Source organism: Actinomyces sp. ICM39, from assembly GCF_000282935.1.
Lineage (GTDB): Bacteria > Actinomycetota > Actinomycetes > Actinomycetales > Actinomycetaceae > Pauljensenia > Pauljensenia odontolytica_B.
Genome location: NZ_ALCB01000052.1, coordinates 1 through 56,108 on the forward strand (window position 1 = coordinate 1; position 56,108 = coordinate 56,108).

Annotated in this window: 56 protein-coding genes and 1 tRNA gene (1 of these 57 running past the window's edge); 45 read left to right on the forward strand and 12 right to left on the reverse strand. The window is 65.3% G+C overall.

Annotated elements, in window-relative coordinates; translation table 11 throughout:
* The first annotated feature begins 62 nt into the window (after positions 1-62).
* The gene (locus HMPREF1137_RS02835) at positions 63-455 is read left to right on the forward strand and encodes a response regulator transcription factor (RefSeq protein ID WP_007588709.1); all 393 of its coding nucleotides are present in this window, start codon (positions 63-65) and stop codon (positions 453-455) included.
* Positions 455-1,510 carry an anthranilate phosphoribosyltransferase gene (gene trpD / locus HMPREF1137_RS02840; protein WP_007588782.1) on the forward strand — a complete coding sequence of 352 codons (1,056 nt, stop codon included), beginning with the start codon at positions 455-457 and terminating at the stop codon, positions 1,508-1,510. Before HMPREF1137_RS02835 ends, trpD begins: the two co-directional genes overlap by 1 nt.
* A 12-nt stretch (positions 1,511-1,522) precedes the next feature.
* Here trpD and HMPREF1137_RS02845 read toward each other — a convergent pair whose 3' ends face one another.
* Complete coding sequence (locus HMPREF1137_RS02845; protein WP_231284003.1) at positions 1,523-3,256, reverse strand: exonuclease domain-containing protein; 1,734 nt, start codon at positions 3,254-3,256, stop codon at positions 1,523-1,525.
* A gap of 58 nt (positions 3,257-3,314) precedes the next feature.
* On the opposite strand from HMPREF1137_RS02845, the gene HMPREF1137_RS02850 reads away from it, so the two are divergent.
* The 3 genes from HMPREF1137_RS02850 (at position 3,315) to HMPREF1137_RS02860 (ending at position 6,950) form a co-directional block, all read left to right on the forward strand.
* Positions 3,315-4,127: a lysophospholipid acyltransferase family protein gene (locus HMPREF1137_RS02850; protein ID WP_007588781.1), complete on the forward strand. Its 813-nt coding sequence runs from the start codon at positions 3,315-3,317 to the stop codon at positions 4,125-4,127.
* 152 nt (positions 4,128-4,279) lie between these two features.
* The gene (locus HMPREF1137_RS02855; protein ID WP_007588760.1) at positions 4,280-5,497 is read left to right on the forward strand and encodes a pyrophosphate--fructose-6-phosphate 1-phosphotransferase; all 1,218 of its coding nucleotides are present in this window, start codon (positions 4,280-4,282) and stop codon (positions 5,495-5,497) included.
* A gap of 10 nt (positions 5,498-5,507) precedes the next feature.
* Positions 5,508-6,950, forward strand: coding sequence for a class II 3-deoxy-7-phosphoheptulonate synthase (locus HMPREF1137_RS02860; RefSeq protein WP_007588698.1), 1,443 nt, complete (start codon positions 5,508-5,510; stop codon positions 6,948-6,950).
* Between the two features lie 80 nt (positions 6,951-7,030).
* On the opposite strand, the gene pknB is transcribed toward HMPREF1137_RS02860, so the two are convergent.
* Entirely contained in the window at positions 7,031-8,974 is a 1,944-nt protein-coding gene (gene pknB, locus HMPREF1137_RS02865; RefSeq protein WP_007588719.1) for a Stk1 family PASTA domain-containing Ser/Thr kinase, read from the reverse strand.
* Positions 8,975-9,057: 83 nt separating this feature from the next.
* Between pknB and HMPREF1137_RS02870 the strand changes: the two genes are divergently transcribed.
* Positions 9,058-9,411: an Rv2175c family DNA-binding protein gene (locus tag HMPREF1137_RS02870; RefSeq protein WP_007588769.1), complete on the forward strand. Its 354-nt coding sequence runs from the start codon at positions 9,058-9,060 to the stop codon at positions 9,409-9,411.
* Between the two features lie 25 nt (positions 9,412-9,436).
* Here the strand turns inward: HMPREF1137_RS02870 and HMPREF1137_RS02875 are convergent, their stop codons facing one another.
* Positions 9,437-10,540: a polyprenyl synthetase family protein gene (locus HMPREF1137_RS02875; protein WP_007588726.1), complete on the reverse strand. Its 1,104-nt coding sequence runs from the start codon at positions 10,538-10,540 to the stop codon at positions 9,437-9,439.
* Positions 10,541-10,685: 145 nt separating this feature from the next.
* Here HMPREF1137_RS02875 and HMPREF1137_RS02880 point away from each other — a divergent pair, with 145 nt between their 5' ends.
* From HMPREF1137_RS02880 to HMPREF1137_RS02960, 17 genes are all read left to right on the forward strand, one after another.
* The gene (locus HMPREF1137_RS02880; RefSeq protein WP_034496520.1) at positions 10,686-12,326 is read left to right on the forward strand and encodes an RNA polymerase sigma factor; all 1,641 of its coding nucleotides are present in this window, start codon (positions 10,686-10,688) and stop codon (positions 12,324-12,326) included.
* Positions 12,327-12,452: 126 nt separating this feature from the next.
* Positions 12,453-12,851, forward strand: coding sequence for a hypothetical protein (locus HMPREF1137_RS02885; protein ID WP_007588713.1), 399 nt, complete (start codon positions 12,453-12,455; stop codon positions 12,849-12,851).
* A 58-nt stretch (positions 12,852-12,909) separates the two neighbouring features.
* Positions 12,910-14,151, forward strand: a complete 1,242-nt coding sequence (gene ftsY, locus HMPREF1137_RS02890; protein ID WP_007588766.1) for a signal recognition particle-docking protein FtsY — start codon at positions 12,910-12,912, stop codon at positions 14,149-14,151.
* A 102-nt stretch (positions 14,152-14,253) separates the two neighbouring features.
* Positions 14,254-15,837 carry a signal recognition particle protein gene (gene ffh / locus HMPREF1137_RS02895; protein ID WP_007588755.1) on the forward strand — a complete coding sequence of 528 codons (1,584 nt, stop codon included), beginning with the start codon at positions 14,254-14,256 and terminating at the stop codon, positions 15,835-15,837.
* A gap of 3 nt (positions 15,838-15,840) precedes the next feature.
* The gene (locus HMPREF1137_RS02900) at positions 15,841-16,947 is read left to right on the forward strand and encodes an amidohydrolase family protein (RefSeq protein ID WP_007588704.1); all 1,107 of its coding nucleotides are present in this window, start codon (positions 15,841-15,843) and stop codon (positions 16,945-16,947) included.
* 215 nt (positions 16,948-17,162) lie between these two features.
* Entirely contained in the window at positions 17,163-17,630 is a 468-nt protein-coding gene (gene rpsP, locus HMPREF1137_RS02905) for a 30S ribosomal protein S16 (RefSeq protein ID WP_007588714.1), read from the forward strand.
* 2 nt (positions 17,631-17,632) lie between these two features.
* On the forward strand, positions 17,633-17,872 hold the full coding sequence (locus tag HMPREF1137_RS02910) for an RNA-binding protein (protein WP_003792828.1): 240 nt from the start codon (positions 17,633-17,635) through the stop codon (positions 17,870-17,872).
* An 89-nt stretch (positions 17,873-17,961) separates the two neighbouring features.
* Positions 17,962-18,474, forward strand: coding sequence for a ribosome maturation factor RimM (gene rimM / locus HMPREF1137_RS02915; RefSeq protein WP_007588706.1), 513 nt, complete (start codon positions 17,962-17,964; stop codon positions 18,472-18,474).
* Between the two features lie 4 nt (positions 18,475-18,478).
* The gene (gene trmD / locus HMPREF1137_RS02920) at positions 18,479-19,831 is read left to right on the forward strand and encodes a tRNA (guanosine(37)-N1)-methyltransferase TrmD (protein WP_007588734.1); all 1,353 of its coding nucleotides are present in this window, start codon (positions 18,479-18,481) and stop codon (positions 19,829-19,831) included.
* A gap of 172 nt (positions 19,832-20,003) precedes the next feature.
* On the forward strand, positions 20,004-20,360 hold the full coding sequence (gene rplS / locus HMPREF1137_RS02925; protein ID WP_007588732.1) for a 50S ribosomal protein L19: 357 nt from the start codon (positions 20,004-20,006) through the stop codon (positions 20,358-20,360).
* Positions 20,361-20,470: 110 nt separating this feature from the next.
* Positions 20,471-21,217 carry a signal peptidase I gene (gene lepB / locus HMPREF1137_RS02930; RefSeq protein ID WP_007588707.1) on the forward strand — a complete coding sequence of 249 codons (747 nt, stop codon included), beginning with the start codon at positions 20,471-20,473 and terminating at the stop codon, positions 21,215-21,217.
* A complete protein-coding gene (gene rnhB / locus HMPREF1137_RS02935; protein WP_007588723.1) occupies positions 21,214-21,885 on the forward strand; it encodes a ribonuclease HII in 672 nt (223 codons plus the stop codon). The genes lepB and rnhB overlap by 4 nt, the downstream gene beginning before the upstream one ends.
* Positions 21,886-21,939: 54 nt before the next feature.
* Positions 21,940-22,239: a DUF2469 domain-containing protein gene (locus HMPREF1137_RS02940; RefSeq protein ID WP_003795316.1), complete on the forward strand. Its 300-nt coding sequence runs from the start codon at positions 21,940-21,942 to the stop codon at positions 22,237-22,239.
* 131 nt (positions 22,240-22,370) lie between these two features.
* Positions 22,371-22,811: a YraN family protein gene (locus HMPREF1137_RS02945; protein WP_034496555.1), complete on the forward strand. Its 441-nt coding sequence runs from the start codon at positions 22,371-22,373 to the stop codon at positions 22,809-22,811.
* Positions 22,808-24,355, forward strand: a complete 1,548-nt coding sequence (locus HMPREF1137_RS02950) for a YifB family Mg chelatase-like AAA ATPase (RefSeq protein ID WP_034496525.1) — start codon at positions 22,808-22,810, stop codon at positions 24,353-24,355. The genes HMPREF1137_RS02945 and HMPREF1137_RS02950 overlap by 4 nt, the downstream gene beginning before the upstream one ends.
* The gene (gene dprA, locus HMPREF1137_RS02955) at positions 24,348-25,508 is read left to right on the forward strand and encodes a DNA-processing protein DprA (RefSeq protein WP_007588785.1); all 1,161 of its coding nucleotides are present in this window, start codon (positions 24,348-24,350) and stop codon (positions 25,506-25,508) included. Before HMPREF1137_RS02950 ends, dprA begins: the two co-directional genes overlap by 8 nt.
* Before the next feature lie 9 nt (positions 25,509-25,517).
* Positions 25,518-26,429, forward strand: a complete 912-nt coding sequence (locus HMPREF1137_RS02960; protein ID WP_007588778.1) for a tyrosine recombinase XerC — start codon at positions 25,518-25,520, stop codon at positions 26,427-26,429.
* 79 nt (positions 26,430-26,508) lie between these two features.
* Here the strand turns inward: HMPREF1137_RS02960 and HMPREF1137_RS09920 are convergent, their stop codons facing one another.
* A complete protein-coding gene (locus HMPREF1137_RS09920; protein ID WP_081493499.1) occupies positions 26,509-27,033 on the reverse strand; it encodes a M23 family metallopeptidase in 525 nt (174 codons plus the stop codon).
* A gap of 408 nt (positions 27,034-27,441) precedes the next feature.
* Here HMPREF1137_RS09920 and rpsB point away from each other — a divergent pair, with 408 nt between their 5' ends.
* From rpsB to aspA, 18 genes are all read left to right on the forward strand, one after another.
* Positions 27,442-28,272 (forward strand): 30S ribosomal protein S2, encoded by an 831-nt coding sequence (gene rpsB / locus HMPREF1137_RS02965; RefSeq protein ID WP_007588730.1) that lies wholly within the window; start codon positions 27,442-27,444, stop codon positions 28,270-28,272.
* Positions 28,273-28,297: 25 nt separating this feature from the next.
* Positions 28,298-29,125 (forward strand): translation elongation factor Ts, encoded by an 828-nt coding sequence (gene tsf, locus HMPREF1137_RS02970; protein WP_007588737.1) that lies wholly within the window; start codon positions 28,298-28,300, stop codon positions 29,123-29,125.
* 130 nt (positions 29,126-29,255) lie between these two features.
* Positions 29,256-29,966, forward strand: coding sequence for a UMP kinase (gene pyrH / locus HMPREF1137_RS02975; RefSeq protein WP_003795332.1), 711 nt, complete (start codon positions 29,256-29,258; stop codon positions 29,964-29,966).
* Positions 29,967-30,005: 39 nt separating this feature from the next.
* Entirely contained in the window at positions 30,006-30,563 is a 558-nt protein-coding gene (gene frr, locus HMPREF1137_RS02980; RefSeq protein ID WP_007588703.1) for a ribosome recycling factor, read from the forward strand.
* Positions 30,563-31,474, forward strand: coding sequence for a phosphatidate cytidylyltransferase (locus HMPREF1137_RS02985; RefSeq protein WP_034496528.1), 912 nt, complete (start codon positions 30,563-30,565; stop codon positions 31,472-31,474). The genes frr and HMPREF1137_RS02985 overlap by 1 nt, the downstream gene beginning before the upstream one ends.
* 38 nt (positions 31,475-31,512) lie before the next feature.
* Positions 31,513-32,745 carry a dual-specificity RNA methyltransferase RlmN gene (gene rlmN, locus HMPREF1137_RS02990; protein WP_007588736.1) on the forward strand — a complete coding sequence of 411 codons (1,233 nt, stop codon included), beginning with the start codon at positions 31,513-31,515 and terminating at the stop codon, positions 32,743-32,745.
* A gap of 32 nt (positions 32,746-32,777) precedes the next feature.
* On the forward strand, positions 32,778-33,140 hold the full coding sequence (locus HMPREF1137_RS02995) for a DivIVA domain-containing protein (RefSeq protein ID WP_034496557.1): 363 nt from the start codon (positions 32,778-32,780) through the stop codon (positions 33,138-33,140).
* A 2-nt stretch (positions 33,141-33,142) separates the two neighbouring features.
* Positions 33,143-33,691: a DivIVA domain-containing protein gene (locus HMPREF1137_RS03000; RefSeq protein WP_007588725.1), complete on the forward strand. Its 549-nt coding sequence runs from the start codon at positions 33,143-33,145 to the stop codon at positions 33,689-33,691.
* Positions 33,691-34,962 (forward strand): 1-deoxy-D-xylulose-5-phosphate reductoisomerase, encoded by a 1,272-nt coding sequence (gene dxr / locus HMPREF1137_RS03005; RefSeq protein WP_050980927.1) that lies wholly within the window; start codon positions 33,691-33,693, stop codon positions 34,960-34,962. The genes HMPREF1137_RS03000 and dxr overlap by 1 nt, the downstream gene beginning before the upstream one ends.
* Before the next feature lie 2 nt (positions 34,963-34,964).
* A complete protein-coding gene (locus HMPREF1137_RS03010; protein WP_007588715.1) occupies positions 34,965-36,206 on the forward strand; it encodes a M50 family metallopeptidase in 1,242 nt (413 codons plus the stop codon).
* A 126-nt stretch (positions 36,207-36,332) separates the two neighbouring features.
* On the forward strand, positions 36,333-37,499 hold the full coding sequence (gene ispG, locus HMPREF1137_RS03015; protein WP_034496559.1) for a flavodoxin-dependent (E)-4-hydroxy-3-methylbut-2-enyl-diphosphate synthase: 1,167 nt from the start codon (positions 36,333-36,335) through the stop codon (positions 37,497-37,499).
* A gap of 19 nt (positions 37,500-37,518) precedes the next feature.
* Positions 37,519-38,022, forward strand: a complete 504-nt coding sequence (locus HMPREF1137_RS03020; protein ID WP_007588762.1) for a hypothetical protein — start codon at positions 37,519-37,521, stop codon at positions 38,020-38,022.
* A gap of 81 nt (positions 38,023-38,103) precedes the next feature.
* On the forward strand, positions 38,104-38,544 hold the full coding sequence (locus HMPREF1137_RS03025; RefSeq protein WP_034496531.1) for a hypothetical protein: 441 nt from the start codon (positions 38,104-38,106) through the stop codon (positions 38,542-38,544).
* A gap of 80 nt (positions 38,545-38,624) precedes the next feature.
* The gene (locus HMPREF1137_RS03030; RefSeq protein WP_007588791.1) at positions 38,625-40,433 is read left to right on the forward strand and encodes a proline--tRNA ligase; all 1,809 of its coding nucleotides are present in this window, start codon (positions 38,625-38,627) and stop codon (positions 40,431-40,433) included.
* 1 nt (position 40,434) lies between these two features.
* Complete coding sequence (gene def, locus HMPREF1137_RS03035; protein WP_007588752.1) at positions 40,435-40,926, forward strand: peptide deformylase; 492 nt, start codon at positions 40,435-40,437, stop codon at positions 40,924-40,926.
* A 170-nt stretch (positions 40,927-41,096) separates the two neighbouring features.
* Entirely contained in the window at positions 41,097-41,600 is a 504-nt protein-coding gene (locus tag HMPREF1137_RS03040; RefSeq protein ID WP_034496534.1) for a DUF3145 domain-containing protein, read from the forward strand.
* Entirely contained in the window at positions 41,600-41,971 is a 372-nt protein-coding gene (locus HMPREF1137_RS03045; protein WP_007588801.1) for a phosphopantetheine-binding protein, read from the forward strand. The genes HMPREF1137_RS03040 and HMPREF1137_RS03045 overlap by 1 nt, the downstream gene beginning before the upstream one ends.
* A 135-nt stretch (positions 41,972-42,106) precedes the next feature.
* The gene (gene aspA / locus HMPREF1137_RS03050; protein WP_007588702.1) at positions 42,107-43,519 is read left to right on the forward strand and encodes an aspartate ammonia-lyase; all 1,413 of its coding nucleotides are present in this window, start codon (positions 42,107-42,109) and stop codon (positions 43,517-43,519) included.
* A 73-nt stretch (positions 43,520-43,592) separates the two neighbouring features.
* Here aspA and HMPREF1137_RS03055 read toward each other — a convergent pair whose 3' ends face one another.
* Both HMPREF1137_RS03055 and aceE read right to left on the reverse strand, forming a co-directional pair.
* Positions 43,593-44,162, reverse strand: coding sequence for a flavin reductase (locus tag HMPREF1137_RS03055; protein ID WP_007588754.1), 570 nt, complete (start codon positions 44,160-44,162; stop codon positions 43,593-43,595).
* 150 nt (positions 44,163-44,312) lie between these two features.
* The gene (aceE, locus tag HMPREF1137_RS03060; RefSeq protein ID WP_007588793.1) at positions 44,313-47,060 is read right to left on the reverse strand and encodes a pyruvate dehydrogenase (acetyl-transferring), homodimeric type; all 2,748 of its coding nucleotides are present in this window, start codon (positions 47,058-47,060) and stop codon (positions 44,313-44,315) included.
* A gap of 323 nt (positions 47,061-47,383) precedes the next feature.
* Here aceE and HMPREF1137_RS03065 point away from each other — a divergent pair, with 323 nt between their 5' ends.
* Both HMPREF1137_RS03065 and HMPREF1137_RS03070 read left to right on the forward strand, forming a co-directional pair.
* On the forward strand, positions 47,384-47,785 hold the full coding sequence (locus HMPREF1137_RS03065; protein WP_034496539.1) for a DUF3052 domain-containing protein: 402 nt from the start codon (positions 47,384-47,386) through the stop codon (positions 47,783-47,785).
* Between the two features lie 102 nt (positions 47,786-47,887).
* Positions 47,888-47,961, forward strand: a tRNA-Val gene (locus HMPREF1137_RS03070).
* Positions 47,962-48,033: 72 nt separating this feature from the next.
* Here HMPREF1137_RS03070 and HMPREF1137_RS03075 read toward each other — a convergent pair.
* The 4 genes from HMPREF1137_RS03075 to lipB all read right to left on the reverse strand — a co-directional run bounded on the left by HMPREF1137_RS03075 (position 48,034) and on the right by lipB (position 52,709).
* Positions 48,034-49,401, reverse strand: coding sequence for an NAD(P)/FAD-dependent oxidoreductase (locus HMPREF1137_RS03075; protein ID WP_007588813.1), 1,368 nt, complete (start codon positions 49,399-49,401; stop codon positions 48,034-48,036).
* A gap of 88 nt (positions 49,402-49,489) precedes the next feature.
* Positions 49,490-50,974, reverse strand: a complete 1,485-nt coding sequence (locus HMPREF1137_RS03080; protein ID WP_007588776.1) for a class I adenylate-forming enzyme family protein — start codon at positions 50,972-50,974, stop codon at positions 49,490-49,492.
* Complete coding sequence (gene lipA, locus HMPREF1137_RS03085) at positions 50,971-52,035, reverse strand: lipoyl synthase (protein ID WP_007588729.1); 1,065 nt, start codon at positions 52,033-52,035, stop codon at positions 50,971-50,973. Before lipA ends, HMPREF1137_RS03080 begins: the two co-directional genes overlap by 4 nt.
* Complete coding sequence (lipB, locus tag HMPREF1137_RS03090; protein WP_007588716.1) at positions 52,032-52,709, reverse strand: lipoyl(octanoyl) transferase LipB; 678 nt, start codon at positions 52,707-52,709, stop codon at positions 52,032-52,034. The genes lipA and lipB overlap by 4 nt, the downstream gene beginning before the upstream one ends.
* 60 nt (positions 52,710-52,769) lie before the next feature.
* Here lipB and HMPREF1137_RS03095 point away from each other — a divergent pair, with 60 nt between their 5' ends.
* Positions 52,770-53,684 carry a Nif3-like dinuclear metal center hexameric protein gene (locus HMPREF1137_RS03095; protein WP_155835397.1) on the forward strand — a complete coding sequence of 305 codons (915 nt, stop codon included), beginning with the start codon at positions 52,770-52,772 and terminating at the stop codon, positions 53,682-53,684.
* Positions 53,681-54,424 (forward strand): zinc ribbon domain-containing protein, encoded by a 744-nt coding sequence (locus HMPREF1137_RS03100; RefSeq protein ID WP_007588775.1) that lies wholly within the window; start codon positions 53,681-53,683, stop codon positions 54,422-54,424. Before HMPREF1137_RS03095 ends, HMPREF1137_RS03100 begins: the two co-directional genes overlap by 4 nt.
* A gap of 3 nt (positions 54,425-54,427) precedes the next feature.
* On the opposite strand, the gene HMPREF1137_RS03105 is transcribed toward HMPREF1137_RS03100, so the two are convergent.
* A complete protein-coding gene (locus tag HMPREF1137_RS03105; protein ID WP_007588699.1) occupies positions 54,428-55,765 on the reverse strand; it encodes an alpha-L-fucosidase in 1,338 nt (445 codons plus the stop codon).
* Positions 55,766-55,844: 79 nt separating this feature from the next.
* Positions 55,845-56,108, reverse strand: partial view of a YaaA family protein gene (locus tag HMPREF1137_RS03110; protein WP_007588810.1) — the 3' end only. 549 nt of this gene lie beyond the right edge of the window; the window shows 264 of its 813 coding nt (coding positions 550-813); its start codon lies off the right edge, out of view — the gene reads right to left on this strand; the stop codon is at positions 55,845-55,847.

Sequence of the window (56,108 nt, forward strand, 5' to 3'; positions counted from 1 at the left end):
CCGCTACCCGTTAGAATGGGATCATCGCGTCGATTTGGCCGACATATGCAAGGAGAGCTTCCATGAGTGAAGAAACCGTTCGAATCCTGGTTTTCAGCGACGACAAGGATAAGCGAAGTGCCGTCATCAACGGCGTTGGGCTGCGTGCGTCCAAGGACACGCCTCGCATCGAATGGGTCGAGGCCGCCACGGGCTTCGGCGTTCGCGATGCTTTCGATCAGCAGGACTTCGCGATGCTGATCCTCGACGCTGAGTCGAAGAAGGAGGGTGGCATGTCGATCGCCCAGGATCTGCGCGAGACCCGTGACGGTGTTCCCCCGATCGTTTTCCTGACCGCCCGCCCCCAGGACGAGTGGCTGGCGACGTGGGCCGGAGCAGCCGCCGTCGTGGCCGATCCGATCGACCCGATCATTCTTCAGGAGACCGTCGCCGACGTGCTGCGTGGAGCCAAGTGATGGCCACGCAGGAGTGGGGGCCGATCATCGGTGCCCTGACCGCGGGCGAGAGCCTTGACTACGGCCAGTCGTACTGGCTGATGGACCAGGTGATGAGCGGCGAACTCGGCGAGGCACGTCTCGCGTCCTTCCTGACCGCGATGGCTATCAAGGGCGCCACGGTCGATGAGATCCACGGTCTGGCCGACGGCATGCAGGATCACGCGGCACACGTCGAGCTGCCCAGCCGCGCGCTCGACATCGTGGGCACGGGCGGCGACGGATACAAGACCGTCAACATCTCAACAATGTCCGCCATCGTGCTCGCCGCGATGGGGATTCCGCTGGTCAAGCACGGCAACCGCGCCTCCACCTCGAAGTCGGGTTCCGCGGACGTCATCGAGGCTCTCGGCGTTAACCTCGACCTCGACGCCGACGCGCTGCGCCGCGTCTTCGACGAGGTTGGCATCGCATTCCTGTTTGCGAACAAGATGCACCCCTCGATGCGCTTCGCGGCCCCCGTGCGCCGCGCCCTCGGCTTCCCCACGGCGTTTAACGTCCTGGGGCCGCTGACGAACCCGGCACGCGTCCAGGCGTGCGCGATTGGTGCCTCGCGCGAGGAGAACGCGCGTCTCATGGCGGGCGTGTACGCGTCGCGCGGGCTGAGCGCGCTCGTATTCCGTGGCGCGAACACCGGCCTCGACGAGCTGACGACGACCGATGCGAATCAGGTGTGGCTGGTGTCGGGTGGAGCGGTTGTAGAAACCGAGTTCGATGCGCGCGAATCCCTGGGCATGGCCTCCTCCTCGATTGAGGACCTCGCGGGTGGCGAGGCGTCCGAGAACGCTGCGGTTGCTCGCGACGTGTTGTCGGGTGGTGGGGCGGACGCGGTTCGCGACGCTGTCGCCCTCAACGTCGGCGCCGGCATCCTGGCCTGGGAAGGCCTGGACAACCCCGTGACGCGGGCCGACTTCGAGCCCCGCATGCGCGGCGCCGTCGAGCGCGCCCTTGCGGCGCTGGCCGATGGTTCGGGCGCCCGACTCGTTGAGCGTTGGGTGGCTGCCTCGAACGGATGACACCCTCGCGCGCTAGGCGCGCGGAGACAGACGCTGATGGGCGGTTGCGTGGGCCAAGAGCTCGCGCAGCCGCCCGTCGCGTAGTGGGCTGTCGGCAGACTGGGACCAGGGCAGCGGCCCGTTCCATTCGACGAGGCGCGTTCCCTCTCGGCTCAGCTCGGAGCACAGGAGTGAAGTCTCCGCCCACGAGGCGACTGAGGCGGCCATCCCGCCGGTCTCGATGGGGTCCGTCGAGGTGAGGACATCGATCCACGGGGACGCATCAGAGCGCGGGGGCACCACGACCGAACTGAGGAGGCGCCCGTGCGAGGCCACGTGCAGAATCCAGCCTGGCTCCCCGCCATCGCGACGCGAGCCCCACACGATGCGCGGGGCCGCCAGGATCGGGCGCATCGTCGAGCGCTCGACCCCCGCGATATACGCGCTCAGCTCGTCGCGTGCGGCGGCTGCCGCCTCGAACAGCCCCTGGCCGGACAATCGCTCCATGAGGGAAGTGAGTGCGTGGGGCACCGTGAGCGAGGATGCGGCCACGGCCTCGTCGAGCAGCGCGTCCGAGGAGTCGGCATCGGCTTGCGAGAGGACGCGGTCGATCGCCCCCGCTGCCCGCTGCGCGTGGGCTCGAGTCCCAAAGGGCCCGAGTGCGCGTGGAAGGTCCTCCAGCGTGACGGCAGCGACCACGCGGGGACGGCCGGCCTCGGCGATGACCCAGTGCTGGGATCCCTGGCGCCTCGACGCGGAGTTGTAGGGCGGCGCAAGAGCCTTGATGTCGCGCAGCTCCCGGATGCGTGCCTCGAGAATCGAGGCGGTCGGATAGGGGCGCACTCCCGCGGCCAGGGACACCATGCGTTGAACCTTCGGCCGCTTCTCGCCCTTCGTGTAGTAGCTGCCCACGCGCGAGCGCAGCGACGAGGCTGATCCCACGTAGAGGGTGTCTCCTGCGGTGTCGATGAAGTGATAGACACCGGGGGAAGCGGGCAGGTCAGCCACGAAGTCAGGCGTCGTCGGGCGCCTGGCCGGAGCCTGGTCCGTCAGGGCGATGAGGTCTTCGACGTCGGTCGCTCCGGCTCCGGCGAGCAGGTCGATAAAGCCGAGCAGGATCTCTGCCGTCGCGCGAGCGTCCCCGAGAGCGCGGTGCTCGGGAACGGTGGCAGTGCCGAAATAGGAGGCGATCGTGCCCAGCTTGTGGTTGCGCACGAGTGGGCGAGGAAGTGCGAGGCGAGCCAGGGCGAGCGTGTCGACGACGCGCACGCGCGGCCATGGGCGTGAGCACGCACGGGCCGCACGGCGCAGGAACCCCACGTCAAAGGAGGCGTTATGCGCGACGAGGACGGGGGATCGCTCCGCGCCGAGGCTGGACCACTCCATGAAGCGCTCGAGGACGGCCGCGATCGGGTCCGCGTCCGCCACCATTGCGGGAGTGATGCCCGTCAGCGACGTGATGAATGGCGGGATAGGACGCGAGGGTTTGACGAGTGAGGAAAACTCGTCCACGACTGCGCCATCGCGAACGAGCACCGCGCCGATCTCCGTAATTTCGGCACCCGCGCCCAGGCCTGTCGTCTCGAGGTCGACGACGACCCAGTGCCCGCCCGAGGCCGGCGTCCCGACGGCGTCAAGGCTGGGTTGAAGCTCCACCGACGAGGCCCTCGACAGGGCCGCAGAGACCACTGATCGAGCGAAAGGACGAGCCGATTCGCCGGGCGCTATGGTTTCCCCACAATCGCGCACGGGAGTTCGTTTCGTCATACAGTTGATACTAATTCGTTCGCGCGCTCGCGCGCCCGTCGAGACTTCAGGAGTGACAGTGGCGTTCTATCAGGCTCTCAAGGCGACCGGCAGCCCCATTCTGAAGGCGGCCTATCACCCGTGGATCCGCGGCAAGGAAAACATTCCTGCCGAGGGACCCGCTATCCTCGCGTCCAACCACAACGCCGTGTGGGACTCCGTCTTCCTGCCGATGATGCTCGACCGTGAGGTCGTCTTCATGGGGAAGGCCGACTACTTTACGGGCACCGGTCTCAAGGGGTGGATGACAAAGGAATTCATGCGCGCCGTCGGCACGATCCCCGTTGACCGCACCGGAGGTCGCGCATCCGAGGCCGCACTCAACGCCGGTCTGAAGCGCCTGCGCGACGGTGAGCTCTTCGGCATCTACCCCGAGGGCACCCGCAGTCCCGATGGACGCCTCTACCGCGGCAAGACCGGCGTTGCCCGCCTCGCTCTGCTGTCCGGCGCCCCCGTTATTCCCGTTGCCATGATCGGAACCCATGCGGCGCAGCCTATTGGCCAGAAGATCCCCTCGCGCACGAACATCGGCATGGTGATCGGCGAGCCCCTGGACTTCTCGCGCTACCGCGGCCTCGACAAGGACCGCTACGTGCTGCGGGCCATCACCGACGAGATCATGTACAACCTGATGCTCCTGTCCGGCCAGGAATACGTCGATCTGTACGCCGCCGACGTGAAGGCGCAGCTCGCCGCAGAGGGCGCCTTCGAGGGGCCCGTGCCCTCCAATGGTCGTCCCGCGCCCGGTGGGCGCACCGCCCCCGAGGTGCCCGTTCCGACCGCTCCCGAGGAAGAGAGCAGTGACGGCGAGAAGGACTCGGACAAGGAGTAACAGGGCCGGGCCGTCACCGATGGTTGGTGCTTGCAATCGCGTTCCGTGGGACGGGCGTCCTTGGCGAAACGTGATGTGAGCCGGGTAGAATGAACCGTGCCCTGCGCACGCGCGCGGGCCCGTACCTAACCAACCTGAGAAAGGTGACATTCATGTCGGTCCGTCGTGTTGCCCTGCTGACCGCAGGTGGCTTCGCCCCGTGCCTGTCCTCCGCCGTCGGCGGACTCATTGAGCGCTACAACGAAATCGATCCCACCGTTGAGATCATCGCCTACCAGAACGGCTACCACGGCCTGCTCACCGGCAACTACGTGCTGGTGGACGAGGAAGCGCGCAAGCACGCCGCCGTCCTGCACCGTTTCGGCGGCTCCCCGATCGGTAACTCCCGCGTCAAGCTGACGAACAAGAAGAACCTGGTCGAGCGTGGCCTCGTGTCCGAGGATGAGGATCCGCTGCAGAAGGCCGCCGAGCAGCTGCGCGCCGACGGCGTCGACGTCCTGCACACCATCGGTGGCGATGACACCAACACGACGGCCGCCGATCTGGCCGCCTACCTGGAGGAGCACGATTACCACCTGACCGTCGTGGGCCTGCCCAAGACGATCGACAACGACGTTGTGCCGATCCGCCAGTCGTTGGGTGCCTGGACCGCCGCTGAAGAGGTCTCCGAGTACTCCCAGAACGTCATCGGCGAGCACCGCTCCAACCCGCGCATGCTCATCATCCACGAGATCATGGGCCGCCACTGCGGTTGGCTGACCGCCGCTGGTTCGAAGTGCTACCACGACTGGCTGAAGACCCAGGAGTGGGTGCCCTCGATCGGCCTGTCGCAGGAGCGTTGGGACATCCACGCCATCTTCCTGCCCGAGATGAAGATCGACCTGGACGCCGAGGCCGCGCGCCTCAAGGCCATCATGGACGAGCAGGGCAACGTCAACATCTTCCTGTCCGAGGGCGCCGGCGTGCCCGAGATCATCGCGGAGATCGAGGCTGCCGGTGGCGAGGTCCAGCGTGACCCCTTCGGCCACGTCAAGCTCGATACGATCAACCCCGGCCAGTGGTTCGCCAAGCAGTTCGCCGAGAAGATCGACGCCGAGAAGGTCATGGTTCAGAAGTCGGGCTACTTCTCGCGTTCCTCGCGCGCCAACGCCGACGACCTGCGCCTCATCAAGTCCATGACCGACCTCGCCGTCGAGTGCGCCTTCAAGGGCGAGTCCGGCGTTATCGGCCACGACGAGGAAGACGGCGATCGCCTGAAGGCCATCCCGTTCCCGCGCATCGCGGGCGGTAAGCCCTTCGACATCTCCCAGCCCTGGTTCCTCGAGATGATGGCCGAGATCGGCCAGAGTGTCGAGCCTGCCGGCGAGTGAGTCGCTTCGCGTGATTCCTTCGATCACTCCCGGACGCGGCGGCGAGCCTGTGCGTAAGCCTCGCTCCCGCCGCGTCCCCGAGCGTCTGTGGTCGCCCGAGTCTGGGGAGCTCGCTCCCTGGGACACGTGGCGCGGCCTGGACGCTGCCCAACAGCCTTCCTACGCGGACTCGCAGCACCTCAGTGATGTGACGGCGCAGCTGCGCCGTCAGCCGCCGCTCGTGTTCGCCGGGGAGGTTGACGACCTGCGCACGTGGATGGGTGCGGCTGCCCGCGGCGAGGCCTTCGTCCTAATGGGCGGGGACTGCGCCGAAACATTCGCCGAGGCGACGGCGGACCACGTGCGCCTGAAGATTCAGACGCTGCTGCAGATGGCGGTCGTCTTGACCTACGGCGCGTCGCTGCCGGTTATTAAGGTCGGACGTATCGCTGGCCAGTATGCGAAGCCGCGTTCGTCGGATATGGAAACGCGCCACGGTGTGACACTGCCCAGCTACCGTGGCGACGCCGTGAACTCCTTCGAGTTCACGCCCGAAGCACGCGAACCCGACCCGCAGCGTCTTCTGTCGCTGTACAACCACGCGGCCTCGACGCTGAATCTGATCCGCGCCTTCACGAAGGGTGGCTACGCCGACCTGCGCCAGGTGCACCGCTGGAATCAGGGTTTCATGTCGAATCCGGCCTACGCACGCTACGAGTCGCTGGCCGAGGACATCCACCGGGCGATTAAGTTCATGGGAGCCGCTGGCGTCGACTTTGAGACGCTGCGCGACGTTGACCTGTATTCGTCCCACGAGGCGCTGCTGCTCGAGTACGAGTCAGCCATGACGCGCATCGATTCGCGGACGGGCGAGCCCTACAACACGTCCGCTCACTTCTTGTGGGCGGGGGAGAGGACGCGCGAGGAGGAGGGAGCTCACATCGAGCTGCTGTCGCGTGTTCGTAACCCGATTGGGGTCAAGCTCGGCCCGTCGACCACGCCGGATCAGATGCTCGCGCTCATTGATCGCCTCAACCCGGACGGTGAGGATGGGCGCCTGTCGTTCATTACGCGCATGGGTGCCGGTCGCATCCGTGAGGCGCTTCCGCCGCTCTTGGAAGCCGCACGCGAGGATGGTCGCCCGATCACGTGGATGACGGATCCGATGCACGGCAACACGATCACGTCGTCGACTGGCTACAAGACGCGTCGCTTCGAGACGGTCATGGACGAGGTCCGTGGATTCTTCGAGGCCCACGAGGCCACGGGAACGGTGCCGGGTGGCCTGCACGTTGAGCTCACCGGCGACGATGTCACCGAGGTGATTGGCGGCAGTGAGCACATCGACGATGAGTCGTTGCGCGACCGCTACGAGACGCTCGTGGACCCGCGTTTGAACCACCAGCAGAGCCTGGAGATGGCCTTCCAGGTCGCTCAGTACCTGGCGAAGGGTTCCTCCGCGGAGGAGAACTGATCGGATAAGAATCCCGGCCTCGTCTGTCATGGACGAGGCCGGGATTCTTAGTGGGCGTCAGCGCTGCGGGCGGACGCGAGTCAGACGATCGTGATCGTGACGACGCTTCCCTTTTTCAGCATTGTTCCACCGGCAGGATCGGTCTGTCGGACGGTGCCGAAGAAGCCGCCGAGGATGGCTTCCTCCTGGACGGTGAAGCCGGCGTTTTCGAGGATGGTACGCGCTTCCTGGCGCTGGCGCCCCACGACATCGGGAACAGCGACCTTTTCGGGGCCTTTGGAAACGGTGTAGGCGACGGTGTCGCCGCGGTGCAGAATCGTTCCCTCATTGGTCTGCTGAGAGATGATCTGTCCTTCGGCGACCGTGTCGGAGAAGGCTTCGGTCGGCGTCGCGACAAGGCCAAGTGCCTCGATGGCGGTCTTCGCGGCGTCGGCGGTCATCCCGCCCAGCGAGGGGACCGTCAGGGGCTCTCGGCCCTTGGACAGTACGACGTCGACAGCCGTGTCGTGGGGCACCGACGTTCCGGATGCAACGGACTGGGAGATGACCTGTCCCTGGGGCACGTCCTCAGAGTAGGCGTCGGTGATTGCTCCGAGAGCCAGGCCGGCTTCCGTGAGCGCCTTTTTCGCGTCATCCTGACTCTTGCCGGCAACGTCGGGCACGTTTTTCATGTCCACTCCCTTGGACACGTAGAGCTGGACCTCAGCCCGCTTATGGACGGGTTCGCCACCCTCCGGATCGGAACGGGTGATCGATCCGGACGCGACGTCGTCCGAAAACTCCTCCTCGACGGTGGATGCCAGGCCCATTGCGTTCAGCTCAGCCTGCACCTCTGCCAGAGGACGACCGTCGGTAGCGGGCATGGTCAGGTAGGAGCCCGGGCCATACTCGGTCCACCACCAGCTGCCGCCAATACCTGCCGCCGCGAGCAGGAGGACGACGAGGCTCACCCACAGGGCCGCGCGCTTATAGGTATTGGTCGACGTGTTCTCTGAAGCCTCGGGCAGTGGGGACGAGGTGTGGACCGTCGCGAGCGTTGACGGTGCGGGGAGCGGCAGCGGACGCGTGAACTGGGCGGAGATGACCTCCGTGTTGAGTGCGCTGATTTGCGAAGAGTCAGCGCGGTCGGAGGGTGCGATCTCGGCACGTCGGCTAGCGAGTTCTGAAGGGATCGTTGCAGCCGCACGCGCGACTAGGTCGATCGCATCCGATGCGTCGGCGGGGCGAGAGGCGGGGTCACGGGCGGTGAGGGCGGCGACGAGGTCGTCGATCTCTCGGGGGATCCACGGATGGGCCTCGGACGGGCTGGGAACATCGTCGGAGACGTGGTGGGTTGCGATCTGCAGCGGTGACTCGCCCGCCCACGGAACGGAGCCCGTGAGCATCTCGTAGAGCATGATGCCTACGGAGTAGATGTCTGAACGTGCGTCGGCCTCGGCTGTCGTGGCGATCTCTGGCGCAATGTACGCGACGGTTCCGAGCATGTTGCCCGTTGACGACATCGAGACCTCGGAGGCTGCGCGCGCCAACCCAAAGTCGGTGACCTTGGCGGGGCCTTCGGTGGGAACGAGAATATTCTCAGGCTTGATGTCACGGTGAATAACGCCGACGCGGTGAGCGGCGCGCAGTGCCTCGAGAATGTCGGTCGTGTAGCGCAGCGCCTGCGGGATCGTGAAGGCACCCTGCGCTCGCAGGAGCTGGCGCAGATTAGTTCCGTCGATGAGCTCCATCACGAGGAAGCCCTGTCCGGTGATCACGCCCTGATCGAAGACTGACACGACACCCGGGTGAACGATGCGGGCTGCCGATCGGGCCTCACGACGGAATCGTGCGACGAAATCCTGGGAGTCCGCCAGGTGCGGGTGCATGACTTTCAGGGCGACGGGGCGCTCTAAGCGCTCGTCTTGTGCGATGTACACGGTTGCCATGCCGCCGCGGGCTAGTCGGCGCGTGACTCGGTATCGTTCGTCGACCAGGAGCCCGATCAACGGGTCGGTCTGGTCGAATGTCTGTTCGTCGTTCACTTGGTTGATTCTATGAGAGTTTTCGCGAAAATACGGGAAGCGTGAGTGTCGGTGCGGCGCATGAATGGGGTAACCTTGCGCTCATGACCAGTGCTGATATCACCGTGTTGCCCACCGACGAGGTGTGCCGTCTCCTCGGCATCGAGGAGCGTCGCCTCAAGCAGTTGATCCGTGACCGCGTCCTGATCGAGGCACGCGGAGACGACGGTGTGCGCGGTGTTCCTCAGGAAGTCCTCGTCAAGGGTGCGAACGGCTGGGAACCGCTTCCGTTCCTGCAGGGCACGCTGACGCTTCTGGCCGATGATGGCTTCACCGCAGAAGAGTCGCTTGCGTGGCTGTATGCCGAACAGGATGAACTGGGTGAGCGCCCCATCGACGCGCTCACGTCGGGCCGCCACCATCGCGTGAACCGCATCGCCTCGACGCTGGCCTTCTGAGTGCCGACCGCCGCATGGGCCAGCGTCAGGCGCGTCGGGCGGTGAGGATGGAGCACAGTTCGCGCAGCATGGCGCGAGCGTCGTCAGTGAAGCTGGAGGCGTCGAGCGCGGCATGACCGTCGGCCACGAGGCGGGCAATCTCCGCTTCGTGCGCGGCGCGCCCGTTGCGCTCGACGATCTCGGTAGCGGTTGCGATCTGCTCCGCCGAGGCCTCGGTGACCCCAAGAACGTCCGTCAGCGCGCGGCGCTCGGCGGGGGAGGACGCCTCCCAGGTGAGTGCGAGTAGGGCGGTGCGCTTTCCTTCGCGCAGGTCATCGCCTGCGGGTTTGCCGGTCACGGCCGGATCTCCGAAGACGCCCAGGTCGTCGTCGCGCAGCTGGAACGCAAGGCCCCACGGGGTGAGGATCGTCTCGAGGACATTCAATAGCTCGGCGACACCGTCAATCGAGGGCGCTCCGCAGATCGCGCCAAGAATGGCGGGGTGAACGACCGAGTAGCGCGCCGACTTGTGCAGTGCGACCTCGAGGGAATCGCTCGTGCTCAACGCGTCCGTGCGCTGCGGGTCCAGCGGGCTTTGTTCGGCGGTGATATCTAGGTACTGGCCGAGCGCCACTTCCGCGTGCATGTCCGCGAAGCGCCTCGCGAAGGCGCGCGCGCAGTCCTGCCGCAGGGTGAGCGCCTGTTCATCCGCCGCGGCAGTCGCCGCTGAAAAGAGGAAATCCCCGACCAAGATGGCGGCGTGACGGCCGAAGTCTGTTGATGACCCGATCCACGACGAGGATGCGTGATGATGGGCAAGCGTCCTGTGCGGGGTGGGCATCCCGCGTCGCTCGTCTGCCTTGTCAATGATGTCGTCGTGGACGAGGGCACTAGCCTGGTAGAGCTCGAGAGCCGCACTGAGGTGGGGGAGTGACACCTGGTCGAGCGCGATGCCGGAGCTGAGCGCGTAGCCGACGTGCGCCATCAGAGCGCGGAAGCGCTTGCCGCCGGAGACGGAAGCGAGAACAGCGCGCGAAAACTCTTCGGATCTACCTGAAGCGCCGGCGCGAGCGAGGAGGGTGGCGAGGCTTGTGGCCGTCGCCTCGTCGATATGGGGACGCAGCGTTGCGAAACTGTCGCTCAGAGTCATGAGGCCACTCTAACTGAGGAGCCGGGGGAAGCGTGGTCTCAAGGTGGGGCATCCTCACACCTACCGCCAGGAAAACTACGTGGTAAGGCACTAGACTGGCGATGGTATGCCGATTTGCAATCGGCTCTGTTGTGCATGCCCATCAATGAAAGGGACCCGTGTGAGTGCATCTCGCGCTTCGGCAAAGGACTCCGCGACGACTGAGGAAACCACGGAGGTGACGACCCCCGCGAAGAAGACGACGCGCGCCAAGAAGGCCACGGCGGACGCGGCTAGCGCCCCCGCCGAGAAGAAGTCTGCCGCGAAGAAGTCTGCCGCGAAGAAGTCTGCCGCGAAGAAGGCTCCCGCGAAGAAGACAACCCAGAAGGACGCCGACGCCGCGGTCGCCGAGGAGAAGGCTCCCGCGAAGAAGGCCCCGGCTAAGAAGGCCGCTGCCAAGAAGACGACGAAGAAGGACGCCGCCGCCGAGGTCGTTGAGGAGAAGGCTCCCGCGAAGAAGGCCCCGGCCAAGAAGGCAGCTGCGAAGAAGACGACGAAGAAGGCCGACACCGAGGAGAAGGCTGCCAAGAAGCCTCGCGGACGTAAGAAGAAGGAAGAAGAGGTCGTCGAAGAGGTCGTTCCTGAGATCGAGGACACCGAGGACGTGGATTTCGAGCCCACGGGAGAGGACCTTGAGGATCCGGAGCTTGAGGCTGACACCGACGACGAGGAAACGGCTGACGCTGAGGAAGATTCCGAGGACGAAGACGCCAAGGTCTCCGAGGGCGCTGCTCTGCGCGAGCGGACCAACGCCGGTATTCACGTGAAGGGTGGCTTCGTCGTCTCCGACTCTGACGAGACCGACGAGCCTATCCAGCAGGTGACGGTTGCCGGTGCGACCGCGGACCCGGTCAAGGACTATCTCAAGCAGATCGGCAAGGTCTCGCTGCTAAACGCTGAGCAGGAAGTTGACCTGGCGCGCCGTATTGAGGCTGGTCTATACGCCGAGTACAAGCTGAAGAACCAGGCCGATGAGATGACCAGCCGCGAGCGACGTGAACTGCACTTCCTGGCGCAGGACGGTCAGCAGGCGAAGAACCACCTGCTCGAGGCGAACCTTCGACTCGTTGTTTCGCTTGCCAAGCGCTACACCGGTCGCGGTATGCAGTTCCTGGACCTGATCCAGGAAGGTAACCTGGGCCTTATTCGCGCTGTCGAAAAGTTCGATTACACGAAGGGCTACAAGTTCTCGACCTACGCCACGTGGTGGATTCGTCAGGCAATCACCCGCGCGATGGCGGACCAGGCTCGCACGATCCGCATCCCTGTGCACATGGTCGAGGTTATCAACAAGCTTGCGCGCGTCCAGCGCCAGATGCTCCAGGATCTGGGTCGCGAACCCACTCCCGAGGAACTGGCAAAGGAACTCGACATGACCGCCGAGAAGGTTGTCGAAGTTCAGAAGTATGGTCGCGAGCCGATTTCGCTGCACACGCCTCTCGGCGAGGACGGCGACTCGGAGTTCGGTGACCTCATCGAGGACTCCGAGGCCATCGTGCCTGCGGACGCCGTGTCCTTTACCCTGCTGCAGGAGCAGCTCCACCACGTCCTGGACACGCTGTCCGAGCGTGAAGCCGGCGTTGTGTCGATGCGCTTCGGCCTGGGCGACGGCCAACCGAAGACTCTCGATGAGATCGGCAAGGTCTACGGCGTGACGCGCGAGCGTATCCGTCAGATTGAATCCAAGACCATGTCGAAGCTGCGCCACCCCTCGCGTTCGCAGGTTCTGCGCGACTACCTCGACTGACGCGCTATTGACACATTCGAGGGCCGGGAACAAACGTTCCCGGCCCTCGTGACAACATCGTCACAATGCGTGCATGTGCGGGTGGCATCGTCGCGTAGTGAGGCTTTAGTAGGGCAGGATAAACACATGCTTGAGGGTGCACTGATTCTCGTTTTGACCGTCGTTCTGGTACTCGTCGTCGCTGGCGGCGTTGTCGCTGTCCTGGCGTTGTCGCGCCGTAGCGCGGACGAGTGGAAGGGCGTCATCAAGCGAGAGAGCGAAGAGATCGCCGATGAGGTGAAGACCCATCACTCGCTACCCAAGCGTGCCTCCTCCTCACCAGACGGACCCGTGGTACCGCGTACGGCGTCCCTGCACTCGCTCCTGCAAAGCGCTGACTCGAAGAGCGCCTACTTTGACGCTGACCGCCTACCCGGCATCGACCGCCTCGAAACTGTGACCGACCGTGTCAGCGAGCGTCTTGACCGCGGACGTCGCCATGCTGATGGCGGCGCACAGGCGACACAGGAGTCAGCGCAGGCCTAAGTTCGTGATGCCGCACTCAGGTTTTCTGTGAAGAGCGTCCATAGGGGATAATGGCCCTATGGACGCTTTTATTTCCTCCCTTCAGTCGCCGTGGGCGGTTGTTATCGCCCTGGCGGTCGCCGTGCTCATCGGTGTGCTTATTCGCGTCGCCGTGACGTCACGGCGCCGTTCTTCCGATGACGTGACCCTTCAGCCACAGGTTCAGGCCCCGGCTGGTGCTCCGTCTGAGGCTCCCGCCGAGACACCGAGTGATGACACGGACCAGCCTCGAGCGGGTCCGGTAGATGAGCTCGAGCCCACCCCCGAGCAGAGCCCCGAGGCTCCCGCAACCCCGGCCTCGTCCATCGAGCGCCCCGAACCCGTGCGCGGCCGCATGGAGCGCCTGCGCGAACGCCTCGCGTCTTCCGGCTCGCTTGGGCGTGCGATCCTCGGCGTTCTCAGCCGCGGCCAGCTCGGTGCCGCCGACTGGGAGGAGATCGAGGAATCCCTCCTCATCGCTGACCTTGGCCTCGAGGCCACTGACACGCTGATGGACGCCCTCAAGCGTCGCGTCGCGGTCGAGTCCGTGACTGACGAAGCGCGCATCCGCGAAATCCTTCGCGAGGAGCTCCTGGCCCTCGTCGATCCCTCCATGGATCGCTCTCTCAACCTCGAGCGCCCCGAGGTCGACGGCTCCGTCAAGCCCGCGGTCGTCCTGATGGTCGGTGTGAACGGTACAGGAAAGACCACGACCGTTGGCAAGCTCGCGCGCATCCTCGTCGCGGAAGACAAGTCCGTGATTCTGGGTGCCGCCGATACCTTCCGCGCGGCCGCCGCCGATCAGCTGGCGACGTGGGGCGAGCGAGTTGGTGTCGATGTCGTGCGCAGCGACCGCGAGGGTGCAGACCCTGCCTCTGTTGCTTTCGAAGCCGTGCGCGAAGGTGTCGAGCGTGACGTCGACGTCGTTCTCGTCGACACCGCGGGACGCCTGCAGAACAAGTCCACGCTGATGGACGAGCTCGGCAAGATCAAGCGCGTCATGACCAAGCAGGCCCCGGTCTCCGAGGTACTCCTGGTGCTCGACGCGACCACCGGCCAGAACGGCATGAAGCAGGCCGAGGTCTTTGCTGAGGCCACCGGCGTGACCGGCATCGTTCTGACGAAGCTCGACGGTTCCGCCAAGGGCGGCATCGTCGTGTCCGTCCAGCGTGCGCTGGGCGTTCCGGTGAAGTTCGTCGGCCTCGGTGAGGGTGCCGACGATCTCGCCCCCTTCGATCCGCAGAGCTTCGTCGACGCCATTGTGGGTTCCGCGCAGGGCTGAACCCCGCCACCATGACGCGTACCTCGGCCCCGGTGAGACGACTCCCGGGGCCGAGGTGCGCTAACCTGTGCCTAGTACAGCCGCCATCTTGGGAGTAAACACGTGTTTGGAAACCTGTCAGATCGCCTGACCCAGTCCTTCCGTAGCCTGCGCAGCCGCGGCGTCCTGACCGAGTCGGACGTCGATCACGCGATTTCCGACATTCGTCGCGCCCTCATCGACGCGGACGTTGCGCTCCCCGTCGTTCGCCAGTTCACCACGCAGGTGCGCGAAAAGGCCTACGGCGCAGCCCGCTCCAAGGCGCTCAACCCGGGCCAGCAGGTCGTCTCCATCGTGCACGAGGAACTCGTCGAGATCCTCGGTGGTGCCACGCGTGAGCTGAACTTCGCAGAGTCCGGCCCGACCGTCTTCATGCTCGCCGGCCTCCAGGGCGCCGGTAAGACCACGCTCGCCGGAAAGCTGGGTAAGTGGCTGCGCGAGGAAGGCAAGACCGTCCTCCTCGTCGCCTCCGACCTCCAGCGCCCCAACGCCGTCCAGCAGCTCCAGGTTGTCGGTGAGCGAGCCGGCGTCAAGGTGTGGGCACCCGAGCCCGGTAACGGCGTGGGTAATCCCGTCGAGGTCGCGCGTAGTGGCGTCGAGTTCGCCCGCCAGAGCGGCATCAACGTGGTCATCGTCGATACGGCCGGCCGCCTGGGCGTCGACCAGGAGATGATGGAGCAGGCGATCGCCATCCGCGACGCCGTGAACCCCCACGAGATCATGTTCGTCCTCGACGCCATGGTCGGTCAGGACGCGGTCTCCACCTCCACGGCCTTCCGCGATGGCGTCGGCTTCACGGGCGTCGTCCTGTCCAAGCTTGATGGCGATGCGCGCGGTGGTGCCGCACTGTCCGTTCGCGGCGTGACCGGCGCGCCGATTCTGTTTGCCTCGACGGGCGAGGGCCTCGACGACTTTGAGCGCTTCCACGCCGATCGTATGGCGGGCCGTATCCTCGACATGGGTGACATCCTCACCCTCATCGAGCAGGCCGAAAAGAAGATGGACGCCGAGGAGGCGGAGAAGGTTGCGGCCAAGGCAATGGCCGGCCAGCTCACCCTTGGCGACTTCCTGAGCCAGCTGCAGCAGATCAAGAAGCTCGGCTCGATGAAGAAGATGCTCGGCATGATCCCGGGTGCCGCCCAGATGCGCGAGCAGATCGAGAACTTCGATGAGCGCGAGGTCGATCGTGTGGAGGCCATCGTCCGCTCGATGACCCCGGCCGAGCGCGAGGACGTGTCGATCCTTAACGGCTCGCGTCGAGCGCGTATCGCACGCGGTTCCGGCACGACTGTCACCGAGGTGAACCAGCTCGTCCAGCGTTTCGAGGCTGCGCGCGAAATGATGGCGCAGATGGGCCAGATGGGTGGCGGTGTTCCCGGCATGGGCGCACTGCCCGGTCGCGGCGGCAAGGCGAAGCAGAAGGCCAACGCCCGCAAGGCTCAGGCCCAGCGTGCTCGCATGAAGAAGAGCGCACGCTCCGGTAACCCCGCGAAGCGCCGCCAGCAGGAACTCGAGGCCATGCTGCCCCCGTCTGAGCGCAGCGCACCCCAGGGTTCCTCCTTCGGTGTTGCCCAGGAGGCCCCCGCTCCGCGTCCGACGATCGACGATCTGCCGGATGACGTCAAGCGCATGCTCGGCCAGCTCTGAGGCATGGAGTTCTCCGGCCTCGCCCTGTGGGCGGATAGCGCAGCCGAGCGCCCGTCGTGGGTGCGTGGCACTTGGCGTGTCGACGGGGGAGTTATCCGTCGTGTCAGCGAGGAGCAAAGCGCGCCGTCGGTGGGATTTATTGTCCCCGGCTTGGTGGATACGCATTGCCACATCGGGTACTCGGACACCGGTTCGGTAGACGAGGCCGAGATGGTCGAGCAGGCGCGCGCGACGCTCGCGAGCGGCGTGACCGTCGTACGTGACTGTGGCGTGCCGGTCGATAACTCGCCTGCCGCTCGCGCGACCGGCCTGCACCTGATCCGCTGTGGTCGCCATGTTGCACGCCCGAAGCGCTACATGCGCGACCTGCCGCTGGACGTCGACGATCAGCGCGAGCTGCCCGAGGTGCTCGCATCGATGGCGCACTCCTCTGACGGGTGGGTGAAGATCGTCGGAGACTGGATCGACCGCAGCGGCGGTGCAGACTCGGACCTCATGCCCCTGTGGGACCCCGCCGTCCTGAACGATGCGGTTGCCGCCGTGCACGAGGCCGGGGCGCGGATCGCCGTTCACGCCTTCTCGCATGGTGTCATTGACTCGCTCATCGAGGCCGGCGTCGACGACATCGAGCACGGCAGCGGTATCGATGCGGATCAAGCCAGCGAGATCGCTGCTCGCGGTATCGCGGTGACGCCGACGCTGCGACAGGTTGAGCTCTTCAAGGAGTTTGCGGCTCAGGCGGGGGAGAAGTACCCCGTCTACGCGGCCACCATGCAAGGGATGTACGACATGCGGCGCGAACACTTCCAGATGCTCGTTGACTCCGGCGTCCAGCTCCTGATGGGCACTGACTCGGGTGGCTACCAAGATCATGGAACTATCGGCGGTGAGATCGACCTGTGGCTCCAGTGGGGTGCGCCCCGCGAGTTCACCATCGATGCAGCCACGTGGGTGAGCCAGCGCTACCTCGGCTACCCCGGCCTCGTCGACGGCGGGAGCGCCGACTTCCTGATCCTGGACGAGGATCCGAGAAAAGACCCACTGGCGCTGTCCAAGCCCGTGCGGGTATTCCTCGATGGAGTGAGCGCGTGGGAGCGTCCTTCCGCCTGACGTGTTCGCAGTGATCGATTTAACCGATTCGAGCGACACGGCGCACGTCCCTGACTTGGGATTCAGGCGCGAAATATGGCATAATCGCTAGCTGTACCCGGCGGTTCGTAGACCCTCTCACTGCGTGCCGTCGTGTCCCGGTCCAATGCGACCCCTGTGTTTCCCACCTTGGGACGCAAAGGTCCACACCAATCTGAAATGGAGAGACCACTCAAGTGGCAGTTCGAATTCGCCTGAAGCGCGTGGGTAAGATCCACGCCGCCCAGTACCGTGTTGTCGTTGTCGATTCGCGCAAGAAGCGTGACGGCCGCGTCATCGAAGAGGTCGGCTACTACGATCCTCAGCCCAACCCGTCGATCATCCGCATCGACTCCGAGCGTGCCCAGTACTGGCTCGGTGTTGGCGCTCAGCCCTCCGACCAGGTCCGCAACCTGCTGGTCCTGACCGGTGACATCGCCAAGTTCAACGGCAAGGCCGACGCGGTTTCCCGCGTCGTCGTCTCCGAGGCTGACAAGGCCGCCCAGGCCGAGCAGGCCATCAAGGATGCCGAGGCTGCAGCCGAGAAGTCCAAGGCCGCTGCTTCCGCCAAGAAGGCCGAGGAAGAGGCCGCCGCTGCCGCAGCCGCTGCTGAGGCCGAGGCTGCCGAGCAGGCTTCCGAAGAAGCCGCCGGAGAGGATGCCTGAGCATGCTCGCCGACGCGTTGGAGCACCTGGTCAGCGGCATCGTTGACCACCCCGAAGATGTCGAGGTGACGCCTCGTTCCATGCGACGTGGCCAGCTTCTTGAGGTTCGTGTGAACCCCGAGGATCTGGGTCGCGTCATCGGACGCGGCGGTCGGACGGCTCGCGCGCTGCGCACCGTCATGGGTGCGCTGTCCACGCGTGGCACTGTCCGCGTTGACGTCGTCGACACGGATCGCGAGTAAGACTCGCACACGTCGCGAAGGGGTCCGGCATCGCCGGGCCCCTTCGTTGTATCCTTCGGGGGAGTCCCCGTTTATCGTCAGGAGAACACATGCAGCTCACAGCCGCTATCGTCGGACCCGCCCACGGATTGCGTGGAGAGGTCATCGTGGACGTGCGCAGCGACGACCCGGAGGTCCTGGCACCGGGCGCGCGCTTGGATGTTGCAGGACAGAAGCGTCAGCTCACGGTGCGTTCCGTGCGGGTACACAAGGATCGCGTGCTGGCCTCGTTTGACGAGTGTGGTACGCGCGAGGAGGCTGAGGCTCTGCGCGGTGCGCGTCTGCTCGTCGACGCCCATCCCGAAGAGGACGCCTGGTATCCCCACGAACTCAAGGGACTTGAGGCGCGTACGCCTTCCGGTGACGTCCTTGGAACGGTGAGTGGGCTGACGCCTGGGGCGGCACAGGATCTCCTGCTCGTCGCTACTGATCGAGGCACCGTCATGGTTCCTTTCGTGACGGCGCTCGTCCCGACAGTCGACGTTGAGGGCGGTGTCGTCATCATTGACGCCCCTCCGGGGCTTTTTGACGACGAGGCCGTCTCGGAGCGCGAGGATCACTAAGCTCGTGCGTTTCGATCTCATCTCTATTTTCCCTGACTATTTCGCGCCACTGCGGCTGTCCCTCATGGGCAAAGCGGAGGACGCCGGGCTTGTGCAGCTGCAGGCGCACGACCTGCGAGAGTGGGCGACCGGCAAGCATCGCAGCGTCGATGACACCCCTTACGGTGGTGGCGCAGGCATGGTGATGCGCGCGGATGTGTGGGCGCGTGCCCTCGACGAGGTCCTCGCCATGCCACTCACCAAGCGTGAGGGAGGCGGGGCCCAGGCCTCGTCACGTCGTATTCTCGCGATTCCGACACCCTCGGGAACACCGCTGACTCAGGCACGAGTGGAGGAACTCGCGCACGCCGATCAGATCGTCGTCGCTTGCGGGCGCTACGAGGGTATCGATGCGCGCGTCGCTGAGCACTACCGTGGCGCCGGGGTTGAGGTCGTCGAGTTCTCTATCGGCGACTACGTCCTCAACGGCGGTGAGGTTGCCGCGATGGTTCTGACCGAGGCCGTCGCGCGTCTCCTCGAGGGTTTTATGGGCAACCCGGACTCTCTTGTTGAAGAGTCGCACTCGGGCGCGGGACTTCTTGAGTACCCCGTGTACACCAAGCCGCGGGAGTTTCGCTCGCTCGAGATCCCCGAGGTACTCCTCGGCGGCAATCATGCGGCGATTGAACGCTGGCGTCGTGACCGAGCGATCGAGAAGACAGCTCGCGTTCGCCCCGATCTCGCGCTGTCGCTGGACGCCGCTTCCCTGTCGGGCGAGGACCGCGCGATGCTGGCTCGCTGCGGTGTTGCCTACCCGCGAGCTGGCGCGGCGGAACGCCTCAACGTACGACAGGCTGAGCGTGAGGACGTCGTCGCAGTCTGTGAGCTTGCGGCGCGCACGTTCCCGGATGCTTGTCCGGAGAACCTGTCCCAGGAAGCGATTGTGGAGCATGTCGCCACGCAGCTCAGCGCCGACGTGTTTGACGCTCTTATTTCCGATCCCAAGCGTCACCGCCTGTTCGTTGCCGAGGTCCCGGGCGGGCTCGTCGGTTACGTGCTCACCCACGTCGGACCCGATGCGCTGCCGAGCGACCTCGTACGTCCCGGACGCGTCGATGAGGGGAGCGCATACCTGTCGAAGTGCTACGTGGACGAGGCGTGGCGGGGAAGCGGTGTTGCGGATGCGCTGATCGAGCGTGCTGTTGCCGATGCCCGCGACATGGGGCACGAGGCAGTTGTCCTGGGCACAAACCGAGGCAATAAGAACGCGCAGGCTTTCTATAAGCGCCACGGCTTCCGCAAGCGTTCGACGCGAACCTTCGACGTCGGTGGAGTGACCAACTATGACGTCGTTATGGTGCGTGATCTCACCGCATAAGGCGCGCTCACACTAGCCCCAGCGTACTTTGTTGTGGGATAATAGCCGAGATTGTGCGCGGTTCATCCTGCCGCAGGGGGACACCAAGGCGCACAATCACACGTCAAATGAGCGGGTTCGACCCGCCCAACCAGGCGCTTCCGACCTGCGGCAGATGCGTCAAGGAGAAGAAATGCAGAAGCTGGACGCCGTTGATGCGGCTTCGCTGCGCGATGACATCCCCTCGTTCCGAGCCGGCGACACCCTCAAGGTGCACGTCAAGGTCATCGAAGGCAACCGCTCTCGTATCCAGGTCTTCCAGGGCGTCGTGATCGCGCGTCGCGGCCACGGTGTGTCCTCCACGTTCACCATCCGCAAGGTCTCCTTCGGTGTGGGCGTCGAGCGTACCTTCCCAGTGCACGCCCCCACGATCGACCACATCGAGGTCGTCACCAAGGGCGACGTGCGCCGCGCCAAGCTCTACTACCTGCGTGAGCGTCACGGCAAGGCCGCGAAGATCAAGGAGCACCGTTCCGGCAAGGCCGAGTGAGGCCAGCCGGGCGCAAGCCTTGGCATTTTTCACGGAAAGGCCCGACACCGCGCGCCGGTGTCGGGCCTCGCCGTATCCTTGGATGGTTGACACAACGACAAGGAGATTGCATGCCCCCGACTGCAGGTTCGACGCTCGGACCGCTGCACTCGCCGTCGCTTCGGGATCGTGACCGCGCGGAGGCTCGGGCACGGCGTAACCCGCTTGTGTGGCTGCGCGAGATCCTCATCATCATCGTTGTGGCTCTTGTCATTTCCTCGCTGCTGCGCGCATTCATCGTTCAGGTCTTCTGGATCCCATCCCCGTCGATGCACAACACGCTCGTCGAAGATGACCGCATCGCTGTGTCGCGCATCGATGCCTTGACATCGAACGTTCAGCGCGGCGACGTCGTTGTTTTTGACGACACGCTCGGCTGGCTCGGCGGCTCGCAAACGACATCGCCCTCGATTCTGCGCCAGCTCGGCGAGTTCACCGGCTTCATTCCGGGTGGCGGCGAACAGACACTCGTCAAGCGTGTCATCGGCGTCGGTGGCGACCACGTGACCTGCACGAGCGCGAACGGAAAGGTGAACGTCAACGGGGTTGAACTCGACGAAACATACGTTCCCGACGGCCAGGTGCCCTGCGGTGAACGTACCTTCGACGTGGTCGTTCCCGAGGGACACCTGTGGGTGATGGGTGACAATCGTTCGAATTCCGCTGATTCGCGCTATCACATGGGTTCTGGGCAGTCGCCCTACGTCCCGGTGTCGTCGGTTGTGGGCACCGTTCAGGCCGTCATCTGGCCGACTTCCCGGTGGACGACCGACATCGCGCACCACGAAGTTTTTGCCTCCGTTCCCGCCGCCTCATGACGACCGCGTCGCGTGATCTTGAGGTCTCCTTGGCACAGCGCTGGGGCACCGTCGCCGGCATGGACGAGGTGGGCCGCGGGGCTCTCGCGGGTCCCGTCGCGGTCGGCGTCGCTGTGATCGGTATCGATGCGCCTCCCGTCCCGGAAGGACTCACCGACTCCAAGGCGCTGACGGCGCGTCGACGCGAGGCACTCGTCGAGCCCGTCCGCTCGTGGACGCTCGCCTCATCCGTCGGTTACGCCTCGCCGCAGGAAATTGATCAGTGGGGTATTATCGCGGCCCTGCGTCTGGCCGGGCGCCGCGCACTTGCCGACGTTGCCAGCGATGGCCTCGTGCCCGGTGGTGTGCTCCTGGATGGCTCGCACAACTGGCTGTCCGCTCCCGATGATCTATTCGGCTTGGTTGATGGACCGGAGGATCCCTTCGGGCGTGAGCTCCCCGTTCATATGCAGGTCAAGGCCGATGCGTCGTGCGCAGTCGTCGCTGCCGCGTCGGTCCTTGCGAAGGTCGCACGCGATCACCTCATGCAAGAGATTGACGATCCCGGATACGGATGGGCGTCGAACAAGGGGTATGGCTCGGCCGCGCATACCCGAGCCATCGCGGAGCTCGGCGTGTCGGATCAGCATCGTCGGTCGTGGAAGATGCCGACGCAGGCCACAAAGTAGGGCGCGCCGGGGTGGCGTGGCTCGGCTGGGCGCGCGGCCCGGCATGATGGTTGCGTGAGCGAAGAAATCGAAGGATACGAAAACAATCTGGAGCTGGAACTCTTCAAGGAGTACCGCGACGTCATCGGGTTGTTCAAGTACGTCGTGGAAACCGAAAGGCGTTTCTACCTGTGCAACCACGTTGATGTGCAGGCACGCCCGGTCGGCGGCGACGTGTTCTTCGAACTGACGCTCAGTGACGCGTGGGTGTGGGACATCTACCGCTCGTCGCGCTTCGTGCGCTCGGTGCGCGTCATCACCTACAAGGATGTGAACGTCGAGGAGCTCTCCAAGCCTGAGCTCGACATCCCCTAAACTTTCAGTGACACCGCCGCGCGCGGTTATCCACAGGCCATAGTGCGAGCCGCTCCCTATCCACAGGGGGCGGTTTTCGCGTTGTGCCGCTGTCCTTGGTTGGCGCACTGTGGGTGTGGAGGTGATCCATGATGGAATGCTCAACACGGCCCGATCGTCGGGCCATTGGCGCTGCGGGCGAATACACCGCTCGACTGGCGCTCGAAGAGGCTGGTCTGCGCCTTCTTGACACTAACTGGCGTGATGGTCGCCGGGGCGAGCTCGATATCATCGCGCGTGACGAGACCGATCCGTCGCGTTCGTGGACCGTGATCGTGGAGGTGCGCACCAGGGTCGGGCGCAGGAAGGGGAGTGCGCTTGCGTCGGTCGACCATCGCAAGGTGGCGCGGCTTCGAGCGCTGACGGGTGCGTGGTGCAGGGCCCACGGTCATCTTGCTTCGCGTGTGCGTATCGACGTCGTCGCCATCACCGTGGACGCGCGGATGCTGGAATCGTGGCCGGCTCCCATGGACGAGGCCGTGGATCTTCGCGCTCTGGGGGCAGAGGTCGTGTGGTTGCGGGGTGTGCAATGAGAGGGCCGGGGCTTGCGCGCACGTATTCCATGAGCATCGTCGGTATCGAGGGGCACCTTGTCGACGTGGAGACATACGCGGGGTCGGGCCTCGTGGCGTTCACGCTCGTCGGCCTGCTCGACACCTCCGTGCGCGAGGCACGCGATCGCGTGCGCGCTGCGTTCGAGTCGTGCGGCCTGGACGTCTTGGACCAACGCATCACCGTGAATCTGTCCCCTGCGGGCATTCCGAAGTCGGGGTCGGCTTTTGACCTCTCGATCGCGGCGTCCATTGCTCTGGCCACGGGCCTTGTCTCACCGGTGGCTTTTGAGGATGCGGTCCTCGTTGGTGAGCTTGCGTTGGATGGAAGTATTCAGCCGGTGCGCGGGGTGCTGCCGGCTGTCCTCGCGGCGCGTTCGCGGGGCGTTCGCCGGGTGATTGTGCCGTCGGCATGCGCCCAGGAAGCGCGTCTGGTCAGCGGCATTGATGTCCTGGACTTCGCGCATCTGGCTGACCTGATCGCGTGGGCCGGGGGAGAGGCTGTGAAGGCTCCGTTCCACGGGAGGATGGGTGTGCACCGCGAGGGGGAACGTGACGGTGATACGACCCTCGCAGACATGGCCGACGTGCGCGGTCAGCCGGAAGCAATTGCGGCTCTGGAAGTTGCCGCTGCCGGTGGGCACCACGTGTTTCTTCTGGGAGAGCCCGGATCCGGCAAGACGATGCTCGCCTCCCGACTCCCGACGATACTTCCAGATCTCGACGCCGACACCGCTCTCGTCACCACCTCGTTGCATTCGGTGGCGGGCCTGTTGCCCTCCTCGATATCGCTGATGACGCGGCCTCCATTCCAAGCCCCACACCACTCGGTGACCATGCCGGCACTGATCGGTGGCGGCACACGCACGCTCGTCCCCGGGGCAGCCTCGCTGGCGCATGGGGGGATCCTCTTTCTGGACGAGGCTGCCGAGTTTGCTCCCTCCGTCCTTGACTCGCTGCGTGAACCCCTTGAATCGGGCGTCATCCATGTGCACCGCTCCGGTGTTCAGGCGCGATATCCCGCCGCATTCCAACTGGTGATGGCGTCAAATCCCTGCCCGTGCGGAGGCGGATACGGAGGACGTCGGTGCACCTGTTCGTCGATGAATCGACGCAGGTATCTCGCGCGTTTGTCCGGGCCGTTGCTGGATCGAATGGACATCCGCATTGACGTGCATACCCCCAGCCGGGCGGACCTGGCGTCGACACAGACACGTGATTCCGCGTCGATACGTGGGCGTGTTATCGAGGCTCGCTCGCGGGCACGCACGCGTCTTAAGGACACACCGTGGACCATGAACGCGCAGCTTCCGGGAGCGTGGCTGCGACACCACTCAGGCATCGATGCTTCTCTCATTCATCAACTTGATCGGCTCGTCGATTCCGGTCACTCGTCTATGCGCGGAATCGACCGGATGCTACGCCTGGCATGGACGCTCGCCGATCTCGAGGCTGCGCCTCGGCCCACCTTTGACCACATTGTTGCAGCGCAGCAGCTGCGGAACGGAGCGGATCACTATGAATGACACTGAACTGTGGGAGGCCGCCTGGTGGTCTGCCGTCGCTGAGCCGGCTGATCCGTGCGCACGCATTCTTCGTCAGTCCTTAGGGGATCGAGATGCGCGCGCGTGGCTGATCGGGAGCTGGTCGGCACCGCCGTTGGCGCTTGCCCGTCACTCGAGGATTGACTGGCACACGCAGTGGAATCGGTGGAGGCAGCGCGCCCTCTCGGTTGACATCGACAGTGAGCTGACACGCGTCGCTCGTGCGGGCGGCGGATTCATGACACCCGGCGATCCACGCTGGCCAGAGCACCTTGCATGCCTGGGGGAGGAGGAGCCAATGGGATTGTGGTTCCTCGGCGACCTGCCCGAGGCTCCGCAGGCGGATCATCATCTGTCTATCGTGGGAGCTCGCGCTTCCACCGGCGCGGGAAACAGGTGCGCACGCAACATGGCGGCACTCGTTGCTACGGCAGGGGTGACGGTGGTGTCTGGGGGTGCGATAGGCATTGACATAGAAGCTCACCGGGGTGCGCTGTCCGCGCGTGGGCGCACGATCTGCATCCTCGCAGGGGGCGTGTGCAATCCCTACCCCGCGTGCCACGGTGGCGACTTTCGCGCCGTCCTTGATGGCGGTGGCGCCCTGATCTCCGAGGTTGCGCCAACCGCCAGACCGGCGAAGTGGCGTTTCCTGACCCGTAACCGCCTGATCGCTGCGTGGAGCGGAGCAACCGTGGTTGTCGAGGCCGGAGCGCGCTCCGGTGCCCTTGCGACGGCGCGTCGTGCCATGGAATACGGGCGTGAGCTAGGCGCAGTCCCCGGCGCGGTCGACGCGCCGATGTCGGTGGGGTGCCTCGAGCTTGCGCGCAACGGAGCGACGATCATCCGCGATGGGCGCGACGCCCTCGAACTCGTGCGCCCGGTGAGCGTTGACGCCACCCAGCCTCTGTTCGGTATGCCCGTCGACGACGATCACGGGGTTGATGCCCTGGAGCCGACTCAACGTCGGGTGTGGGAGGCACTTCCCCGGAGTGCTCCCGCGTCGGTCGAAGCGATCTGTGTCGCCGCGGCCCTGTCGCGCGAAGAAGTGAACTACGCGCTCATGGAGCTCTCGGTTGCGGGCCTAGTGGCCGGAACGACGCGTGGCTGGACGCGAACAGGCGGAGGCAGGCCATAGGATATCGATATGACAGGCAACGTGGGGGAGCGCTGGGAAGAGTACCTGCGCCTTGGGCGGCGGATGAGCCCCCACACAGTTTCCGCGTACCTCGGGGATCTTCACTCGCTCATGGAGTTCCTCTCGCTCGACGCGGACGCGACCCCTGAGCAGTTGCGAGAGGCGCTCACGCAGCGCGCAGTGCGTTCCTGGCTGGCTCGCTCCCTCGCGGATGGGCGAGCGCGCTCGACTATCGCGCGCCACACCGCCGCGATTCGCAACTTCACCTCCTGGGCAATGCGTGAAGGAATCCTGGTGAGCGACCCCGCGGCGCTCCTGTCATCTCCACGTGCCGATCAGCGTCTGCCGTCTCCACTCGACGAATCCGATGCGAGGGTGCTTCTCAACGCCGCTCGGGATGAGGCAGCGATGGGTGGCGCGTCCCAGATCCGCAATTGGGCGATCCTCGAGCTGACGTACGCCTGCGGACTGCGCGTCTCCGAGGTGTGCGGCCTCGACATCTCGTCCCTGAACCGTGAGGCCCTCACCGTGAGGGTCGTCGGTAAAGGCAACAAAGAGAGGGTGGTTCCCTTCGGGCCTCCCGCAGCCGATGCGCTCGATCATTGGCTCGTGCGAGGCCGTCCCCAGTTGGCCGGAGAACGGAGCGGACAGGCTCTCTTCCTCGGAGATAAGGGTGGACGCATCGATCCGCGCATTGTGCGTTCGATGGTGCACAAGATGGCGGCACACGCCGGTGTGCACGACGTTGCGCCCCACGGGCTGAGGCACTCGACGGCGACGCACCTGCTGCAGGGAGGTGCCGACCTTCGCGCGGTGCAAGAAATGCTGGGGCATTCGTCGCTGTCAACTACCCAGCGCTACACCCACGTGGATACCGCCCGGCTCAGCGCGATCTACCAGCGGGCACACCCGCGCGCGTAAGCGCTCTGATCTGGAGGTGTTGGCACTGCTTCCGATGATTCTTGTATCACTACTAGCACCTCCTGCGGTTGGGCATTCGTTATGGCGCGTCATCCCATGGCAACAGCCGCGGATGCCCGAGCGTCATGCGTATCGGGTTGATGTACGTTCGTCGCCCAGTTTTCGCCCCCCAGTGCAGTGTCTGGGAGTCCCCTTCGATGACCCCGATCATGTCACCTTTCTCCACGTGCTCACCGACGACAACGGTGGGGGTGATGGGAAGGTACGTCGACCAGATGTCCCGCCCTCCGACGCTGTGAAGGATTGAGACAACACTGCGGCCCGCAACCGGTCCAGCGACGGTGACCGTTCCCGCGGAGCAGGCGTAGACCGGGGAGCCTGCCGGATACTGCAGTGTGACTCCACGACGCCCGGGCAGCCAATCGTGGGCAGGTGGTGCGAATCCTGCGACGACGGGCACCGGTGTGCCCGTGGGCCACTGCCACCGCTCGTCGCGTGGCGTTGCATCTGCGTACGCTGCATCAGGGACAAGCAGTGCGAGAACGACGAAGAAGATGAGTGACGCCGCGAAGAAACGGGTGCGTGACGGCTGTGGTGGAGTCATGACTACAGACTGGGAGCTGCAGCACTGTTCGTCCAGCTGTTGTGAGGCACCTGTGGATATGGGTGACTTCGGAATTGGTCCTGTGGATAACGAGTGGTCGGTACACGGACGCGACAGGTGGCCTCGGCCTCGTCGACGATGAATCCAGTAGGCAACGTCTCATCCGCCTGGTGTCGGACATGTGTGCACTTGTGAGGTAAGATAGCCGGGCACTTGCTCTGTGCAGGTGACTTCGCGTGCCATTATCGCGACCCACGGGAAACCGCCAGGGGAGCGAGGCGCGGCGGCTTCGGTCCCTTCGGGGATGGTCGCCGGTCATGGCACCAGGGTGCGTAACGCGCACAGCAAACCGATAACCCCGGGGGAAACCCCACTGATCACTCGCGACTTGCGGGGAAAGGACGAACCATGGCAATCGTTACCATGCGTCAGCTCCTCGAGTCCGGTGTCCACTTCGGCCACCAGACTCGCCGTTGGAACCCGAAGATGAAGCGCTTCATCCTCACCGAGCGCAACGGCATCTACATCATCGACCTGCAGCAGACCATTGCTGACATCGACATCGCTTTCGACTTCGTGAAGCAGACCGTCGCCCACGGTGGCACCCTGCTCTTCGTTGGCACCAAGAAGCAGGCTCAGGAAGCCGTGGCCGAGCAGGCCCAGCGCGTCGGCATGCCCTACGTGAACCACCGTTGGCTCGGCGGCATGCTCACCAACTTCTCGACCGTTGCCACCCGTCTGCAGCGCCTGAAGGAACTCGAGCAGATCGACTTCGACGACGTGGCCTCCTCCGGTCACACCAAGAAGGAACTGCTCATGATGCGCCGCGAGAAGGACAAGCTCTCGCGCACCCTGGGCGGCATCCGCGACATGACCAAGGTTCCCTCGGCCGTGTGGATCGTCGACCCCAAGAAGGAGCACCTCGCGGTCTCCGAGGCTCGCAAGCTGCGCATCCCGATCGTCGCCATCCTCGACACCAACGCTGATCCCGACGAGGTCGACTACCGCATCCCCGGCAACGATGACGCCATCCGCGCCGTCGCGCTGCTGACCCGCGTGATCGCCGACGCCGTCGCCGAGGGCCTCATCGCCCGCTCCGACGTGCGCAAGGGCAAGGGCGAAGAGACCGCCGCTGAGCCGCTGGCCGAGTGGGAGCGCGAGCTCCTCGAGGGCGAGGTTAAGGCCGACGAGGCTGCCGCCGCTGAGGTCGCCGAAGAGTCGACCACCAAGCAGGACTGAACTTTTTACTGAGAGGAATCATCCGATGGCGAATTTCACCGCTGCAGATGTGAAGGCGCTGCGTGAGCAGACCGGCGCCGGCATGATGGATGTCAAGAAGGCTCTGACCGAGGCCGACGGCGACGCCGAGAAGGCCCTCGAGATCATCCGCCTGAAGGGCCTGAAGTCCCTGTCCAAGCGCGAGGGCCGCCAGGCCTCCGCCGGCCTGCTGGCCGCGCAGACCGACGGCACCGTCGGCGTGCTGGTCGAGGTCAACTCCGAGACGGACTTCGTTGCCAAGAACCAGAAGTTCATCGACTTCTCCAACGAGGTCCTGGCCGCCGCCGTCGCTTCTGGTGCCGCCGACCTGGACGCGCTGCTCGCCTCCCCCATGGGCGAGGGCACCGTCAAGGACCGCCTGGACGCTTTCGCCGCCATCATTGGCGAGAAGCTGCAGGTTGGCCGCATCGTGCGCGTTGAGGGCGAGAACGTCGACCTCTACCTGCACCAGACCAACCCCGACCTGCCCCCGCAGGTTGGCGTCTTCGTCGTCACCGATGCCGCCGGCAAGTCCGTTGCCCACGACATCGCGATGCACGTTGCCGCCTACATGCCCGCCTACCTCGATCGCGATTCGGTTCCGGCCGACGTGCTCGAGAAGGAGCGCGCTACCCTCGAGAAGATCACGCTTGAGGAAGGCAAGCCCGCCAACATCGTTCCCAAGATCGTTGAGGGCCGCCTGAACGCGTTCTACAAGGACAACTGCCTCGTTGACCAGGCCTTCGCGCGTGACCCCTCGAAGTCCGTTGCTCAGGTCCTCAAGGAGGCCGGCGCCACGGTCACCAACTTCGTGCGCGTGCACGTCGGTGCCTGATCTGGCCACGTCGTCAGCTTGCTGACAAATGGGAGCGGTCCCGCCGAACGGCGGGGCCGCTTCCCTTTTACCAGGTAGTATGGTTCTTAACCGTTCCGCCCTTCCCGGGCCGTTACAAAGGAGAAGCGTCATGTCGACGAACCGCCGCGTTTTGCTCAAGCTGTCCGGAGAGGCATTCGGAGGTGGATCGATTGGCCTGGACCCCAAGGTCGTCCGCAACATTGCGGAGCAGGTCGCGACGGCAGTGCGCGAGGGCGTGCAGGTTGCGATCGTCGTGGGCGGCGGTAACTTCTTCCGTGGCGCTCAGCTTGCGCGAGAGGGCCTCGAGCGTTCGCGAGCAGACTACATGGGCATGCTCGGTACCGTGATGAACGCTCTGGCACTCCAGGACTTCATCGACCAGTCGGGTGTCCCCGCCCGCGTGCAGACCGCGATCACGATGGCGCAAGTTGCCGAGCCCTACCTGCCGCTTCGAGCGATTCGTCACCTGGAAAAGGGCCGCGTGGTCGTCTTCGGCGCAGGTGCCGGCCTCCCATACTTCTCCACGGACACCGTTTCAGCACAGCGCGCCCTTGAGATTCACTGCGACGAACTCCTCGTTGCCAAGAACGGCGTGGATGGCGTGTACGACGACGATCCGAACAAGAACCCCGATGCCCACCGATTCGACACGCTGACGTACTCGGAGGCTCTGCGCCGCGATCTGAAGGTGATCGACGGATCTGCGCTGGCGCTGTGCCGCGACAACGGGCTGACCACCCGCATCTTCGGCATGGGCGGCGACGGTGCGGTCACCCGCGCGCTGATGGGCGATGAAATCGGTACCCTAGTGACGGCGTGATATAACCTTCACAGACCACTGACTTATAAGGAGCACATAGTGATCGACGATATTCTCCTCGAAGCCGAGGAAAAGATGGACAAGGCCGTGGACGCGGCCAGCCACGAGTTTGCGAATATTCGCACCGGACGTGCGACCTCCTCGATGTTTGAGCAGCTGATGGTTGACTACTACGGCGCCCCCACGCCGATGCAGCAGCTTGCGAGCTTCCAGATTCCCGAGGCCCGTACTGTTCTCATCTCGCCCTTCGACCGCACCGCGACGCAGGAGATCATCCGCACGCTGCGCGAGTCCGACCTCGGCGTCAACCCGACCGACGATGGCAACGTTGTGCGCGTCGTTCTGCCCGCCCTGACTGAGGAACGCCGCAAGGAATACGTCAAGCAGGCCAAGAGCAAGGCTGAGGACGGTCGCGTGTCCGTGCGTGGCGTGCGCCGTAAGGCCAAGGATCAGCTCGACCGCCTGAAGAAGGATGGCGAGGCCTCCGAGGACGACGTCGATCGCGCTGAAAAGTCGCTGGACGCCATGACCAAGGCTCACACCGAGCAGATCGACAAGATGCTCGCCACGAAGGAAAGCGAACTGCTGACGATCTGATGGCATCAACTGATCGTTCGATTCTTGCCCGAGTCTTTTCCCCGGGGCCCACTCGCGACAATCATCCCGCGAGTGGGTCGACGGGGAAGGCCGGGCGTAACATGCCGCAGGCAATTACCACTGCGGTTGTCCTGATTGCCGCAGTTGCGGTACCGCTGTTTACGTCGCTGCCTGCGTTCGTTGGCGTCATCGCTTTTGTGTGCCTCGTTGGTATTTGGGAGCTGGCGGGTGCGTTTGCGCGCATGGGCGTCACCCTGACGGTCACGCCGCTGTACGTCGGCTCCATCGGCATGGTGACCTGCGCGTGGTGGCTTGGCAGCGAAGGTATGCTCTTCGCTCTGTACATCACGGTGTTTGTGTGTGCGGCGTGGCGTTTGCTCGATCATCGTCAGGAATCGCGCATGAGTGACGTCGTATCCTCGACGTTTGCGGCCGTGTACGTTCCCTTCCTCGCGTCTTTCGTTGTCCTGATGCTCGCGGCATGGCATAACCCGTGGGTGTTCGTTGTCTTCGAGCTGATGGTGATTGCCAACGACACGGGTGGCTGGGCTGCCGGCGTCATGTTCGGCAAGCACCCGATGGCTCCCGCTCTGTCTCCGAAGAAGTCGTGGGAGGGCTTCGCCGGTTCCGCGATTACCGCGATGGCTGTCGGCTCGGTGGGTCTGTGGCTACTCGGCGCCGCCTGGTGGTGGGGCCTCATCGCCGGTATCGCCATTGCTTTCGTGGGGACGATGGGGGACCTGACAGAGTCGCTGATCAAGCGTGAGGCAGGTCTGAAAGACATGTCGCAGATCCTGCCTGGGCACGGCGGCGTTCTCGACCGAGTGGACGCGCTGCTCATGAGCGCGCCGGTTGCCTACTTTATTTTCGCGTGGGCGCTGCCGGGTATTTCTTGGGAGTCTAGCCATTGAGTCAATCGACGAAGGAACCTCGCGGGTCTCACGAACGTATGGCGACGAGCCTGGCTGACCTTCAGCGCCGTAGCTCGCGCCGTGAGGTGCGCCCGACGGACCAGCCGCCGGAGGGCGCGACGCACAAGGACGCAAAGCCGGTTCTGTCGTTCACTGCGAAGCGGCGGGGTAAGGCGCCGTCGCACCTCGCCGACCTGGATGCGGCAGGCCGCAAGCAGGTGCTGAAGGATCTTGGCCTGCCGGGTTTCCGCGCCGATCAGCTTTCGCGTCACTACTTCACGCATTTCGAAGCGGATCCCGCGAAGATGAGCGATATCCCGGTGGGAATGCGCGACGCGGTGTCGGAGGCGCTCCTTCCCGGCCTCGTGACGAAGGTGGTCTCTCTCGAGGCTGACGGCGGTCGCACGATTAAGGATCTGTGGCGGCTGTACGACGGCGCGCAGGTTGAGTCTGTTCTCATGCGCTACCCGCAGCGCACCACCCTGTGCGTGTCCTCGCAGGCGGGCTGCGGTATGGCGTGTCCGTTCTGCGCGACGGGCCAGATGGGCCTGACGCGTAACCTGTCGACCGCCGAGATCGTCGATCAGGTGCGCGAGGCCCAGGCCTCGTGCCGTGACGGTAAGCTGGCGGGCGGGCCGACGACCCTGTCGAACGTTGTTTTTATGGGCATGGGTGAGCCTCTCGCCAACTACAAGACCGTTGTCGCTGCCCTGCATCGCCTGATCGATCCGGCGCCCGAGGGCTTCGGCATGAGCGCTCGCAACATCACCGTCTCTACTGTTGGCCTGGTTCCGGCGATCAAGAAGTTGGCGGGGGAGGGCATGCCTGTGACCCTCGCGGTCTCGCTGCACGCCCCCGACGATGATCTGCGTGACGAACTGATCCCGATCAACTCGCGATGGAAAGTCGGCGAACTCCTGGATGCTGCTCGTGCCTACTTCCTGGCCACGGGGCGACGTGTGTCGATCGAATACGCACTGATCAAGGACATGAACGATCAGGAATGGCGCGCGCAGCTGTTGGCCGACGAGCTGAATAAACGAGGCCACGGCTGGGTGCACGTCAACCCGATTCCTCTCAACCCCACGCCGGGTTCTATTTGGACGGCGTCGACGCGCAGCGCCCAGGAGGCATTCGTCAAGCGCCTGCGTGACAACGGCATTGCGACGTCGATTCGAGATACGCGCGGTTCGGATATCGATGGGGCGTGCGGGCAGCTGGCCACAGCGGTTGCTGAGGGTAAGCGACCGGTCAGGGAGGCGCGCGCGTGATCAGGACAGAGTTTTCTCGCAGTTTCTTGCGCATGGGTTACGACGCGAACGAGGTCCTGACGTTTCTCGCGGACGTTGAGCGCACACTGATGGGCGAGGAGACGGACCCAGACAGGGTCGTGACGGCTCAGAAGGCTCTGGATGTGGAGTTTTCTGTGAAGCTGCGCGGTTTCAATGACGAGGAGGTCGACGCGGAGATCGACCGTCTCATTGAGATGCTGCGTCATGCCGAGCGTCGGCGGGTGACGCAGCATGAGAATAGTGCTGGAAGTGACGTTCACGCTGCGAGGCTCCCAGGTGTGGAGCCGACTCCCGCTTCCTCTGAGTATGCTGATTTCGGCACGCCTGAGGCCGTCGATCAGATTCTTCGTTCCATGACACAGGAAAAGGAGTAGTCATGACTGAGTTTCCTAGGGTTGGTCTCTTCTCGAAGGGCTACGACTGCGCACAGGTCGATGCTTTTTTTGAGGATGCGCGTCGCGCCTACGAGGGTGGCGTCCCTCCGGAGCAGTTCAGCTCTGAGCAGGTGCGTCTGGCGACGTTCGAGCTGAAGAGCCGCGGTTACGACATCGAAGCCGTTGATGGGGCGATGAACCGTCTGGAAGCAGCGTTCGTCAACCGTGATCGCGCGGATTCCGTCGCCGCCGAGGGGGAGGCCGCGTGGTACGACCGCGTGGCGGACCGCGCGACGACGCTGTACCCGCGCCTCCAGCGTCCCCGCGGTGAGCGCTTCTCGCACCCGACCTCGGGCCGCGGTTACGCCTGCGACGAGGTTGATGATCTTCTGGATCGTATCGCCGCGTACTTCGACGAGGCAGGCGATCTGACCGCCGAGGAAATCCGTACGGCGACTTTCCGGCCCAAGCGAGGCAAGAAGGCCTACGCGGAAGGTCCGGTCGACGCGTACTTGGGCCGTGCGGTCGAGATCCTGCTCGCGGTCGACTGATGCCCGTGTTGGTGGAGGAACATACGTCCACAATTCCCGTCGTGCTGCTGGGATCGACGGGTTCGATCGGTACCCAGGCGCGTGAGGTGATCGAAGCACACAGCGGGCGTTTCGACGTGATCGGTGTGAGCGCGGGCGGTGCATCAATTACTGAGCTTGCGGTGCAGATTGTCGCTCTGAATCCCACGTACGTGGGTGTGGCTCGCGACGTGCGCGAGGAGCTGGCGGCTGCCGTCGCGTCGTTGGGCGGTACATGCCCCGAGGTATTCGTCGGTGAACACGCGTCGGTTGAGGTCGTGTGTGCGTCGGTGGAACGTGCGACGCAGTTGTACCCGAGTGCGACGCCGGTGGTGCTCAACGGCATCACTGGGGGAGTGGGCCTATCGTCGACGCTTGCGGCTCTGCAGTGCGGTGCTCGTTTGGCGTTGGCGAACAAGGAGTCTCTCGTCGTTGGTGGCGCCCTTGTGAAGAACGCCATGCGTTTCCCGGGGCAGATCGTCCCCGTGGACTCCGAGCATTCGGCGATCGCTCAGGCCCTTGCCTCGGGCGTGCACGAGCGTGGTCTGACCTCTCCTGTTGTGTCGGGGCGTTCCGAGGTTGCCGACCTCGTGCTGACAGCGTCGGGGGGTCCGTTCCGTGGTCGAACGCGCGACCAGCTGCGGGGTGTGCGTGCAGAGCAGGCGCTCGCGCACCCGACGTGGCAGATGGGTCCCGTCGTCACGATTAATTCGTCGACGCTCATCAACAAGGGACTGGAACTCATCGAAGCACACCTGCTCTTTGATGTGGCACCCGAACACATTGTCGCAACTGTTCACCCCCAGTCCATCGTGCACTCGATGGTGACGTGGTGCGATGGCGCGACGACGCTTCAGGCGTCGCCCCCGGATATGCGTCTGCCGATCGCGCTTGGTTTGACATGGCCGGAGCGCCTGGATGACGTGGAGAACCCTCTGACCTGGGCGTGCGGCTCTGAATGGACGTTCGAGCCGGTTGATAACGAGACGTTCCCCGCCATCGACCTCGCGCGCTTCGCGGTCGCCGCGTCGGCGACACACCCCGCGGTGCTCAACGCCGCGAACGAGGTGCTGGTTGATGCCTTCATCGCTGGGGACGTCCCGTGGCTGGCGATTGTCGACACGGTCTCGACGGTCGTGCACGAGCACGAGGGTGTTGCCGATCCCTCGTTGGAAGATATTGTGGCCGCGCAGCGCTGGGCTGATCAGCGCGCACGCGAGATTGTTCGCGCCGGCCAGTGGAAGGATATGTGAGCGTGGGCTCTCTCGTCGGTATCGTCGTTGTCGTCATCGGAATTTTGGCGTCTGTCGCCCTTCACGAGGTGGGGCACATGGTCCCCGCGAAGAAGTTCGGTGTCCTCGTTCCCGATTACGCGGTGGGCTTTGGGCCTGCGCTGTGGAAGAAGAAGATCGGCGACACGACGTATGCCCTGCGCGCAATTTTGCTGGGCGGCTACGTGAAGATCGTCGGCATGTACGCACCCGCGCGCCCGGGCACGCGCCTCGTGGGCCGCGGCGGTAAGCCGACTCTCGCCCAAGAGGCGCGCGAGGCCTCGGCCGAGGAGATCCCAGAAGGGCAGGAGCACCGCGCGTTCTATCACTTGAGCGCTCCGAAGAAGATCACCGTCATGCTCGGTGGTCCATTGATGAACCTGCTCATCTGCTTCGTGCTCTCCGCCATCGCCATGATGGGTATTGGTGCCCCGACGGCGTCACGCACCATCGCGGAGGTGCCGACCACGGTGACGAGCGCGTCGGGGGAGGTGTCCTCTCCCGCGTACGAGGCCGGGGTTCGTCCCGGGGATACGGTCGTCGCGTGGAACGGGCAGCCTGTGGCCACTTTCGCTGACCTGCAGCGCGCTGTGGGAGCCACCCAGGAGGGTGAGTCCGCTGTGCTGACGGTCGAGCGCGACGGTGGCACCGTCGACCTGAGGGTGTCTCCGGTGACGGGATCTCAGGGGGCGCGCATTGTCGGCGTGACCGCCGGTTACGAGTATGTGTCGGCCTCACTGTCTGACGTGGCCGCCGCCAACTGGCAGATGTTTACCGGGACGACGGCGGTTGTGACGCGGCTGCCGCAGGCGGTGTGGCAGGTGGGCCGCTCGGTGTTTACCGACGAAAAGCGGGACTCCTCCGGTGTTGTGTCCGTGGTGGGTGTGGGCCGCCTGGCCGGTGAGGTGACGGGCGATTCTCAGGCGTTGGGCCTGCAGGATACTCGTCAGGTTGTTGCGGTGTTGCTGAGCCTTTTGGCATCGCTCAACATGGCCCTGTTTGTTTTCAACCTCATTCCGTTGCCGCCCCTGGATGGCGGGCACATTCTCGGTGCCGTGTATGAGGGGGTGCGACGCATGATTGCTCGTGTGCGCGGGGCAGAGGATCCCGGTCCGGCGGATACCGCTCGCCTGGTACCCCTGACGTGGGCGGTGGGCGGTCTGCTGGTCGCTATGAGTGTCATTTTGATCGTGGCGGATATCGTCAAGCCGGTGTCGCTGGGCTGACGACCCGGTAGTGAGGTGGGCGGAGGAGCCGCCGACGAAAGCGAGCCTGACCACGCGTGCGTGGTCCGTGTGGGAAGGATGCGCACAGTGCGCGATAATGAATCGGTGAGTGAAATCAACCTTGGTATGCCCGAAGTCGCGGCGTCGCCGTTCCCGCGCAAGCAGACGCGTCGGATCATGGTCGGTGACGTGCCCGTGGGCGGGGGCGCCCGCGTATCCGTTCAGTCCATGACGACCACGAAGACGCACGATATTGGTGCGACGCTGCAGCAGATCGCAGAGCTGACGGCCGCTGGCTGCGACATTGTGCGTGTGGCGTGCCCGACGGATAAGGACGCGGACGCGCTGCCGATCATCGCCAAGCAATCGCGGATCCCGGTGATCGCTGACATCCACTTCAAGCCGAAGTACGTGTTCCAGGCGATCGAGGCCGGCTGTGGTGCGGTTCGCGTGAACCCGGGCAACATCCGCAAGTTCGATGACCAGGTGAAGGACATCTGCAAGGCCGCCTCTGACCACGGAGTGTCGCTGCGCATTGGCGTCAACGCCGGTTCTCTGGATCCGCGACTGCTCAAGAAGTACGGTCGCGCGACACCCGAGGCCCTCGTCGAGTCCGCGATCTGGGAGGCCTCGCTGTTCGAGGAGAATGACTTCCACGATTTCAAGATCTCCGTCAAGCACCACGATGTGCTGACGATGATTCAGGCCTACCGCATGCTGTCCGAGGCGGGGGATTGGCCCCTGCACCTCGGCGTGACCGAGGCCGGCCCCGCGTTCCAGGGCACCATCAAGTCCGTGTCCGCCTTCTCCGTTCTGCTGGCTGAGGGCATCGGCGACACGATCCGTGTCTCGCTGTCCGCTCCTCCCGTCGAGGAGATCAAGGTGGGCACGAAGATGCTGGAGTTCATGGGCCTGCGCGAGAAGACGCTCGAGATTGTCTCGTGCCCGTCCTGTGGTCGCGCGCAGGTGGACGTGTGGACGCTTGCCGAAGACGTGACTGAGGGCCTCAAGGACCTGACCGTTCCGCTGCGCGTCGCCGTCATGGGCTGCGTTGTCAACGGCCCGGGTGAAGCGCGCGAGGCCGACCTGGGTGTCGCATCGGGCAACGGCAAGGGCCAGATCTTCATCCGCGGCGAGGTCGTCGAGACCGTTCCCGAGGATCAGATCGTTGAGACCCTGATCCGCCGCGCAAACGCCCTCGCCGAGGAGCTTGGCCTCGAGCCGGGTTCCGGCAGCGTCGAGGTCGCCCCGATTACCGCCCCGGACGTCAAGCTCCCGGGCATCGACTTCTGAGCTTTTTGAGGAGCAATCCATGCGTATTCGTACTCTCGCGTGCCTGTCCCTGGTTGCTGGCGTGTGCGCCGTCGCGGCCACTGGTTTTCCTCGTCGTATCGGCCTGACGGCTTCGCAGGCGGACGTGTCGCTGCCCGGCGACCTGATTCTCCCCGGAGCCAACGTTGTGGTCGACCGCGGTATCGCGATCGACGCACCCGCGTCGGTCGTCTGGGATGTGCTTGGCCACGTCTTTGAGCCCGAGGACGAGTCCACGATCATCGACATCGAGGATGAGGACCACATCCTGATGCGCGTCGCACCTCCGGCCGCCCCGGAAGGGGCCGAGGCCTCGGGCACCTGCGTCATTGCCCTCCTGCCGCTCTCGCCCTCGCGCACGCTTCTGCATATCCGCGAGCGTCACGTGGCCGAGGGGCGCGACCGTGCGCTCGCGTGGGCGGGCGTCGCCGCCGAGTCGCTGTCGTCGCTGTCCATGCTGCGCGATCTGCGCGATGCGTGCGTCGGTGGCCTCGTTGATGCCTGATTAGTCTCGTTCCCGCCTTTTCGGTTGGACAGCAATCCCCGTTGATGTTGTAGTATCACCTAGTACGCAACGCCAACGGGGATGTTGCTTTGTCCGAAGGGGGACGCTGTGTCCAACTCCACCGCCCTGATCGCACTCGTCGGTCTCGCTATCGCTCTCGTGTGGGCGTGGGCCTGGTTCGGCATTGGCGCCAGCGCGCGCCGTGTCTCGGTGCGTCTCGAGCTCGGTGCCGGACACGCGGCCGGTGAGATGGGGCGCGTCGTGTGGCCCCTGATGCCGCTCCTGTCTCTCCTGTGGTTCCTGACCGCGGATCTGATGGCGCGCGAGGCACGCGGCCTCGACACGCTTGGTTCGCTCGGCCTCGTCATCGGTGTGCTCGCCCTGATGGGTGCTGCCGCTGTTCAGGCCCTCTACTTCGGTGGTCTGCCCGCGTGGGCATACCCGGGTTGGATGGCCCGCCGCTACTACGCGTCGCACCCGGGTGCCCGTGAACGCGAGCTCGGCACCCGCGCGGTTATCTGAGAGTTTCGCTGACGTGCCGATGAGGGGCTACGCGGCTGTGCCGGTGGCCCCGGGCCCTGTGCGTGCCGTACTCTTGGAGCATGCTTCGAAATCTCTCGACTTTCTTCCTGCGAACCCTGCGTGAAGACCCGGCCGACGCCGAGGTCAATTCGCACAAGCTTCTGGTGCGTGCCGGCTATATCCGCCGCTCCGCACCCGGCATCTACACGTGGCTGCCCCTCGGTCTGCGGACCCTGCGCAAGATCGAGGACATCGTCCGCGAGGAGATGGACGCGATGGGCGCTCAGGAAGTTCACTTCCCGGGCCTAATCCCCGCAGAACCCTACAAGGCCACGAACCGCTGGGAAGAGTACGGCCCGACGCTGTTCAAGCTCAACGACCGTAAGGGCGGCGACTACCTTCTGGCCCCCACGCACGAGGAAATGTTCACCCTGCTGGTGAAGGACATGTACTCCTCGTACAAGGACCTGCCCGCCACGCTGTATCAGATTCAGACGAAGTACCGCGACGAGGCTCGTCCGCGCGCCGGCCTGATCCGCGGCCGCGAGTTCGTGATGAAGGACGCCTACTCCTTCGACATTGACGACGAGGGCCTGAACGCCTCCTACCAGGCCGAGCGTGACACCTACGAGCGCATCTTCCAGCGCCTGGGCCTGCGCTACGTCATCGTCTCCGCGATGAGCGGCGCGATGGGCGGCTCGCGCTCCGAGGAGTTCCTGCACCCCTCACCGATCGGCGAGGACACCTTCGTGGCGTCCCCGGGTGGCTACGCCGCCAACGCCGAGGCTGTGACCACCCCCGTGCCCGAGGCTCAGGATGCGTCCGGCGTGCCCGCGCCCCTCGAGGTGCCCACCCCCGACGCTCCGACGATCGAGTCGCTCGTTGACCTGCTCAACGAGCAGTACCCGCGCGAGGACCGCCCCTGGACCGCCGCCGACACGCTGAAGAACGTCGTCGTCACACTGACGCATCCGGATGGCGAGCGCGAGCTCCTCGTGGTGGGCATCCCCGGCGACCGCGATATCGACATGAAGCGTCTCGAGGCCTCCGTGGCCCCCGCCGAGGTCGAGATGGCGTCGGATTCCGACTTTGAGCCGCACCCCGAGCTGGTGCGCGGCTACATCGGCCCCACGGTTCTCGGACCGAACTCGCCCAAGCGCGTCGTGGACGAGGACGGCAACGCCTCCGGTTCCGTGCGCTACCTGGTGGACCCGCGTGTCGTCGAGGGTACCGCCTGGGTGACAGGCGCGAACGCCGAGCAGCGTCACGTCCTCAACCTCGTCATGGGTCGCGACTTCACCGCCGACGGCACGATCGAGGCCGCAGAGGTGCGCGAGGGCGACCTGGCGCCCGACGGCTCGGGCCCCCTCCACCTGGAGCGCGGCATTGAGATCGGCCACATCTTCCAGCTGGGCCGCAAGTACGCCAAGGCCCTGGGCCTCACCGTCCTCGACGAGAACGGCAAGACCCAGGTCGTCACCATGGGCTCGTACGGCATCGGTGTTACCCGCGTGATGGCAGCGCTGGCCGAGGCCAACTGCGACGACAAGGGCCTGAGCTGGCCCGCACAGATCGCTCCCTTCGATGTGCACGTCCTGGCCACCGGCAAGGGCGACGAGGTCTTCGAGACCGCGCAGTCACTGGGCGAGCAGCTCGACGCGGTCGGCCTGGACGTTCTCGTCGACGATCGCCGTAAGGTGAGCGCCGGCGTGAAGTTCAAGGACTACGAGCTCGTGGGCGTGCCCTTCGGCCTGGTTGTCGGTCGTTCGCTGGCCGACGGCGAGGTGGAGATCCGCGTGCGTGCCACCGGTGAGACCATCGTCGTGCCCGTTGAGGAAGCCGTCGCGCGCCTGCGCGAGCTCCACGCTGCAGCCCTGAAGGGGGAGTGACATGGCTATTCGTCCCATCCGCATCATCGGTGACCCCGTCCTGCGTACCGTCTGCGATCCCATCACGGAGATCACGCCGAACGTGAAGGCACTCGTGGAGGACCTGCTCGAGGGCGTCGACATGGACGGCCGTGCCGGCCTGGCCGCCAACCAGATCGGCGTCAGCCTGCGCGCGTTCTCCTGGAACATCGACGGCGAGATCGGCTACGTGCTGAACCCCCGCATCGTCGCGCTGAGCGAAGACGAGTACCAGGACGGCGACGAGGGGTGCCTGTCGGTGCCCGAGCTGTGGTATCCGACCGAGCGCGCCTGGTACGCGCGCTGCGAGGGCACGGACCTGGACGGCAAGAAGGTCGTCGTCGAGGGCGAGGAGCTCATGGCGCGCTGCATCCAGCACGAGTGCGACCACCTTGACGGCCACATCTACATCGACCGTCTTGATCGCCCGACCCGCAAGAAGGCGCTGCGCGACATCCGCAACGCTGGCTTCTGAGCATCTGGCCACATGCAGGCGTGGACGCGCCGGGGAATGGAGTGCATTCCCAGGCGCGTTCGACTATCCTGTAACCACATCGTGTGCGCCGTCTCGGCGCAGATCATTGCGACTCACGGCAGTTTAGGGCGTAGGGGAAGACGATCCTGACAAAGCCAACAGGAGGAACAATGAGAGGGTCATACACCCGCGGTGTACTTTTCGTGCACTCAACACCGCCCGCTCTGTGCCCGCACATCGAGTGGGCGCTGGGCACCGCGCTCGGCCAGGAGGTTCACCTCCAGTGGTCGGACCAGGAAGCGGCGCCGGGCATGGTTCGCTGCGAGTTCTCGTGGGTCGGACCGACCGGCTCGGGCGCCCGTTTGGCGTCCGCTCTGCGCGGTTGGGAGCACCTGCGTTACGAGGTGACGGAGGAGGCAACGGCCTCGAGCGACGGTGGCCGCTGGTGCCACACGCCCTCCCTCGGTATCTTCCACTCCCAGATGGACACCATCGGCAACGTCGTTGTGCCCGAGGACCGCATCCGTGCGGCCCTGGAGTCCGCCACGACGTACGAGGAGCTGCGCGAGGGTCTTGATCTGGCTCTCGGCCAGGCCTGGGATGACGAACTGGAATCCTTCCGCCACGCGGGCGCTGGTGCACCCGTGCGCTGGCTCAATAACCGGGTCGGCTGATGGGCTCCATCGCCGACCTGCTCGGTGACCAGCTGCGTGCAGGCTTAGCGCAGCTGGTCGACTCCGATGCGTCCGACGAGGCGCCCGACGCGGCCCCTGCCTCGTCCGAAAGCGCCGCTGAGACCGCCCAGGACCGCGCCCGGGAGGCCGCGATGGAGGCCGTGCTCGACGAGGCGGACCTCGATCCCGCAGACGCGCGCGGAGAGCTCACGCTGCGCGGCGATCTGGATATGGACGACGTGTCCCTCTACGCCGTCGTCGCGCGCGTGGAACGCGAGGCGAAGGTGACGCTGAATGACGCTCAGGTCGAGGAATGGGTGACGCTCGCGGACCTGCTTGACGCCGTTTCTGACGCCGCGTCCAATCACTAGCGAAAGGCCGTGCCAGCGGAGCTTCAACGACGCTTCCAATGTTCGTAAAGTGCCGGAATTTCGGGCCTACAGGGCCTACCATGGAGGCGCACCTGCCGGAATGAACCGGCGGGCGAACAGACGGAAGGAACAACGTTGACCCGCACCGAAGAAGATCTGCTCGGCACCCGCGAAGTACCCGAGGACGCGTACTGGGGCATTCATACGCTGCGAGCAATCGAGAACTATCAGATCTCGGGTCACACGATCAATGAAGCACCCGAACTCATCCGCGCGTTCGCGCAGGTGAAGAAGGCGTGCGCCATGGCGAACATGCAGCTGAAGGCCATGAAGCCGGCCAAGGCCGAGGCGATCATCGCAGCCTGCGACGAGATCATCGAAAACGGCCGTTGCATGGACCAGTTCCCCGTCGACCAGTTCCAGGGTGGTGCCGGCACCTCCGTCAACATGAATGCGAACGAGGTCATCGCGAACCTGGCGCTCGAGATCCTGGGGGAGGAGAAGGGCCGCTACGACATCATCAACCCCAACGATCACGTCAACCGCTCCCAGTCGACGAACGACGCCTACCCGACGGCGTTCCGCATCGCCCTGTGGCGCAAGGTGAACCGGCTGCGCAAGGCCATCGACGAGCTCGCCGACTCTTTCGATGAGAAGGGCGCCGAGTTCCGCCACATTCTGACGATGGGCCGCACGCAGCTCCAGGATGCCGTTCCGATGTCGCTGGGCAGCGAGTTCTCCGCCTTCGCGCACACGCTGCGCGAGGAGGATGAGCGCCTCGTCAACAACGCCGAGCTGCTCCTGGAGACGAACCTCGGTGCGACCGCGATCGGCACCGGCCTGAACACCCCGGACGGCTACCAGCAGGTCGTCGTGCGCCACCTGCGCCGCATCACGGGTGCGCGCGTCGTCGGCTCGCCGAACCTTCTCGAAGCGACGTCGGATACCGGTGCGTACGTGTCCATGCACGCCACGATCAAGCGCAGCGCCGTCAAGCTGTCCAAGGTCTGCAACGACCTGCGCCTGCTCGCTTCCGGTCCCCGCGCCGGCCTCAATGAGATCAACCTGCCGAAGATGGCCGCGGGTTCGTCGATCATGCCGGCCAAGGTCAACCCTGTCATCCCCGAGGTCGTCAACCAGGTGTGCTTCAAGGTCATCGGCAACGACCAGACCGTCACCATGGCGGCCGAGGCGGGCCAGCTTCAGCTCAACGTCATGGAGCCCGTGATCGCGCAGGCGCTCATCGAGTCCATCAACCTCCTCGTGAATGCCTGCGATACGCTGCGCGAGCGCTGCATCACCGGCATCACCGCCAACGAAGAGGTGTGCCGCGGCTACGTGGAGAACTCGATCGGCATCGTCACGTACTTCAACGACGTGATCGGCCACCACCTGGGCGACGTCGTGGGTAAGCGCGCCGCGGCCGAGGGTAAGACGGTCCGCGAGGTCATCCACGACATGGAGCTCCTGTCGGAGGAAGAGGTCGAGCGCATCCTCTCGCCCGAGAACCTCGCGAACCCGAAGTACGCGGGCACCGAGGAAGACTGAGCGCCTGAAGCTCGCTAACGACGAGGCCGGGGACCCCGCGTGGGGCCCCGGCCTTCGTTGTGGGCTGGCTCCGCTAGGGGAGTAGAGACTCCTTGAAGGAGCGCACGAAAGTGCCAAAACGCTCCACCCTGTCCGAGAAATATCGGTAGATGCGCCTGCGAGCGTCGCCCACGTACTCCACGGTGCGCAGGTCCTCGTAGCGGAAGTGACCGCGGTCATCGATGAGCGCGGAGTCGACCAGACGCTGAGTGATCTCGCAGCGGAAGTGTGTGTAAGTGCCGTCGTCCGTGGCCTCCAGGACACGGCACAGCAGGCTCATCTGGGAGCCGTCGAGTACGGGGATGCCATCGTGATCGCTTGACGGCACGTGCGCGTCGCGGAGCTTGTCGCCGCCCGAGACTGTTCCCGCGTATTCAAAGAGTCCCATGGCCTCGGCGCCGAACAGATTGAGGGAACAGACGCCGGAGCGCTTGATCGAGTGGGCGGCATGCGTGGTGGAGTCGCAGCCGATCATGACCATCTGGCCCAGCGAGTAGGAGGACGATCCCGTCGTGATGCCGACGCCGACGGCCTCATCCGGGTAGGCGAGGATGTAGACGGGGAAGCCGTAGTAGAACTTCTCGGTTTCGTAGGGAACGTGCATGGGTCTATTGTCTGCCGGATACGGCGGGCAGGCAGTGCTGATCCCATTGCTTGGCCCAAACGACGAGGCCGGGGTGCCCGCGTGGGGATCCCCGGCCTCGTTCTCATGACCGCTGGGCGCCGCGATGGAGGAGCGCGGGCCTAGCGACGATCACTCCTCGCCAGCGTGGTCGTTGCCCTGGATCGAGTAGTTGAACAGGTCGTACTTCTCGATCGCCTGCTGGACGACGGACGGGTCGATCTGACCCTTGTCAGCCAGGGCAGCCAGCGTGCGCACGACCATCGACTCGGCGTCGATGTGGTACCAGCGACGCGCCGCACGACGGGTGTCGGAGAAGCCGAAGCCATCCGCTCCGAGCACGTGGTAGTCGCCGGGGACCCACTGACGGATCTGGTCGGGCAGCATGCGGTCGAAGTCGGAGGAGGCCACGAACGGACCCTCGCGACCCGCGAGCTTCGTCGACACGTAGGGCGTGCGGCGGGGCTCGGATGGGTGCAGGAAGTTGTGCTCCTCGGCATCCAGGCCGTCGCGACGCAGCTCGTTCCACGAGGTCACGGACCACACGGCGGCGTCCACGCCCCAGTCGCGGGCGAGCAGCTCGCGGGCCTCGCGCGCCCACGGCACGCCGACGCCGGAGGCGAGCAGCTGAGCCTTGGGGCCGCCGAAGTTCTGGTGCTCATCGAGGTTGTAGATGCCCTTGATGATGCCCTCGACGTCCACGTTCTCGGGCTCGGCCGGCTGGTGGATCGGCTCGTTGTACACGGTGATGTAGTACATGACGTTCGGATCGCGGTCGCCCGCGTCGCCGTACATGCGCTCCAGGCCGTCCGCCATGATGTGGCGGATTTCGTACGCGTAGGCCGGGTCGTAGGACACGAACGCGTGGTTGGTGGCAGCCAGGACGTGCGAGTGGCCGTCCATGTGCTGCAGGCCCTCACCCGCGAGCGTCGTGCGGCCGGCGGTCGCGCCGATAACGAAGCCCTTGGTCAGCTGGTCGCCCGCGGCCCAGAACTGGTCGCCGGTGCGCTGGAAGCCGAACATCGAGTAGAAGATGTAGATCGGCACCATCGGCAGGTCGTGCGTGGCGTACGCCGTGCCGACGACCTGGAACGCGGCGGAGGAGCCGGCCTCGGTGATGCCCGTGTGCAGGATACGGCCCTGCTCGGACTCACGGTAGGACAGCATCATGTCCGCGTCGACGGGCGTGTAGGACTGGCCGGTCGTGTTGAAGATCTTCGCCGAGGGGAAGATCGCGTCCAGGCCGAAGGTACGGGCCTCGTCGGGGATGATCGGCACGAAGTACTTGCCGACCTCCTTGTCCTTGAGCAGGTCCTTGATGAGACGCACGAGAGCCATGGTCGTGGCGACCTCAAGCTTGCCGGAACCCTTGGACAGCGCCTCGAAGGGACGCGTGGGCAGGGCGGGGAGCTTCGGCTGACGGTCGGCGCGGCGCTCGGGCACCCAACCGCCGAGGATTTCGCGGCGCTCCTTCATGTACTGCAGGGCCGGGTGATCGGCCGGCGGCATGTAGTACGGGGGCATGTAGGGATCGCGCTCGAGTTCCTCGTCAGTGATCGGGATCTGCAGGCGATCGCGCAGCTGCTTGGCGTCCTCGAGCGTCAGCTTCTTCATCTGGTGCGTCGAGTTACGGCCCGCGAAGTGCGTGCCCAGCGCGTAGCCCTTAATCGTGTGCGCGAGAACGACCGTGGGCTGGCCGGTGTGGTCCATGGCGGCCTTGTAGGCGGCGTAGACCTTGCGGTAGTCGTGGCCGCCGCGCTTGAGCTCCCAAAGCTGCTCGTCGGTCCAGTTCTTGACCATTTCCTTGGTGCGCGGGTCGCGGCCGAAGAAGTGCTCACGCACGTAGGCGCCGTCGTTCGCGCGGAAGGTCTGGTAGTCGCCGTCCAGGGTCTCGTTCATGACGTGGACGAGGGCGTCGTCCTTGTCGGCGGCCAGCAGCTGGTCCCAGCCGCGGCCCCAGATGACCTTGATGACGTTCCAGCCGGCGCCCTTGAAGAACGCCTCGAGCTCCTGGATGATCTTGCCGTTGCCGCGCACCGGGCCGTCGAGACGCTGCAGGTTGCAGTTGATGACGAAGGTCAGGTTGTCCAGGCGCTGCTGGGCGGCGAGCTGGAGCATGCCGCGGGACTCAGGCTCGTCCATCTCACCGTCGCCGATGAAGGCCCACGTGTGCTGCTGCGACGTGTCCTTGATGCCGTTCATGTGCAGGTAGCGGTCGAACCAGGCCTGGTAGATGGCCTCGGCGGGACCCAGGCCGAGCGAGACCGTGGGGAACTCCCAGAAGTGCTCGAGCTGGCGCGGGTGCGGGTACGAGGGCAGGCCGTGCTCCGTGGAGACCTGCTGGCGGAAGCCGTCCATCTGCTCTTCGGAGAGACGGCCTTCGAGGAATGCGCGGGCGTAGGGGCCGGGGGAGGCGTGTCCCTGGAAGAACACGTGGTCGCCGCCGCCGGGGTGGTCCTTGCCGCGGAAGAAGTGGTTGAGGCCGACCTCGTAGAGGGTGGCAACCGAGGCGTAGGACGAGATGTGTCCGCCGACCTTGACGCCGGGGCGCTGGGCGCGCGTCACCTGGACGGCGGCGTTCCAGCGAATCCAGCGGCGGTATTCGCGCTCCATGGCTTCGTCGCCGGGGAAGTACGGCTCCTGGTCAACGGGGATGGTGTTGACGTAGGGGGTCGTGTATTCCTGGGGGAGCTGAACGCCGTTGCGGCGTGCTTCGTCCAGCATGTGCAGCAGGATGTAGCGTGCGCGGGGGCCGCCCTTTTCGTTGATGAGCCCGGACAGGGACTCAACCCATTCGGCGGTCTCCTGGGGATCGTTGTCGGGAACCTGAGGAATCAGGCCGTTGACGACGACTGGGTGGGACTCGTGGAGTTGGCTCACGGTGTACCTTCTCGCTTGACTCGGTGCTGCTTGCGCAGCGTGCGTGAGCGGTGTCCTCTGGCGACACCGCACATATCGGGACCATTGTCCCACTAATGGCAGACCTTTGCGAGTGTTTGCCTTGTCGATTCACTATGAGGTGCGTATCACCGGACTGTGGGCGGGTACCGTCGGGTAATTCCCCTGTTCAGACGGGGGAGTGCACGTAGGGGTCTTTTATCGTGGTCCATCCCTTGCGTTCCAGTAGCTCCAATGCCCTAGGATGAAGGCGTGAACGTTGATATGACACTGAGCGCCAGCTCGTTGATGGGCGGTGCTGCGTGATGGCAGTGAGCCTGGGTTTTGCGTCCGATGCGATCGTGCAGGAGTTCTACGTCGATGATGACGTCGATCAGGCCGTGCGCGAAGCGATTGAAGGGGAGACGGGGCATCCGCTCGTTGACGTCGATTACGCGGACGTCGTGGACGGCGCGATCGTCTGGTGGCGCGCGGACGACGCCGAGGAAGAGGACCTCGCGGACGTGCTCGTGGACGCGATGTCGAACCTGGATGACGGCGGCCTGATTTGGGTGCTGATCCCCAAGCCGGGTCGGCCGAATTCTGTGCGGGTTGGCGACGTGGAGGAGGCTGCGGAGATCGCGGGCCTGCACGCGACGACCTCGACGGCGCTGGGGGACAACTGGGCGGGTGTGCGCCTGACCGCGCGTCCGCGTTCGCGCCGCTGATTTCATCCACGAGGCCTGGGCGCGGTAGCGCTGTTCTGTGCTGTGACGCTCAGCCTCGGATGTGACCGTACGCGTCGCTTCTGGTAGATTGGCGCGTGCGTGGGGCCTTTAGCTCAGTTGGCTAGAGCGTCTGGTTTACACCCAGAAGGTCATCGGTTCGAGCCCGGTAGGGCCCACAAACGCCAGGGGCCGGAAGCGATAGCTTCCGGCCCCTCAGTGTTTGCTTCGAGGAGTGTGCGCGACGCGCGTCAGTCCTCTTGAGCCTGCTCCTCGGCGACATCTTCGCCGACGACGAGCTTGCCGGATGCGCCCGCGCCGAGCTGCTCCAGGGCGAGGCGGCCCACCAGCTGCTGGTTGGTGGTCGTGCGCTGGGGGCGTGCGCCCGACAGGAAGCTGAAGAACCAGCTGACCAGCGTGCCCACCTGCGACTTGAAGCCGACGATGTACAGCAGGTGCAGGAAGCACCACGCAACCCACGCGACGAAGCCGGTCAGCTTCGTGTTGCCCATCTTCACGACGGCCTGGAAGCGAGAGATGGTCGCCATCGATCCCTTGTCGTTGTAGACGAACTCGGTGGCCTTGGGCGCGCGGCCCGCCAGGCGAGCGGCGATTGTGTCGGCGGCGAAGCGCGCGGACTGGATCGCGCCCTGCGCGACTCCGGGGACGCCCGGGAAAGCCATCATGTCGCCGAGCACGAAGATTTCGGGGTGGCCGGGCAGGGTGAGGTCCTTGTTGACGGTGACGCGTCCCGCGCGGTCCACCTCGGCGCCTGTGGCCTCACCCAGAGCGCGGCCCAGTGGGCTCGCCGCGACGCCGGCGGCCCACACCTTGCACACGGAATCGATCCGCTCTTCCTCGCCGGACTTGTACTTGAGGGTGACGCCCTCGGAGTCCACGCCGGTGACGAAGGCGTTCATCTTCATCTCGACGCCGAGCTTGGCCAAGGCCTCTTCGGTCTTGCGGCCGAGCTCCTCGCCGAACGGGGGGAGAGGATGCTCCGCGCCGTCCACCAGAATGACGCGCGCCTTGGTCGGGTCGATGTTGCGGAACTCGCCCTTGAGTGTGTGAGAGGCGAGCTCGCGGATCTGTCCGGCCATCTCAACGCCGGTCGGGCCGGCGCCCACGACGACGAAGGTCAGGAGCTTCTCGACCGCAGTCGGGTCGGTCTCGATCTCGGCCAGCTCGAAGGCGCCGAAAATGCGCGCGCGCAGCTCGAGGGCGTCGTCGATGGTCTTCATGCCGGGGGCGAATACTGCGAAGTGGTCATTGCCGAAGTAGGACTGGCCCGCGCCTGCCGCGACGACGAGCGTGTCGTATTCGGTCTGCTCGTGCTTGTTGTGGTTGCGCCACTTGACGACGCGTGCCTCGACGTCGATTTCTTCGACGAGGGCCTGCAGCACGGTGACGTTCTTCTGGCCGCGCAGGATTTCGCGCGTGGTGGGGGCGATGTCGCCCTCGGAGAGGATGCCCGTGGCCACCTGGTACAGCAGGGGCTGGAAGAGGTGGTGCGATGTGCGGGCCAGGATGGTGATGTCGGCGTCGGCGTTTTTCAGTCGACGAGCTGCCGTCAGGCCTGCGAAGCCGGAACCGATGATGACAATGCGGTGGCGGGACATAAGACTCTCCTTCAATTAAGCAAGGCTAATCTTACCTAAATATGGTGTTCGTACTTTGTGAGGTCTGGCGCACCTGGGCTCAGTGTCCTCACGCGTCGAAGAGGCGTGCTGCCGCGACCGGATCGGGCTTGCCCGTCGTCGTGGTCGGGAGCGCTTCGACGACCCGGACGCGACGCACCTTCTCCCACGGTGCCAGGGAATCGCGCAGGGCCTCGGACAATGCGTCGGCGCTTAACGACGAGGCCTGGGCGCGGCCCTGCGGGGAGGCGACGATCAGCGCGGCGACGATCTGCCCCCAGCGCTCGTCCGGCAGGCCCACGACGAGCGCATCAGATACCTCCTCGAGGGACCGCAGGGCGCGTTCGACCGTCGGGGGAGCGACGAGCTCTCCGGCTGTGTTGATCATGCGGTGGGCGCGTCCCACCATGTGCAGCCAGCCGTCCTTGTCTTTCGTTGCCAGGTCGCCTGTACGCAGCCACTTCTTGCCGCTGACGACGCCGGGCCCGCGGACCCAGATCTCGCCCATCTCGTCTGTGTCGGCTTCGCGCTTGTCGGTGGCCATGACGCGCAGGTCCACGTAGGGGAAGGGAACTCCCAGCGATCCGGCTGGAGCTAAAGAATCGGGTGTGGCGACCGTTCCCGCCCCGGAGGTCTCGGTCATGCCCCACACGTGGATGGGCGACAGGCCGACCGCGTTCATCGCCTCCGCGAGGTCCGCCATCATCGCGTCGCCGCCGATGAGGGGGCGCACCCATGACGACAGGTCCCCGCCGCCGCGCTCGTGTTCGTCGAGTATTGCGCGCACGATCGCGGGCACGGCGAACATCATCGTGATCCCGTAGCGCTCGACCGCGTCGATGACGGCGCGCGCGTCGAAGGAGCCCGGGAAACCGAGCGTGACCAGGGTGCCGCCGTGCGTCCACACGTCCATCGACGTGCCGTTGAAGCCGCCGATGTGGCTCGCGGGCGCGCACACGCCCACGACCGACGACGTCGGCGCGTAGTCGAAGCCCTCGCGGAAATTCGTCGATCCCCACCACATGACCTCGTGCGTGAGCTCGACGGGACGCGGGGTGCCCGTGGATCCGGACGTAAACAAGATGGCGGCGAGCTCGGTCCCGCAGCGCGCGGGGGAGTGCCCGATGGGCGCGGCACGATCCGCCCAGGCGGCCAGATCCGTCAACGACGCGACCTGTGCTCCCGCGCCGGACAGGGTAGGAGCGTGGGCGGAAGATGCCTCGTCGAGAAACACCCACGAGACGCCGACCTGCTCGCACATCGAGGCAAGCGTAGCTGAGGGCATACGCGGAGACAGGGGAACCGTGACCGCGTGCAGCCACGAGGCCGCCACGTGGACGACGTAGTGCCACGGAGAGTTCGCCCCGATGACGGCGAGGCGCGTTCCCTCGCCGATACCAGCAGCGTCAAAAGCAGCGGCGAGGCGAGCGACGGTGTGTGCCGCCTCGCGTACGGTCCACTCCTCGCCGGTCGCCGCATCCACCAGGGACAGCCGCTTCGGATGGCGACGCGCCGCCGCGAGGAGCGCTCGTGCGGGCGAATAGTCGGGGATCACGAGGCCGTGGCGGCCTTCGCAGCCAGTGCTGCGTGACGCTCCGAGCGCTCCTTCAGGCGCGCCAGGACGGAGCCGGCCTCCTGCAGCGTCGACCCGGAGTTTTCGATGTGGCGCAGCTGCTCGGGGATCTCGAAGCCGCGGGCGCGCATGCCCTTGGCCCACAGCAGGCCCGCGCGGTACGAGGAACGCACGAGGGGGCCTGCCATGACGCCGGCGAAGCCCAGCTCCTCGGCCTCGGCTGCCAGCTCGACGAACTCCTCGGGGTGGACCCAGCGGTCGATCGGGTGGTGCAGGGGAGAGGGACGCAGGTACTGCGTGAGGGTCAGCAGGTCACAGCCCGACGCGTGCAGGTCGCGCATGGCGGCGCTGATTTCCTCGCGCGTCTCGCCCATGCCCAGAATCAGGTTTGACTTGGTGACCATGCCGCCGTCGTGGGCGCGCTTGATCATTGCGAGCGAGCGGTCGTAGTTGAAGGCGGGGCGGATCTTCTTGAAGATGCGCGGCACCGTTTCGAGGTTGTGCGCGAAGACCTGCGGGCCTGCCTCGATGACCATGTCGATCGACTCGGCCTGACCGCGGAAGTCATCCACGAGGAGCTCCACGCCCGTGCCCGGGTTGAGCTCGTGGATGAGGCGGCAGGTTTCGGCGTAGAGCCACGCGGCGCCGTCGGGCAGATCGTCTCGGGTCACGCCCGTGATCGTCACGTAGCGCAGGTCGAGGTCGCGCACAGACTCAGCGATACGACGCGGCTCATCCTTGTCGTACTCCGTGGGACGGCCCGTCGCGATATCGCAGAAGTCGCAGCGGCGCGTACACAGCGCACCGCCGAGCAGGAAGGTCGCCTCGCGGTCCTGCCAGCACTCGTAGATGTTGGGGCAGCCGGCCTCGGCGCACACCGTGTGCAGGCCCTTCGCGTGGGAGAGCGAGCGCATGTCCTGGTAGTTCTCGCCAGCCTTGGCGGTCGTGCGAATCCACTCGGGCTTCTTCTCGATCGGAGTTTGCGAGTTACGCACCTCGATGCGCAGGAGCTTGCGTCCTTCGGGATCGGGCAGGGTACTCATAGCGTTGACCTCGTCGTGTAGGAAACGGAAGTGGGAGTGGTCGCAAGGCACGGGGAGATGTGCTCCACCATGCGCGGGAGAAGTTCGGATGCAGCGTCGGAGACAGTTGTGTGGATGCCTTCCCACGACAGGGAGGTCACGTCGGCGTCCGTGAGGCCGCAGGGGATAATGCCCTCGAAAGCGTGGGCCGGGTCGATATCGACGTTCAGGGCGATGCCGTGCAGGGTCGCTCCGCGCGCTACCTTCAGGCCGATCGCGCAGATCTTGCGGTCGCGGCGCCCCTTTTCGGTGAGCCACACGCCCGCGCGGCCCTCGACGCGGTGGACGGGCAGGTCCCAGACGTCCCGCACGGTGTCGATCACCGAGGCCTCGACAGCGCGGATCCACTGCACGAGGTCGACGGGCTCGCGCAGGCGAACGATGGGGTAGACGACGACCTGACCGGGGCCGTGCCACGTCGCGGAACCAGCGCGGTCGGTGCGAATTACCGGAATCGTCGTGGAAGGAATGTCCTCGGGCTTCGTATGGCGGCCCGCCGTCCACGTGGGCGTAAATTGAGAAACGATGAGTGTGTCCTCGCCGCCGGCGAGGACCTCCTCGTGCAGGGAGCGCTGAAGCGCGTCAACCTGCGTGTAATCGACCAACCCCTGGTCGAGTAAGCTCAAAATCTGCACGTTGTGATCATAGTCGCGGGCAGGGTCCCTTGCTAGATGGGGGTCCGGTATGCTTGACGCATGCAGTCTTCGTCTCATCCCAATGACCCCACCACCATGGTCGATACGCCCGGAACTCATTGGACTGTTGGCGACGTCATGGCACTCATGGAGTCGTGGTACCCGGCGGCTACGGCGCAGCCCTGGGATCGGGTTGGTCTTATTGTCGGCGACCCTGCCGCGCCCGTGCGTTCGATCCTCCTCGCCCTTGATCCCACGGCGGCCATCGCCGCCCAGGCCGTCGCTGGTCCCGAAGGAGACGGCGCCGCCTACGACATGGTGATCACGCATCACCCCCTTCTGCTGCGCGGCGCGTCCTTCCTGCCTGTGACCGACCCGAAGGGCGGCGTCGTCACGACTCTGATCCGCTCCGGTATCGCCCTGTTCAATGCGCACACCAACGCCGATGTGGCCTGCGACGGCGTTGCGACGGCGCTCGCCGATCTGATCGGTCTGCGCGATACCGTGCCGCTGGAGCCGTGTGGCACCGACGCCGAGGGACACGAGATCGGCCTGGGACGCGTCGGCACCGTCAACGAAACCACGCTCGGCGCCTTCGCTGACCACGTCGCATCCGTGCTGCCTGCGGGCCCCTCCGGTCTCTTCGTCGGTGGCGACGAGACTGCCCCGGTGCAGCGCGTAGCCGTTCTGGGCGGCGCTGGGGATAGCGCGCTCGAAGCGGCGCGCGCCGCCGGAGTTGACGTGTATCTCACGGCGGACCTGCGCCATCACCCCGCCTCCGAGCACCTCGAGGGTGGTGCCCCCGCGCTCCTGTGCGGATCCCACTGGGCGACGGAGTCCCCGTGGCTCCCCGTCCTCGCACGAAAGATTCGCGAGGCCGCCCGCGCCGCCGATGTGGAACTTCGCGTGGAAGTCTCTACGATTGTCACCGAGCCATGGACCAGCCACCGAGTCACCCAGGGAGAACTAGCGTGAAAGCATCGCACACCGACCAGCTCGAGCTTCTCGAGCTCCAGAAGCTCGACCAGAAGGAGTCGGCGCTGCGCCACAAGCGCGATTCTCACCCCGCGCACGCGACGGTTCGCGAGTTCGCCGGACGCGTTGCTGACCTCCAGCGCGCCGCGATCAGCCAGAGCGCCGTCATCGCGGACACGATGCGTGAGGTGACCCGCATCGAAGATGAGATCGCAAAGGTCTCTGAGCGCCGCAAGCGCCAGCAGAGCCGCATCGACAACAACCAGGTGCCGCTGCGGGACATTTCGGCCATGGAACACGAGATCGCCCAGATGGACCGCCGCCTCGCCAAGCTCGAGGACGATCAGGTGGAGGCCGAGGAACGCGTCGAGGCCGCCCGTGCGGCCCAGGACAAGATGAAGGCCGAGGCTCAGGCTATCGCCGCAGACATCGAGGCGCTCAAGGCCCAGTTCGAGGCCGACGTCGCCGATTCCGATGAGGAACTGCGTCGCGTCATCGCAAAACGTCGTGAACTCGCCGATCGTCTGCCCGCGGACCTTCTCGAGGAGTACGAGGACGCGCGCCGCCGCAACGGCGCTCTCGCCGTCATTGAGGTCCGCGATGGCTACGGCATCGGTGTCGCCGCCGACCTGAGCCCGATGGAACTCGAGCGTATTCGCCTGACGCCCGCCGACGAGCTGTACCTGACCGAGGACACGGCACAGATCGTCGTGCGTACGGCGGCGAACACGCCGCGCTGAGGCTCAGGCGCGAACCGCGTAGGCGTCCGCCAGATAGAAGCCCTGCCTGCTCTTCGTGACCGTCACCCGCACCTGGGTGGCGGTCACGGGCTTTTCCAGGGTGACGATGCGGCGGTAGCCGACGCACTGGACACGAGCAATCTCCCGCTCAACGTCGCCGTCGACGCACGCGGTTACCACGGCCTCGTCGATGCGCTGCCCCTGGGAGATGTCCTCCTCGAGGACGATCGCGCCAAGCGCGTGAGGCTCATCAAAGCGCAGGGTCACGACGTCGCCGTCGTCCTCGCGGGACGCCTGGATGCGGCGCGAGCGGAAGTCAGCGATCTTCTCGCCCAGGTGGGCCAAGACCTCGACGTCGGCGTCTGCGATCAGGCCGTCGCGGTTCGGCGGAACATTCAGGAGGAAGGTGGCATTCCCGCCGACCGAGCCCTTCCAGATCGAGAACAGCTCCTCGACGCTGCGCACCTGCGAGTCCTCGACGTCGTGGTGGAACCAGCCCTTGCGCGTTGAGGTATTGACCTCGGCCGGGTACCAGGCGAGGGGACCGGAATAGTCGGCCAACGCCTCGCGCGAGCCCAGATCCTCGTCCCCGGAAGCCACCTGACGAGAGAACTCGCCGTCGTCGGCCTTCTGTGACTTCTCGGCGGTGCGCTCGGCCTCGCGCAGGGATGCCGGAACGACAGACCACTCGTTCGTTCGAACGGAACCGGCCTCGTTGCCGCACCAGCGCACATCCGGGCCGCACACCGAGATGACGGCCTCGGGGGCCAGCGCGCGGACCGTGTCGTAGATACGCTGCCAGTCGTAGACCTGCACCTTGCCGTTGGGACCCTCGCCGCACGCGCCGTCCAGCCACACGGAGAAGACCGGGCCGTAGTGGGTGAGCAGCTCGATGAGCTGGTTGATGTAGAAGTCGTTGTAGGCCTCGCCCTGGCCGTACGTGGGTTCGGTCATGTCCCAGGGGGACAGGTACGCGCCGAACTTGAGGCCGTGACGTGCAGCGGCGTCGGACACCTCGCGCACGAGGTCACCGCGCCCGTCCTTCCACGGCGACGATTCCACGGAGTGCTTCGTGTAGGCCGACGGCCACAGGCAGAACCCGTCGTGGTGCTTGCAGGTCAGGATCACGCCGGTCATGCCGGCGCTGACGAGGGCGCGCATCCACTGATCGACATCGACGTTGCCCGGATTGAACAGGGCGGGATCCTCGTGGCCCTCGCCCCACTCGCGGTCCGTCATCGTGTTCATACCGAAGTGGATGAACGCGTACATCTCCATTTTCTGCCACTGGAGCTGACGGTGGGTGGGCCGAATATTGGCCAGGTAGTCCTCGTTGATCATGCCTATGGTTTCCGCTTGATGGCCGATGTGTCGGCCGGTCCTGCACCCTGCAGGTTCCGGAAAAAGGATAGCCTACCTATCAGTGCGTAACCAACGTTACTGTGCGTGTTGATCCGCCCTTTTTCGTCTGCTTTTCAGGGCCATATTCCACGCCAGTCACGCGGTGTTCGTGTCCCTTCGCGTCACCCAGTGACAGCGAGTACGCGGCCTCCTCCAGGGCCTTTTCCGCCGCCGCCGTTTCCTCTGCCCTGTAGCCGTCACAGGCGAGCAGGAGGCCGGTGATGGCGCCGCGCCAACGCTTCGCATCATGGGAGATGACCGAGCGCTTGCCGTCCGCCTCGCG

What these genes read in the sequence shown, in the direction of transcription:
- HMPREF1137_RS02960 (WP_007588778.1), top strand. Translation starts at nt 25,518, where the DNA reads ATGACAGGCAACGTGGGGGAGCGCTGGGAAGAGTACCTGCGCCTTGGG.
- HMPREF1137_RS03030 (WP_007588791.1), top strand. Translation starts at nt 38,625, where the DNA reads ATGCTTCGAAATCTCTCGACTTTCTTCCTGCGAACCCTGCGTGAAGAC.
- lipA (WP_007588729.1), bottom strand. Translation starts at nt 52,035, where the DNA reads ATGAGTACCCTGCCCGATCCCGAAGGACGCAAGCTCCTGCGCATCGAG.
- HMPREF1137_RS03045 (WP_007588801.1), top strand. Translation starts at nt 41,600, where the DNA reads ATGGGCTCCATCGCCGACCTGCTCGGTGACCAGCTGCGTGCAGGCTTA.
- HMPREF1137_RS03055 (WP_007588754.1), bottom strand. Translation starts at nt 44,162, where the DNA reads ATGCACGTTCCCTACGAAACCGAGAAGTTCTACTACGGCTTCCCCGTC.
- dxr (WP_050980927.1), top strand. Translation starts at nt 33,691, where the DNA reads ATGCCCGTGTTGGTGGAGGAACATACGTCCACAATTCCCGTCGTGCTG.
- rpsB (WP_007588730.1), top strand. Translation starts at nt 27,442, where the DNA reads ATGGCAATCGTTACCATGCGTCAGCTCCTCGAGTCCGGTGTCCACTTC.
- tsf (WP_007588737.1), top strand. Translation starts at nt 28,298, where the DNA reads ATGGCGAATTTCACCGCTGCAGATGTGAAGGCGCTGCGTGAGCAGACC.
- rimM (WP_007588706.1), top strand. Translation starts at nt 17,962, where the DNA reads ATGCAGCTCACAGCCGCTATCGTCGGACCCGCCCACGGATTGCGTGGA.
- HMPREF1137_RS02875 (WP_007588726.1), bottom strand. Translation starts at nt 10,540, where the DNA reads ATGACTCTGAGCGACAGTTTCGCAACGCTGCGTCCCCATATCGACGAG.
- HMPREF1137_RS03095 (WP_155835397.1), top strand. Translation starts at nt 52,770, where the DNA reads ATGCAGTCTTCGTCTCATCCCAATGACCCCACCACCATGGTCGATACG.
- rlmN (WP_007588736.1), top strand. Translation starts at nt 31,513, where the DNA reads ATGGCGACGAGCCTGGCTGACCTTCAGCGCCGTAGCTCGCGCCGTGAG.
- rnhB (WP_007588723.1), top strand. Translation starts at nt 21,214, where the DNA reads ATGACGACCGCGTCGCGTGATCTTGAGGTCTCCTTGGCACAGCGCTGG.
- lepB (WP_007588707.1), top strand. Translation starts at nt 20,471, where the DNA reads ATGCCCCCGACTGCAGGTTCGACGCTCGGACCGCTGCACTCGCCGTCG.
- HMPREF1137_RS03000 (WP_007588725.1), top strand. Translation starts at nt 33,143, where the DNA reads ATGACTGAGTTTCCTAGGGTTGGTCTCTTCTCGAAGGGCTACGACTGC.
- HMPREF1137_RS03025 (WP_034496531.1), top strand. Translation starts at nt 38,104, where the DNA reads ATGTTGCTTTGTCCGAAGGGGGACGCTGTGTCCAACTCCACCGCCCTG.
- rplS (WP_007588732.1), top strand. Translation starts at nt 20,004, where the DNA reads ATGCAGAAGCTGGACGCCGTTGATGCGGCTTCGCTGCGCGATGACATC.
- HMPREF1137_RS02985 (WP_034496528.1), top strand. Translation starts at nt 30,563, where the DNA reads ATGGCATCAACTGATCGTTCGATTCTTGCCCGAGTCTTTTCCCCGGGG.
- HMPREF1137_RS02870 (WP_007588769.1), top strand. Translation starts at nt 9,058, where the DNA reads ATGACCAGTGCTGATATCACCGTGTTGCCCACCGACGAGGTGTGCCGT.
- HMPREF1137_RS02880 (WP_034496520.1), top strand. Translation starts at nt 10,686, where the DNA reads ATGAAAGGGACCCGTGTGAGTGCATCTCGCGCTTCGGCAAAGGACTCC.
- def (WP_007588752.1), top strand. Translation starts at nt 40,435, where the DNA reads ATGGCTATTCGTCCCATCCGCATCATCGGTGACCCCGTCCTGCGTACC.
- HMPREF1137_RS02835 (WP_007588709.1), top strand. Translation starts at nt 63, where the DNA reads ATGAGTGAAGAAACCGTTCGAATCCTGGTTTTCAGCGACGACAAGGAT.
- pyrH (WP_003795332.1), top strand. Translation starts at nt 29,256, where the DNA reads ATGTCGACGAACCGCCGCGTTTTGCTCAAGCTGTCCGGAGAGGCATTC.
- trpD (WP_007588782.1), top strand. Translation starts at nt 455, where the DNA reads ATGGCCACGCAGGAGTGGGGGCCGATCATCGGTGCCCTGACCGCGGGC.
- HMPREF1137_RS03040 (WP_034496534.1), top strand. Translation starts at nt 41,097, where the DNA reads ATGAGAGGGTCATACACCCGCGGTGTACTTTTCGTGCACTCAACACCG.
- ftsY (WP_007588766.1), top strand. Translation starts at nt 12,910, where the DNA reads ATGGACGCTTTTATTTCCTCCCTTCAGTCGCCGTGGGCGGTTGTTATC.
- dprA (WP_007588785.1), top strand. Translation starts at nt 24,348, where the DNA reads ATGAATGACACTGAACTGTGGGAGGCCGCCTGGTGGTCTGCCGTCGCT.
- HMPREF1137_RS02910 (WP_003792828.1), top strand. Translation starts at nt 17,633, where the DNA reads ATGCTCGCCGACGCGTTGGAGCACCTGGTCAGCGGCATCGTTGACCAC.
- HMPREF1137_RS02950 (WP_034496525.1), top strand. Translation starts at nt 22,808, where the DNA reads ATGAGAGGGCCGGGGCTTGCGCGCACGTATTCCATGAGCATCGTCGGT.
- HMPREF1137_RS02945 (WP_034496555.1), top strand. Translation starts at nt 22,371, where the DNA reads ATGGAATGCTCAACACGGCCCGATCGTCGGGCCATTGGCGCTGCGGGC.
- HMPREF1137_RS02855 (WP_007588760.1), top strand. Translation starts at nt 4,280, where the DNA reads ATGTCGGTCCGTCGTGTTGCCCTGCTGACCGCAGGTGGCTTCGCCCCG.
- HMPREF1137_RS02845 (WP_231284003.1), bottom strand. Translation starts at nt 3,256, where the DNA reads ATGACGAAACGAACTCCCGTGCGCGATTGTGGGGAAACCATAGCGCCC.
- HMPREF1137_RS09920 (WP_081493499.1), bottom strand. Translation starts at nt 27,033, where the DNA reads ATGACTCCACCACAGCCGTCACGCACCCGTTTCTTCGCGGCGTCACTC.
- HMPREF1137_RS03020 (WP_007588762.1), top strand. Translation starts at nt 37,519, where the DNA reads ATGCGTATTCGTACTCTCGCGTGCCTGTCCCTGGTTGCTGGCGTGTGC.
- HMPREF1137_RS03105 (WP_007588699.1), bottom strand. Translation starts at nt 55,765, where the DNA reads ATGATCAACGAGGACTACCTGGCCAATATTCGGCCCACCCACCGTCAG.
- HMPREF1137_RS03065 (WP_034496539.1), top strand. Translation starts at nt 47,384, where the DNA reads ATGGCAGTGAGCCTGGGTTTTGCGTCCGATGCGATCGTGCAGGAGTTC.
- HMPREF1137_RS03075 (WP_007588813.1), bottom strand. Translation starts at nt 49,401, where the DNA reads ATGTCCCGCCACCGCATTGTCATCATCGGTTCCGGCTTCGCAGGCCTG.
- HMPREF1137_RS02885 (WP_007588713.1), top strand. Translation starts at nt 12,453, where the DNA reads ATGCTTGAGGGTGCACTGATTCTCGTTTTGACCGTCGTTCTGGTACTC.
- HMPREF1137_RS02900 (WP_007588704.1), top strand. Translation starts at nt 15,841, where the DNA reads ATGGAGTTCTCCGGCCTCGCCCTGTGGGCGGATAGCGCAGCCGAGCGC.
- HMPREF1137_RS02995 (WP_034496557.1), top strand. Translation starts at nt 32,778, where the DNA reads ATGGGTTACGACGCGAACGAGGTCCTGACGTTTCTCGCGGACGTTGAG.
- ispG (WP_034496559.1), top strand. Translation starts at nt 36,333, where the DNA reads ATGCCCGAAGTCGCGGCGTCGCCGTTCCCGCGCAAGCAGACGCGTCGG.